The sequence below is a fragment of the Yersinia sp. 2553 StPb PI genome, assembly GCF_052217105.1.
In the GTDB taxonomy this organism is placed as follows: Bacteria; Pseudomonadota; Gammaproteobacteria; order Enterobacterales; family Enterobacteriaceae; genus Yersinia; species Yersinia enterocolitica_E.
This window is the reverse complement of the sequence record NZ_JAZGPX010000002.1, coordinates 3,280,829-3,338,499: the sequence shown is the minus strand read 5'-3', so window position 1 is coordinate 3,338,499 and position 57,671 is coordinate 3,280,829. Positions and strand designations below refer to the sequence as shown.

The window sequence follows — 57,671 nt, the reverse complement described above, 5'->3', positions numbered from 1 at the left end:
AAGCTGATGAATATGATTGCGCTTTCTTTGATAAGCGCTCTAAGTTTGTTCACTACAGCCCAAGAACGCTGGTTATGAATAACCTTGAGTTCGATCATGCGGATATTTTTGACGATCTGAAAGCTATTCAGAAGCAATTCCATCATCTGGTACGTTTAGTGCCAGGGAAAGGGAAAATCATCGTGCCGGATAATGATAATCACCTGAAGCAAGTGATGGCGATGGGCTGCTGGAGTGAGCAAGAGTTGGTCGGCGAAACTGGCAGTTGGTCGGCGCGCAAAGTATCGACCGATGCCAGTGTTTATGAAGTGTTTCTTGATAATAAATTAGTGGGCGAGGTCAGTTGGTCACTGGTGGGTGAACACAATATGCATAACGGTTTGATGGCGATTGCTGCCGCCCGTCATGTCGGGGTTTTACCCGCCGATGCTTGCAAGGCACTGGGTGATTTTATTAATGCTCGTCGCCGGCTGGAATTGCGGGGTGAAGCTCATGGTGTCACGGTTTATGATGATTTTGCTCACCATCCAACCGCTATTCTTGCCACTCTGGCGGCACTGCGCAGTAAAGTGGGTGGGACTGCACGTATTCTGGCCGTTTTGGAGCCACGCTCTAACACCATGAAATTAGGGCTATGTAAAAATGAGTTAGCACCTTCATTAGGCCGTGCGGATGAAGTGTTCCTGTTCCAGCCGCAGCATATCCCTTGGCAGGTAGTGGAAGTGGCCGAAGCTTGTATTCAGCCTGCACATTGGAGTGCTGATATTGATGCGTTAGTCGATATGATCGTGAAAACAGCACAACTGGGCGATCACATTCTAGTGATGAGTAACGGTGGTTTTGGTGGGATTCATAACAAATTGCTGAGCGCTTTGGATAAAAAAGCGGAGCAATAAGCTCTATCGCAGGATTAAGTCGGATAAAAAAAGCCCCCGCGATAGCGGGGGTAAAGGGTTCGTCGGATAGACGAGGGATTATTCGGATGTGAGCTGACTTCAGCCAATACTTTGTTGCAATCAATACTCTATTCAATAAGCTAAAAATTAGTATTTATCTTTATTTTCAGTCTATTGAATAAATCATCAAGATACGAAAGTATGCCCCTCTGAGCGGGGCATTTACTTTCACTGCTGGCGCTTAATCTTATTTGTAAATCTTAGCTGTGGCGTGCCAACCATTGTCTTGATGCATACCAATGATTTTGTATGCCGTAGCGCCTTCACTATCAGCTTTTTTCGCGATGGCCTGCTCAATATCAGAAGGAGCACCGGTAATCGCGCTCACACTGACTGCGCCTAAATCAGTCATTTTGCTTGCTTGGGCGGCATTGATTGATTCCGCAGCAGATGCGCCGAAAGCAACAACAGAAAGTAAACTCAGGGCTGCCAGAGTAGTTTTGATTTTCATGATTTTTCCTTAATCAGATTCAACAATCCAAAAGTACTTTTAATGATTCTGGTACTTTTAGTTTATTGTTTTTACTGTTTATTTAATTTTTTTCGATTTGGGTTTCACGCCATTTTTGATCTATCTATCGCGAATTACTGGTAAATCTTGGCAGTGGCATGCCAGTTATTTTCTTCTCGCACTTCGATCACTTTGTAAGCTTTAGCGCCCATAGCATCAGCTTTATCAGACAGCGCCTGACGAATATCGGATGGTGCGCCGTTAAGGCCACTGACGGTAATGGTGCCCATTGGTTGTAATTTTTCAGCCTGATTCTCATTGATAGAATCCGCTGCAAAAACACCAAATGACAGTGCAGAGAGAATGCTGGCGGTTGCGATGGTAGTTTTAATATTCATGTTATTGCCTCTATTTATTCTTTATCACTTCGCATGAAGTGTGATTTACGTCACGAAAATGAGTATACATCTAGTAACTGAGAATATTAATAGCAAGCTAATAATATTTAAGGTCACTTTATCGCTAGTGACTACTTTTTAAGAACTAAAAGGAATAAAAAGTGATTAAAAAACAGCACGTTCAAGTAAAAACTTAATGTTTTCAATTGAGTAAGCGTTTTTGACTAAAAGTGCGTTAGTCAGTGGTAGGTTTGACTGTAAGGGAGAGATAAGCAGAATTATTTTGTGGTTTAGACCGAAATCAGTAGTTATATGCCCTGGTTAAAGGCTATGAAGGTATGATTAATCGGATAACGGTGACAGGGATACAGTGCGGCGCAGAAGGCCGCATCTATATACATCAGACATAAAGATGTGGAATTAAAGCTCTTGTTCGAATAGCCCAAGAATGGCTTCATGCAGTTGTTTAACCGTAAAACCTCTGGCAGGCGTTGTGAAAATGGTATCGTCACCAGCAATACTGCCTAAGATCCCTTCAGCCTTACCTAATGAATCCAGCAGGCGGGCGATCAGCTGTGCCGCACCAGGGCTGGTATTAATCACAACGACTGAATCATTATAATCGACATCCAAGACCAGATTTTTTAGTGGGCTACTGGTTGTTGGCACCCCCAATTCTGCGGGTAAGCAGTAAACCATCTCCATTTTGGCATTACGCGTTCTAACCGCACCGAATTTGGTTAGCATACGTGAAACTTTGGATTGGTTGATATTTTCGAAGCCTTCTTCCTGCAAGGCCAAAACGATCTCACCTTGAGAACTGAATTTCTCTTCTTTCAATAACGCTTTAAACGCTTTGATAAGATCTTCTTGTTTTGCGGGATTACGCATTTTCTATGCCTTGATCAGTCAATAGTGAATAGGATTATTATGCATATAAATGAATTTTTATTCAACATGACTATGGAGTATTGGCGATAAAAGCACTGATATCAAGGTGTGGTGAAATTTTCACATCATCTTACTGTTACGATTATGCTAAATCAGTTTTTATCAACATTCGGCGCGAGTAACTAAAATGTTATTAAAATGATGTTGTTCTGATGTAACGGAAGGGTGTAATGTAACCGCCGATTAACCTGTCATGAATACTTCAGTAAATTTTAGAATAATGTGCGCTATATCATTAATGAATAAGCGATTTACTCTAAAATGCATACGTCTTATGCGCCTTTTTGATGCGTGATATCTCAATCTGACTGTTAATAGATTGTGTTTAAAATCACAATAAATTAAGGTGCCTAAATAGATGAATTCACGGCAAATTTAAATTAAATATAAAAAGGAGTATAGGATGAAAGTTGCAGTTCTCGGTGCCGCTGGTGGTATCGGCCAGGCCCTCGCTCTTCTACTCAAGACCCAGCTTCCTTCAGGTTCAGACCTCTCATTATATGATATCGCGCCAGTGACTCCCGGTGTTGCGGTTGACCTGAGCCATATCCCGACCGCTGTTAATATTAAAGGCTTCAGCGGCGAAGATGCTACCCCAGCCCTTAAAGGGGCCGATATTGTTCTGATTTCTGCGGGTGTTGCACGTAAACCGGGCATGGATCGTTCAGATCTGTTCAATGTTAATGCTGGCATCGTCCGTAATCTGGTTGAGCAAATCGCGCGTACTTGCCCGAAAGCATTAATCGGTATCATTACCAACCCAGTTAACACGACAGTAGCGATCGCCGCAGAAGTACTGAAAAAAGCCGGTGTTTACGACAAGAATAAATTATTTGGCATTACGACACTGGATACCATTCGCTCTAATACCTTTGTTGCTGAACTGAAAGGTAAGCAACCTCAAGATATCGAAGTGCCGGTTATCGGTGGCCACTCTGGTGTTACCATTTTGCCATTGTTGTCACAAATTCCAGGCATTAGCTTTACCGAGCAAGAAGTGGCTGACCTGACTAAACGTATCCAGAATGCGGGTACTGAAGTTGTTGAAGCAAAAGCCGGTGGCGGGTCAGCGACTCTATCTATGGGGCAGGCTGCGGCACGTTTTGGTCTTTCTCTGGTTCGTGCTCTACAAGGCGAAAGCAATGTTGTTGAATGTTCTTACGTTGAAGGCGACGGTAAATATGCCCGTTTCTTTGCTCAGCCAATCCTGTTAGGTAAAGAGGGTGTTGCTGAACGTAAAGACATTGGCAAATTGAGTGCGTTTGAACAGCAAGCGCTAGAAAGCATGCTTGATGTATTGCACAAAGATATTGAGTTGGGCGAGCAGTTCGTCAATAACAAGTAGTAGCAGGGGCTTGAAGCTGCCCCTGGGATAATATTATCAACCGCCGAAGCTATGCATCGGCGGTTTTTTTATGCCCGAAGAATAGCCGGCCGTATCCTCACTTTTCGGTCAAGAAGAACCCCTGTTTTCGGATCAAAATAGCGTGTTGGCCAAATTTCGGAAGGATGAATCTCTAAACATTCGGCAATCAACCATTCCCCCTTTGGCCAAGGACGAGTTAACGCATTGGCAAGAGTCGAGGAACTTAACCCTGCCTCACGAGAGAGGGCGGCTAAAGTTGTGCCTTTTTTACGTAGTGCGGCAATGATGTCTGCTGGGTGCCAATCAGATTTCCTTAAAATCATCTTTAATCCTTTTTTTTCTAAGCAGCTGACGTGTTAGTGATATAAATAACAGTACATTGTTAATCGTACTGTGAACAGAAAGTGACCATTTAGAAAGATCATACCATTTATTTTCTAAAAGATTTTAAATGTTTTCTAAATATTCCTTTTTTGTGTCACAACGCATATTAGGAAGCAACACCATGAAAAAAGAGTGGTTTGCCGCTAAGGAACTGGCAGGTCTTGAGGGATTACCCTCATCACCACAAGGCATTAACCTCATGGCGAAACGTGAGGGATGGGAACAGCGCCGTCGTCGTGGCGTTCAAGGGAAGGCGGTGGAGTATCATGTTGAAAGTTTACCTTCCACCATACTGAATTCATTACATTTAAGAGAAGAGCCGGCACAGTATACGCCAGCACGGCAAGACCCATTAGCCCTATGGATAGAGGCTTACTATCGTTTTACGGAGGCTGAACGGGAGCAGATTATTACCTTTATTTTTCGTGAAGGAGCTAAAAGCCTGATCGAGCAATTGAGAATCGATTAAGCCCGCCAGATGTGCACTTTGTGCCAGGAAATTGCTACAGCAGCTCATTGATAGAGAATGGATATGAAAAAACAATGGATTACCGCTGCTGAGCTTATTGGTATTGGCGGGTTGCCTAACACGCCAGCAGGGGTTAATGGTCGAGCCAGAAAGGAAGGTTGGGAACGCAGACGTAAACTTGGGGTGCAGGGAAAGGCGGTAGAATACGCTATCGAGGGGCTACCATCTGATGTACTGTGTGTTTTACGCTTGAAAGAACCCCCCGGAATATGTTGTGCAGCGCAATGACCCATTGGCTATATGGATTGAAGCTTACAATCAACTCACTGATGCTGAGCGCTCGCGAGCTATTGCATTTTTGCTGCGGGAAGGGGTAGGAACACTGATGAAACGTTTGGATTAATAGCAGAAAAGATAAACCCGGGCGGTAAAGCGCGGGTTTCTTAATGCTTTCTCAAAAGGCGCGTTGTACGGCAATGTGCGCTAAACCCTCAAGAGCCAGGCGGTATTCACTTTCAGGGAGAATCTGTAACGCAGCAATGGCTTTGTCGGCCTCTTCCTCTGCACGCCGACGGGTATAGTCAAGTGAGCCACACTGCTGCATTGCAGCCAATACGGGTTCGAGTAAATGGCGGCCATTGCCTTGTTCAATTGCTTGTCGAATCATGGCTGCTTGTTCCACGGTGCCATTACGCATGGCATGCAGTAGGGGCAATGTAGGTTTACCTTCATTGAGGTCGTCACCGGTATTCTTACCCAAAGTGGTGCCATCAGAGCTGTAATCGAGCAGGTCATCAATTAGCTGGAATGCAGTACCCAGATAACGGCCATAATTCTGTAACGCCAACTCCTGCGTTTCAGTGGCATCCGCCAGCACGGCCGCAGATTGTGAAGCTGCCTCAAACAAGCGAGCCGTTTTGCTGTAAATAACCTGCATATAGTTTTCTTCAGTGATGTCTGGGTTATTACAGTTCATTAACTGTAAGACTTCACCTTCAGCAATAACGTTTGTGGCTTCTGACATCAAAGTAAGAACGCGCAGTGATTCGAGGCCGGTCATCATCTGGAATGAGCGCGTATAGATATAGTCGCCCACCAATACACTGGCGGCATTACCAAATGCCGCATTAGCCGTCGCTTTACCACGGCGCATATCAGATTCATCGACCACATCATCATGCAGCAAGGTTGCTGTGTGGATAAATTCAATCAATGCCGCGACGGTGATATGCTTACTGCCCTGGTAGTGCAACGCACGGGCCACCAAAACGGCGATCATAGGGCGAATTCGTTTCCCGCCACCACTGATAATGTAATGGCCCAATTGATTGATGAGAACAACATCAGAGTTCAACTGGTCGAGAATTGTTGTGTTTACTGCCGCCATATCCGGCGCGGTTAACTCGATAATCTTTTCTAGGTTCATTGTTATATTCAGCTGTTTTTCTCTTTAACTGCGATGAGATTACCGCCCACATTATTACATGACGTTCCCTGAGACTATGATTGTACTTGAAAAATCCATCAAATAAACATGATGTAAGAAACTGTGCTTTTTTTCTTCGCTTGGGCTGATTATATACTTGTCATTCACTACATTTTTGCGTAGAATTCGCGCCCTATTGTGAATATTTATAGTGCGCTCTGGACTACAAAAGTGGAGTGCACGGAAAGCGGAGTTTTATATGTACGCGGTTTTCCAAAGTGGTGGTAAACAACACCGAGTAAGCGAAGGTCAAACCATTCGCCTGGAAAAGCTGGACATCGCAACTGGTGAAACTGTTGAGTTTGACCAAGTTCTGATGATTGCTAACGGTGAAGAAATCAATATCGGCGCTCCTTTAGTCGATGGTGGCAAGATCAAGGCTGAAGTAATTGCTCACGGTCGTGGCGAGAAGATTAAGATTGTTAAATTCCGTCGTCGTAAGCATTACCGTAAGCAGCAAGGTCATCGTCAGTGGTTCACTGATGTTAAAATCACCGGTATCAGCGCTTAAGATTTAGGAGAGCGGATAAATGGCACATAAAAAGGCTGGTGGCTCGACTCGTAACGGTCGTGACTCCGAAAGTAAACGTCTTGGCGTAAAACGTTTTGGCGGCGAAGCAGTTCTGGCAGGCAGCATCATCGTTCGTCAACGTGGAACTAAGTTCCATGCAGGCACCAACGTAGGTTGCGGTAAAGACCATACTCTGTTTGCTTTGGCTGACGGTAAAGTCAAGTTCGAAGTTAAAGGCCCGAAAAACCGTAAATTTATCAGCATCGAAGCTGTATAAGTTTTTCGCGTCCTGTAAATAGATGTAAGCCCTGCAATTTCGTTGCGGGGCTTTTTACATTTCAGGGTTAACCCCTTCGGTAAAAAATGGATACGAAGCAGCAGGCTGGTTTAGGTATTTTTTTGGCACTAACCACTGCCGTATTCTGGGGTGCCTTGCCGATCGCAATGAAGCAAGTGCTTGAGGTGATGGAGCCTTTTACCATTGTTTGGTATCGCTTCACGATGGCGGCTATCGGCTTGGGGATTATTCTGGCTTCGCGTCGTCAGCTACCCTCGCTTAAACTTTTTCGCCAACGTCGCTGGCTGGTATTACTGATAGTTGCGACGTGTGGCCTACTGGGGAATTTCATCTTCTTCAGTTCATCATTACAATATCTAAGTCCGACGGCATCCCAGGTTATCGGGCAATTATCACCAGTCGGTATGATGGTTGCCAGTGTGCTGATTTTAAAAGAGCGGATGCGCATTACCCAGGTTATTGGTGCGGGTATGCTGATTTGTGGCTTGTTGTTATTTTTTAATACCAGTCTGCATGAAATCTTTACCCGTTTGACTGATTATACGCTTGGCGTGGCATTGGGAGTCTGTGCAGCGGTTGTTTGGGTCAGCTATGGTGTCGCCCAGAAGGTGCTATTAAGGCGTATGGCATCGCAACAAATTCTATTATTGTTGTACACTTTATGTGCAATTGCATTATTCCCAATGGCGAAACCAGCCGTTATTTTTCAGCTAAATGGGTGGCAGTTTGCCTGTTTACTATTTTGTGGGGTTAATACCCTAGTGGGTTACGGTGCTTTGGCTGAGGCCATGGCGCGCTGGCAGGCAGCTCAGGTAAGCGCACTTGTCACATTGACACCGTTGTTTACCTTGTTTTTTTCAATTCTATTGGCGCTGGCCTGGCCAGAAATGTTTGCCGCACCGTCCCTCAATCTTGTGGGATACGCAGGCGCATTCGTGGTAGTGGCCGGCGCAATGTTTTCCGCAATTGGACATCGTTGGTGGCCACGTCGGACAGAAATAAACCTGGTTGCTCCGCAAAAGCAGCGGCCCGGTGAATGATTTACGGAGAAAGTAAATGAAGTTTGTTGATGAAGCTACGATTTTGGTTGTAGCCGGTGACGGTGGTAACGGTTGTGTCAGCTTCCGCCGCGAAAAATATATCCCTAATGGTGGCCCTGATGGTGGTGATGGTGGTGATGGCGGCGATATTTACCTGCTGGCCGATGAAAACCTTAACACGCTGATTGATTACCGTTTTGTGAAGTCTTTCCGTGCTGAACGTGGGCAGAATGGCCAGAGCCGTGACTGTACCGGCAAACGTGGTAAAGATATCACCATTAAAGTCCCGGTTGGTACCCGCGTACTGGATCAGGGAACGGGTGAGATTGTGGGTGATATGACCCGCCATGGTCAGGTTCTGATGGTCGCGAAAGGGGGGTTCCATGGGTTAGGGAACACTCGATTCAAATCATCGGTAAACCGTGCGCCACGCCAGAAAACCATGGGTACTGAAGGCGAAACACGTGAATTGATGCTTGAGTTGTTGCTGCTGGCTGATGTGGGGATGTTAGGTTTGCCAAACGCGGGTAAATCCACCTTTATTCGTGCGGTCTCTGCGGCTAAACCAAAAGTAGCCGATTATCCATTTACGACATTGATCCCAAGTCTGGGTGTTGTACGAATGGATCATGAGCAGAGCTTTGTGGTTGCCGATATTCCCGGTTTGATCGAAGGCGCATCAGACGGTGCTGGTCTGGGTATTCGCTTCCTGAAGCATCTGGAACGTTGTCGTGTACTGTTGCACTTGGTTGATCTGGCTCCGATCGATGAATCAGATCCGATTGAGAATGCCAAAGTCATCGTTAATGAGTTACAGCAATACAGCGAAAATCTTGCAGAGAAGTCACGCTGGCTTGTTTTCAATAAGATTGACCTGATAGGTACAGAAGAAGCTGAGGTTCGCGCTAAAGCCATTGTAGAAGCGCTGGGATGGGAAGATAAGTACTACATGATTTCCGCAGCAAATCGCGACAATGTAAACGCGCTGTGCTGGGATGTCATGAAATTCCTCAACACCCAACCTAAAGCTATGGCCATTGCAGAAAGTGCACCAGAAAAAGTTGAATTCATGTGGGATGATTATCACCGTGAACAACTGGCTGAAGTGGAAGCGGCAGCGGTAGAAGAAGATGACGACGATTGGGATGAGGAAGATGATGACGGCGTAGAGTTTATCTACGAACGTTAAATTTCCGGTTGTTGTGAGTCATAACGTTGTTATGAGTATAAATGAGGGCTGCCACTTCACCTGTGGCGGCCCTTTTATTTGAACACCTAATGGGCGACACTAGCTAAATGGAGGTAACGCCGTGCCATGGGTGACGGCAGGTATCCAGCATTGCGCCTGCAGTCCTGAACGGTCTGGGCGGTTCTCCAGCGTTAACCTGCCTTGGTGCAGTTGAACAATACGGATCACGATATTTAGCCCTAACCCACTGCCGCCATAGCGTTGATCCATACGACGAAACGCTTGAGTCAGTTCACCTGCCTGTTCTGGTTTTATTCCCGGCCCTTCATCCATCACTTGCAGAATGGCACCCAAGTTTTCAGTAACGAGTTTGACTGAAATCTGGCTACCAACCGGGCTATAACGATGGGCATTTTCAACTAGATTTCGCAACATCAGGCGCAGCAGCGTGGCGTCACCTTCTGTCTTGGCATAAGGCGGGAATTCCCACTGGATAGTTTGTTGCCGAAGATCACACATTTCCTGTAATTCATCTTGCAGTGGCTGCACCACATTTTCAGTCCAATCAAGAGATTGATATAGGCCACTAGCAAAATTTTGGCCTGCTCTGGATAGTGTCAGTAACTGTTCAATAGTATGCATCAATAAGTCGATGCGACTAATCAATGATTTACTTTCAGTGATCCCTTGTTGTTCCATCAACTCAAGGTGCAGACGAATCCCGGCCAGAGGTGTGCGTAACTCATGTGCGGCATCGGCAGTGAACAGGCGTTCTTGCGCAATAGTATTAGAGAGCCGGAATAACAACTGGTTAAGTGTCGATGTTACAGAGACGATTTCTTGCATATCGCTCTTAACAATCACTGGGGTGAGATTATCGGCTGAACGTTCAGCCAGCTTTTTTTGCAATTGATCAAGTGGACTAATAATCCAACTGATCGCCCAGAAAGAGAGCAAAAGGGTGATGGCCATCATGATGAGCGACGGCGCAAGCAGTGATGCAATGGCTTCCGCTATTTCCGTATCAACCCGCTCATTACGCGCTTGTGCGCTAAGGGTTTCATCAACCAGGAAGCTGATTTGTTCCTGACTTTCATGCCATAACCAAAAGGCACTGATCAACTGGGTAACCAATAATATTAACGCCAGCATTAAAATCAGACGGCGTCGCATACTGATCATGATTGTGCCTCCAGACGATAGCCAATACCCCTTACGGTACGAATACGATCTTTGCCTAATTTGCGGCGAAGATTATGGATATGCACTTCTAGCGTGTTGGAGCCGAGATCATCATTCCAAGTATACAGATCCTGCTGTAATAACTCACGGTTAACGGTTTGGCCGGCCCGCATAATTAAGCGCGAGAGGATCGCAAACTCTTTGGGTGTGATTTCCAGCGGCTGATCCTGCAAACAGACTTGCTGTGTTGATAAGTTAAGGCTCAGGTCATCTTGTTGCACCAAATTGTCACTTTGCCCCTGATAACGACGAATCAATGCGCGAACGCGTGCCAGTAACTCGGCTAACGCGAAAGGTTTGATAAGGTAATCGTCAGCACCGGCATCCAGCCCGTCAACCCGATCTTCCAGTGCATCACGGGCGGTGAGGATAAGTACCGGTAAGGTGACATGCTGGCGCCGCCATTGACGCAACAACACGGCACCATCTTGATCCGGCAGGCCGAGATCGAGGATTACCATGCTGTACTGACTGGTGTGTAATAAACTGTGCGCTTCGGCTGCGGTACCGGCACAGTCACAGGCATAGCCCTGATTGGTCAGGGCCATAGCTATCCCGCGTTGCAGCAGTTCATCATCTTCAACAATCAGTAGTTTCATAATTTTTAATTATTCTGATAGATGTCTTTATACAGGCGGCTTTCGAAGCGAACCAAAGGTGCCCGACGATTTTTTTGATCTTCAGGTGGTACGGCGTAACCCGACAAGAATTGGACAAATGCCATGCGTTGCCCACTGGCGGTAGTAATAAATCCGGCCAGATTGTATACGCCTTGTAGTGCCCCGGTTTTGGCCGAAACTTTGCCATCAACACCCGCTTCATGCAGGCCACCACGATAACGTAATGTACCGTCATAGCCCGATAATGGCAGCATTGAGATAAAATTAAGTTCTTGATCATGTTGAGCTATATATTGCAAAGCTTGCATCATGGTTGCCGGCGAAATGAGATTATGACGTGACAAACCCGACCCATCCACGACAATACTGTTCCCCAGATCCACACCGGCCTTCTGGCGCAGAACCTGACGTACCGCATCGGCACCAGCGCGCCATGTGCCCGGTACACCAAATCGCTGATGACCAATGGTCCTGAACACGGTATCGGCAATCATGTTGTCAGACTTTTTCAACATGATTTTCAGTAAGTCATGTAACGGTGCTGACTGTGCTTGGGCTAGCACGGTGCCAGCGGCATTGGGGGTCGTCTGCCGGCGTAGGCTGCCGTCAATCTGAATATCCGCTTTTTTTAGTTCATCTTTCAAGATGGCACCGGCATAGCTGGCACCATTTTGTACTGCAAAGGCCAGAGGCAGCGGTTCACTGCGTTGTGTCAGGCATCCGGTAAGCGTGAATCGGTTTAATTCGCCTGGAACGACATCTAACTCGCAATACTGCGCATCTGGTGAACCTTTAGCTAAAGTACGTACTTCACTGAACATCTGCACCGGATAATAGGATGCAACTCGGATAAATGCCATGTCGCCCGGATTAGGCGCGCTGTATAGTGAGACTGAAAAACAGTTACGATCGACAATGGCCGCCGCAGGTGGGGCACTAAAACATTGTGTCATATCGTTCCACGGCCAACCGGGTGCTTTGTCGTGGCTGGCAAAAACCGACGTATCAATGATCAAATCACCTGCAACTTGTTTTACACCGGCTTTTCTTAGCGTAGCCACCATATTACGCAACTGCTGGCGTGTTAAAGTGGGGTCACCGTCAAAACGTGCAATTAAATTGCCGCGCAACACACCGTCGGTGATCGGGCCGTGACTTTCTAGTGTGGTATTGAAGCGAAAATCAGGTCCAAGCTGTAGCAAAGCGGCCAATGCGGTCAGGACTTTTTGCGTACTGGCGGGTAAGGCCATCTGCTGAGCGTGATAGTCTATTGCTGGAGTCGTAGCCCCGATTTTTTGTACTACTAACGCAAGATTTGCCCCATCAGGCAGATACTGTGTGTAATTTTCGACCTGAGCCGCATTGGCGTTAGATATGCTGATATTGATCGCAATAGCACAGGCCAATCCACTGACAATTCGTGAAAAATGCATAATTTCGGTATAACTGCTGAATAACGTGTTGCCATACTACGGTGCAACGAGGGCGAAAGTAAACGATGACCCTAAAGGAACTCTACGTTAAAATGCATATCAAAATGCAGAATTGATCCTGACTTGGGGTTTTGGCTCCGGGGTGATTTTTTTTGTTTATCGCCTGGAGGCGGGTAGGCTATCAAACTAGCCGCATTTTCATTCGAAAACGTTAGGATGACGGTTTTTTGAACAGGATAGATTTAGAGGTATTTAAAAGATGAAACAGATTCCGATGACGGTAAATGGCGCAGAGAAACTGCGTGAAGAGCTGGATTTTTTAAAAGGCGTTCGTCGCCCTAAAATTATTGCTGATATCGCCACTGCCCGCGAACACGGTGACTTGAAAGAAAATGCGGAATATCATGCAGCCCGCGAGCAACAAGGGTTCTGTGAAGGCCGGATTCAAGAAATAGAAGCAAAACTCTCTAATGCGCAGGTGATTGATATCACCAGAATGCCTAATAATGGCCGCGTTATTTTTGGTGCCACGGTTCGTGTATTCAATGTGGATAGCGAAGAAGAGCAGCAATACCGGATTGTGGGTGATGATGAAGCGGATTTTAAACAAAATCTTATTTCGGTTAACTCACCTATCGCTCGTGGCCTGATTGGTAAGGAAGTTGATGACGTCGTTGTTATTCGAACTCCAGGCGGCGAAGTAGAATATGAAATTCTTAGCGTGGATTATGTGTAATACTTGTCCATCTGAGCAGCTATTACGCGTTATTTCTCAAAAATGAAGTTGTAAAGAAAAGTAAAAGGCCGCTTGCGGCCTTTTATCAGAACAAAGTGCATGGCACCTTTTCTCTAAAACAAGCGTCATTAACGCGGTAAAATAATTTTCCGCTCTTTCGCTGGGCGATAGAGCACTAAAATATTACCGATGATTTGGACGTTAACGGCACCGGTCTCACGCACGATGGCATCAGCAATTAGGGCTTTGGTTTCACGCTCTTCAGCAGTGATCTTCACCTTAATAAGTTCATGATGTTCCAGCGTTTGTTCGATTTCAGCCAGCACCCCTTCGGTTAACCCGTTATTGCCCAGCATGACTACTGGCTTTAATGGATGGGCCAGGCTTTTCAGGTGCTGTTTTTGTTTGTTATTCAGATTCATCGTCTTTTTTGCTTAAGTTGGGATTGAAAACGGTTCATTCTACCGCCATCTCATGTGTATCACCAAATCGGTCTACGTCGATGGGGAGTTTACGCGAGCTAAGCAACAGATGCGCGGGCTCTTAATTAAGATAGTTGGAAAAAGAGATGTCTAATAAAAAGCGTTCGGCTAGCTCTAGTCGCTGGTTACAAGAACACTTTAGCGATAAATATGTAATTCAGGCACAGAAAAAGGGGCTACGCTCTCGCGCCTGGTTTAAACTTGATGAAATACAACAGAACGATAAACTTTTTAAACCCGGTATGACAGTAGTCGATTTAGGCGCTGCACCCGGCGGTTGGTCCCAATATGCAGTAACCCAAATAGGCGGTAAAGGGCGGGTCATCGCATGTGATCTTCTACCAATGGATCCTATCGTTGGTGTCGATTTCCTTCAGGGCGATTTTCGTGATGAACTAGTCCTGAAAGCTTTACTTGAGCGTGTTGGGGATAAAAAAGTTCAGGTGGTCATGTGTGATATGGCCCCGAATATGAGTGGTACTCCGGCAGTCGATATACCTAAATCAATGTATCTGGTTGAATTAGCTTTAGATATGTGTCGTGATGTACTTGCGCCAGGCGGAAGTTTCCTGGTGAAGGTGTTTCAGGGAGATGGCTTTGATGAATACCTACGGGAAATTCGCTCCCTGTTTACGAAAGTTAAGATTCGTAAGCCAGACGCTTCTCGTGCGCGATCGCGTGAAGTGTACATTGTAGCGACAGGGCGGAAACTGTAGTACCCTAACGCTGTTTGTTAACACAGTTGTAATATGAGGTTAATCCCTTGAGTGACATGGCGAAAAACCTAATTCTCTGGTTAGTTATTGCAGTCGTACTGATGTCTGTATTCCAGAGCTTTGGACCCAGCGAATCGAATGGCCGTAAAGTGGATTACTCTACTTTCATGTCCGACGTAACCCAAGAACAGGTTCGTGAAGCGCGTATTAATGGGCGTGAAATTAACGTCAGTAAGAAAGATAACAGCAAATATACGACTTTCATTCCGGTCAACGATCCAAAGCTGTTAGATACCTTATTGACTAAAAATGTGAAAGTTGTTGGTGAGCCACCGGAAGAGCCGAGCTTGCTGGCCTCTATCTTTATTTCCTGGTTCCCAATGTTGTTGTTGATTGGGGTCTGGATCTTCTTTATGCGTCAAATGCAAGGTGGCGGCGGCAAAGGGGCGATGTCCTTTGGCAAGAGCAAAGCCCGCATGCTGACAGAAGATCAAATAAAAACCTCTTTTGCTGATGTGGCCGGTTGCGACGAAGCAAAAGAAGAAGTCAGTGAATTGGTTGACTATCTGCGTGAGCCAAGCCGCTTCCAGAAACTGGGCGGTAAGATTCCGAAAGGCGTATTGATGGTTGGTCCTCCAGGGACAGGTAAAACCTTGCTGGCGAAAGCCATTGCAGGTGAAGCTAAAGTGCCATTCTTCACTATTTCTGGTTCTGACTTCGTAGAAATGTTCGTTGGTGTGGGTGCATCCCGTGTCCGTGACATGTTTGAGCAGGCTAAAAAAGCCGCACCTTGTATCATCTTTATCGATGAAATCGATGCGGTAGGCCGTCAACGTGGCGCTGGTTTGGGTGGTGGTCATGACGAACGTGAACAGACACTGAACCAAATGCTGGTTGAAATGGATGGCTTTGAAGGCAATGAAGGCATCATCGTCATCGCAGCAACTAACCGTCCAGACGTTCTTGACCCGGCGTTACTGCGTCCAGGTCGTTTTGACCGTCAGGTTGTGGTTGGTTTACCTGATGTCCGTGGTCGTGAACAGATTCTTAAAGTTCATATGCGCCGCGTGCCATTAGATACCGATATCGATGCTTCAGTTATTGCACGTGGTACACCAGGCTTCTCTGGTGCTGACCTGGCTAACCTGGTCAACGAAGCCGCGTTGTTTGCTGCTCGTGGTAACAAGCGTGTTGTTTCGATGGCTGAGTTTGAGAAAGCGAAAGATAAAATTATGATGGGTGCGGAACGTCGCTCCATGGTAATGACAGAAGCACAAAAAGAATCAACGGCTTATCATGAAGCAGGCCATGCGATCATCGGTCGTCTGGTACCTGAACATGACCCAGTACATAAAGTGACCATTATTCCCCGTGGTCGTGCGTTGGGTGTAACATTCTTCCTGCCGGAAGGTGATGCTATCAGCGCTAGCCGTCAGAAACTGGAAAGCCAGATCTCTACCTTATACGGTGGTCGTCTTGCTGAAGAGATCATTTACGGGCCGGAAAAAGTCTCTACCGGTGCATCGAATGATATCAAAGTTGCCACGTCTATCGCGCGTAACATGGTGACGCAGTGGGGCTTCTCCGAAAAACTGGGGCCGTTGCTGTATGCTGAAGAAGAAGGCGAGGTATTCCTTGGCCGTTCTGTGGCAAAAGCCAAGCATATGTCTGATGAAACTGCGCGTATTATCGATCAGGAAGTTAAGTTACTTGTCGAGCGTAACTATCAGCGTGCACGTACATTGCTGATGGAAAATATGGATGTTCTGCATACCATGAAAGATGCTTTGATGAAGTATGAAACGATTGATGCACCGCAGATTGATGATTTGATGAATCGCAAAGAAGTTCGCCCGCCAGCGGGCTGGGATGATGCGACCAAGAATAAATCATCTGACAATGACAGCACACCAAAGGCACCAACGCCGGTTGATGAGCCAAATATACCAACGCCAGGCAATTCAAATACCATGTCAGAACAGTTGGGCGATAAGTAAGTCAACTGTTGGCATCTATACTCTAAATAATTCGAGTTGCAGGAAGGCGGCAAGTGAATGAATCCCGATGAGTTGACGCCAGTCAATGATTCGGGTGAGAGAGAGCAGCTAACGCACATGCAGCTTGAAGTATACCGAGTATAAAGCGTTGTGATTAATATAAACCTCGGGCTTGCCTGGGGTTTTTCTTTTTCTAAGATATAAAATTGACGTGAACTGCCACTTTTAAGGTGCGATGACATGCATTTAACTGCCAGAGATCGGGTTCTGGATCTCTCTCTCCCACACGTTATGGGTATCTTGAATGTCACCCCGGATTCGTTTTCGGATGGTGGACATCACAATAATATTGATAAAGCATTACAGCATGCCCAATTGATGTTATCAGCAGGTGCTACGCTGATTGATATTGGTGGCGAGTCCACCCGCCCTGGTGCTGCACAAGTGAGTGAGCAGGAGGAGCTTGATCGGGTAGTGCCAGTTGTCGAGGCATTAGCCAAGCGCTTTGATACTTGGTTATCTGTAGATACCTCTAAAGCGGCGGTTATCACTGAATCTGCTCAAGCTGGTGCCCATCTGATTAATGATATCCGCTCATTACAAGAGCCAGGTGCGCTCGACGCTGCGGCAAAAACCGGTCTGCCGGTGTGCCTGATGCATATGCAGGGGCAACCGCAAAGTATGCAGCAGTCACCGCATTACGATGATTTACTGGCTGATGTAAACCAGTTCTTTGAATACCATATTGCTCGCTGTGTTGCGGCCGGTATCGCAAAAAGTAAATTGTTACTCGACCCAGGCTTCGGTTTCGGCAAAAATTTGGCGCATAATTACCAGTTATTGGCGCGACTGGCTGAACTGCATCATTTTGGGTTGCCATTGTTAGTGGGAATGTCGCGAAAATCGATGGTGGGTCAGCTATTACATGTTCCGCCACAACAGCGGGTCATCGGGAGTGTCGCTTGTGCTGTCATTGCCGCTATGCAAGGCGCACAGATTGTCCGAGTGCATGATGTCAAAGAAACTGTCGAGGCGATGCGTATCGTCGAGGCAACACTTTCAGCGAAGGGATAAATAAAAATTATGAGTAACCGTAAATACTTTGGTACAGATGGCATTCGCGGCAAAGTGGGTGAGAGTCCGATTACGCCTGATTTTGTATTAAAGCTCGGCTGGGCTGCCGGTAAGGTTCTGGCTCGACATGGTTCTCGTAAAATTATCATCGGTAAAGATACGCGTATTTCCGGCTACATGCTGGAATCGGCGCTGGAAGCCGGCTTGGCCGCCGCTGGGCTATCGGCATCATTTACCGGCCCGATGCCGACCCCTGCTGTTGCTTATCTGACCCGAACTTTCCGCGCTGAAGCGGGTATTGTTATTTCAGCGTCCCATAACCCTTTCGAAGATAATGGCATTAAATTCTTCTCAATTGATGGCACCAAACTGCCTGATGATGTGGAGGAGGCTATTGAAGCAGAAATGGAAAAACCATTAACCTGCGTTGAATCTGCCGAATTGGGTAAAGCTAACCGTATCGTGGATGCGGCCGGGCGCTACATTGAGTTCTGTAAAGGCACATTCCCGAGCGAACTTAGCCTGAAAGAGTTAAAAATTGTGGTCGATTGCGCCAATGGTGCCACCTATCACATCGCCCCAAGTGTATTACGTGAACTCGGGGCAAATGTTATCACCATCGGCTGTGAACCTGATGGCATGAATATCAATGAAGAATGTGGTGCCACGGATGTTCGCTTGCTGCAAGCGCGTGTGCTGGCTGAAGATGCACATGTTGGCCTGGCATTTGACGGTGATGGTGACCGCTTGATGATGGTTGACCATCTGGGCAACAAGGTTGATGGCGACCAGATTTTGTATATCATCGCGCGCGAAGGCTTGCGTCAGGGTCAACTGAAAGGCGGTGCGGTTGGTACGCTAATGAGTAACATGGGTTTACAGCTGGCTCTAAAAGAACTGGGTATTCCGTTTGTTCGTGCCAAAGTGGGTGACCGCTACGTACTGGAAGCCATGCAAGAGAAAGGCTGGCGCATTGGTGCTGAAAACTCAGGTCATGTAATTTTACTGGATAAAACTACCACCGGTGACGGCATTGTTGCTGGTTTGCAAGTGCTTACTGCTATGGTACGTAATCACATGAGCCTGCATGATTTATGCAGTGGCATGAAGCTATTGCCACAAATCCTGGTGAACGTACGTTTCTCTGGTGAACACAATCCTCTTAAATCTGAGGCAGTTGAAGAAGTGACTCGCCAGGTTGAAAAAGAATTGGGTGATCGTGGCCGCGTTCTGTTGCGTAAATCAGGTACCGAACCATTAATCCGCGTGATGGTTGAAGGTGATGCTGAAGAATCATTGATTGCTGAAATGGCAAACCGGATCGCAGATGCGGTGAAAGCGGCAGGTTAATGGTGTTTTTATGGGGGAGGGTGTGACTCTTTCCCCCATAAATTGCGCTGAAGTTGAATAACTTGACGCTTTTTTCTGCAAATGAACTCGTGTTGTGAAATTGCCCTTGCGTGTACTATGCGCTTTGGTTAGTATTCACACCCGCTTAAGTGGGTGAATAAGTCCCCGCTGATGGGTGAAAAGCATTTGGCATGCGGTGAATCCGCAAGGATACAGGTACAACTATGTACGAAGCTCTTCTGGTATTTTTCTTGCTGATTTCGATTGGGCTAGTTGCTCTGATCATGTTGCAGCAAGGTAAAGGCGCGGATATGGGAGCCTCATTCGGAGCAGGTGCGTCTGCAACTCTGTTCGGTTCGAATGGTTCCGGTAACTTTATGACTCGCATGACGGCTTTATTGGCGACGCTGTTCTTCGTCATTAGCTTGATTCTGGGCAATATGAGCACCAACCAGGGCCATACAGGCAGCGAGTGGGAAAACTTGGGTACGCCTGCAAAAACTGAGCAGACTACAGCTCCAGTAGCACCAACTAAGCCAAGTAGCGATATCCCGCAGTAATGTTTTGCCAGCAATAAGTAGTAACGATAGAAAAAAGTTTTAAAATGGTTGTGACGACTTAAATAGTAAAAACAACCAGTTGAATCAGTGCCGGGGTGGTGGAATTGGTAGACACGCTACCTTGAGGTGGTAGTGCCCGATTGGGCTTACGGGTTCAAGTCCCGTCCTCGGTACCAAATCAGTCAGATAACTTGCTTTTTTGTCGTTATCAACGTAATATTTGCCACGTTTTCGGACGCGGGGTGGAGCAGCCTGGTAGCTCGTCGGGCTCATAACCCGAAGGTCGTCGGTTCAAATCCGGCCCCCGCAACCACTTTCCTAAAGTGTTTTTTTTCAAATGTTGTATTCGGTAGACCTCAGATACTTTCGATTTCAATTTGAAAAAAATACTTGTCAGAAAGTTGTACCGAAGCCGCTTTGCGGCAAACAGGGTCCAGTTGCATAAAGCCCCGAATTTCGGGGTTTTTTGTTATTTGACAGCAGAATCACTGGGCTATTAGGCCCTTTTTTTATGTCTTGGGGGTGGGCTTGTCCACATTAGAACAAAAGTTAACAGAGATAATTTCAGCACCGGTTGAGGCCTTAGGCTATGAATTAGTCGGCATCGAGTTCATCCGGGGGCGCCAATCGACGCTACGAATCTATATTGATAGTGACGACGGAATCACTGTTGATGCTTGTGCTGATGTCAGCCACCAGGTCAGCGCTGTATTGGACGTAGAAGATCCAATTACGGTCGCTTACAACTTAGAAGTTTCCTCTCCGGGCCTTGATCGCCCTATGTTCACCGCTGAACACTATACTCGTTACCTCGGTGAAGAAGTCACTTTGGTTTTGCGTATGGCAATGCAGAACCGCCGTAAATGGCAGGGCATTATTAAAGCCGTTGATGGTGAAATGATCACGGTTACTGTGGATGGAAAAGATGAAGTGTTCGCGCTGAGCAACATCCAGAAAGCGAACCTGGTACCCCACTTTTAAAGTTTGGATGAGGCAACTAGGATGAACAAAGAGATTCTGGCTGTTGTAGAAGCAGTTTCCAATGAGAAATCCCTTCCGCGCGAGAAGATTTTTGAGGCGTTGGAAACCGCTCTAGCGACAGCGACCAAGAAAAAATACGAACAAGAAATTGAAGTTCGCGTCAGCATCGACCGTAAAACCGGTGATTTCGACACTTTCCGCCGTTGGGTCGCAGTTGACGAAGTTACCATGCCAACGCGTGAAATCACGTTGGATGCGGCTCAATATGAAGATCCAACCCTCCAGTTGGGTGATTATGTCGAAGACCAGATTGAATCTGTTACTTTTGACCGTATCACAACCCAAACAGCTAAACAGGTCATCGTACAGAAAGTACGTGAAGCCGAACGTGCTATGGTGGTTGATCAGTTCCGTCAGTATCTGGGCGAAATTGTTACCGGTGTGGTGAAAAAAGTTAACCGTGACAGTATTGCACTGGATCTGGGTAACAATGCTGAAGCCGTTATTGGCCGTGAAGACATGCTACCGCGTGAAAACTTCCGTCCAGGCGACCGTATCCGTGGTGTTCTGTATGACGTGCGTCCAGAAGCTCGCGGTGCTCAGTTGTTTGTCAGCCGTTCACGTCCTGAAATGCTGATCGAACTGTTCCGTATTGAAGTGCCAGAAATTGGCGAAGAATTGATCGAAATTAAAGCTGCCGCCCGTGATCCTGGCTCGCGTGCTAAAATTGCGGTCAAAACCAACGACAAACGTATCGATCCAGTCGGTGCTTGTGTCGGTATGCGTGGTGCCCGAGTTCAGGCTGTTTCCAGCGAGCTTGGCGGCGAGCGCATTGATATTGTATTGTGGGATGATAATCCAGCCCAGTTTGTTATTAATGCCATGGCGCCAGCTGATGTTGCGTCTATTGTGGTTGATGAAGACAGACACACGATGGATGTTGCCGTTGAAGCCAGCAACTTGGCACAGGCAATTGGCCGTAACGGCCAGAACGTACGTTTAGCAGCACAACTGAGTGGCTGGGAACTGAACGTAATGACGGCGGACGATCTTCAGGCGAAGCATCAGGCCGAAGCTCATGCCGCTATTGATACCTTCACCAAATATCTTGATATCGATGAGGACTTTGCCACCATATTGGTAGAGGAAGGTTTCTCTTCTCTGGAAGAATTGGCTTACGTGCCAATGAAAGAACTTCTGGAAATCGACGGTCTTGACGAAGATACGGTTGAAGCGCTGCGTGATCGCGCCAAAGCTGCATTGACCACGCTGGCCCTGGCACAAGAAGAAAGTCTTGGCGACCAAAAACCCGCTGATGATCTGCTGAACCTGGCGGGTCTGGAACGTAGCATGGCATTCAAATTGGCTGCGCGCGGTGTGTGTACGCTGGAAGATCTTGCCGAGCAGGGTATCGACGATCTGGCAGATATTGAAGGGCTTAGCGATGAGCAAGCCGGCGAGCTGATTATGGCTGCACGTAATATCTGTTGGTTTGGCGATAACGCGTAATAAACTGTAGCAGGAAGGAACAGCATGACAGATGTAACCGTAAAATCGCTGGCAGCTGAGATTCAGACCCCAGTTGATCGCCTGGTACAGCAATTTGCTGATGCAGGGATCAAGAAGTCTGAAGTAGACTCAGTTACCCAGCAAGAAAAAGAAACATTGCTGGCGCACTTAAACCGTGAACACGGTAGTGCGCCTAATAAACTCACGTTGCAACGCAAAACGCGTAGCACCTTGAATATTCCGAGCACCGGCGGAAAAAGTAAATCGGTGCAAATCGAGGTCCGCAAGAAACGCACTTATGTAAATACGCCGGAAGCTGAACAAGCTAAAGCGGAAGAGCAGGCACAGCGTGAAGCGGAAGAGCAGGCACAACGTGAAGCGGAAGCAGCAGCGCAGAAAATCGCTGAAGAAAAAGCTAAACGTGCGGCCGAAGAACAAGCCAAACGTGAGGCCGCTGAAAAAGCTAAACGCCAAGCAGCGGAAAAAGAAAAAGTGACGAATCAACAAACCGACGAAAAAATCAAGCCAGCTCAGACCGATAAAGCACGCCGTGAAGCTGAAGCTGCCGAGCTGAAACGCTCAGTAGAAGAAGAAACACGCCGTAAGGTCGAGGAAGATGCTAAACGCGTTGCTGAGGAAGCCCGTAAAATGGCAGCCGAAAACGAAGGTAAATGGCCAGCACCTGTGGCTGAGCAGACTGAGTCTGCTGACTACCATGTAACCACCTCACAACATGCGCGCGCCGCGGAAGACGAAAACGACGCCAAAGTTGAAGGTGATCGCCGTAGCCGCACTCGTGGTGGTAAAGCAACTAAGCAGAAAAAAGGCAATAAACTCTCCGAGTCTAAAGCTGATCGTGAAGAAGCACGTGCTGTTGGCCGTAAAGGCAAACGTAAACCAAGCACACTGCAACAGAGCTTCAACAAGCCTGTTGTTGCGGTTAACCGCGATGTTGTGATTGGTGAGACTGTAACAGTTGCTGAACTGGCAAACAAAATGGCTGTTAAAGGCTCTCAGGTCATCAAAGCAATGATGAAACTGGGTGCTATGGCAACCATTAACCAGGTTATCGATCAAGAAACAGCACAGATGGTTGCTGAAGAGATGGGCCACAAAGTGATTCTGCGTCGTGAAAACGAACTGGAAGAAGCTTTGATGAGCGACCGTGATACTGGTGCTGAAGCCGCAGCCGAGCACCGCGCTCCGGTTGTGACCATCATGGGCCACGTTGACCACGGTAAAACCTCTCTGCTGGATTACATCCGCTCCACGAAAGTGGCGTCAGGTGAGGCCGGTGGTATTACACAGCACATCGGTGCTTATCACGTTGAAACTGAAAACGGCATGATCACCTTCCTGGATACCCCAGGACACGCCGCGTTTACTTCAATGCGTGCCCGTGGTGCTCAGGCGACTGATATCGTGGTGTTGGTTGTTGCAGCCGACGATGGCGTGATGCCACAGACTATCGAAGCTATTCAGCATGCCAAAGCGGCGAAAGTGCCGGTTGTGGTTGCAGTGAACAAAATCGATAAGCCAGAAGCTGATCCAGACCGCGTTAAAACCGAGCTGTCTCAGTACGGTGTCCAGCCAGAAGAGTGGGGCGGTGACTCTCAGTTCATCAACGTATCTGCGAAAGCTGGTATCGGTATTGATGAATTGTTGAACGCAATCCTGCTGCAAGCTGAAGTTCTGGAACTGAAAGCAGTTCGTACTGGCATGGCAAACGGTGTGGTTATCGAATCCTTCTTGGATAAAGGCCGGGGCCCTGTTGCTACCGTGCTGGTTCAGAAAGGTACCTTGAACAAAGGTGATATCGTACTGTGTGGCTTTGAGTATGGCCGTGTACGTGCGATGCGTGACGAGTTGGGCCGTGATATCACGTCTGCTGGTCCGTCTATTCCGGTTGAAATCCTGGGTCTGTCCAGTGTTCCTGCTGCCGGTGATGAAGTGACCGTGGTTCGTGATGAGAAGAAAGCTCGTGAAGTTGCACTGTACCGTCAGGGCAAATTCCGCGAAGTCAAACTGGCTCGTCAGCAGAAATCTAAGCTGGAAAACATGTTTGCTAACATGACCGAAGGCGAAGTTTCTGAACTGAACATCGTAATCAAGTCTGACGTACAGGGTTCTTGTGAAGCTATCTGTGATTCACTGGAAAATCTGTCTACCGATGAAGTGAAAGTGCGTATTGTTGGCTCAGGCGTTGGTGGTATCACCGAAACTGACGCAACACTGGCCGCAGCTTCTGGCGCAATCATCCTTGGCTTTAACGTTCGTGCTGATGCTTCAGCCCGTCGTGTCGTTGAAACTGAAGGTCTGGATCTACGTTACTACTCAGTAATTTATAGCCTGATCGACGAAGTCAAACAGGCGATGAGTGGTATGTTGGCACCTGAGTACAAACAACAAATCATTGGTCTGGCTGAAGTTCGTGATGTGTTTAAATCACCGAAATTTGGCGCCATTGCAGGTTGTATGGTTACTGAGGGTGTGATTAAGCGTAACAATCCAATCCGTGTTCTGCGTGACAACGTGGTTATCTATGAAGGCGAGCTGGAATCTCTGCGCCGCTTCAAAGATGACGTTAACGAAGTTCGTAATGGTATGGAGTGTGGTATCGGCGTTAAGAACTATAACGACGTCCGTACTGGTGATGTGATCGAAGTCTTCGAAATTATCGAAATCAAACGTACTATCGATTAATCGCCTCAGATCTGCTTATATCCATTTGGGGGGCCTTGGCCCCCCAATTTGTCTGGAGAATCCAAATGGCAAAAGAATTCAGCCGTTCTCAACGTGTTTCGCAGGAAATGCAAAAAGAGATCGCACTCATCTTACAACGCGAAATCAAAGACCCACGTGTTGGCATGGCTACCGTATCCGGTATCGAGCTGTCCCGTGATTTGGCTTACGCTAAAGTCTTTGTGACCTTCCTGAATGTGTTAACCGATAACGCAGACCCGGATACAGTTAAAAATGGCATTAAAGCACTGCAAGATGCCTCTGGTTATATCCGCACTCTGCTGGGTAAAGCGATGCGCTTGCGTATCGTACCGGAACTGACCTTCGCTTATGATAACTCATTGATTGAAGGCATGCGGATGTCTAACCTGGTGACTAACGTCATCAAAAATGATGTAGAACGTCAGGTTAATCCAGGTAACGACGAGGAGAAGTAATGGGGCGTCCACGTCGTCGCGGCCGTGACATTAACGGCGTTCTGTTATTGGATAAGCCGCTGGGCCTCTCCTCTAATGACGTTTTGCAGAAAGTAAAACGTCTCTTTAGCGCTAACCGCGCAGGCCATACCGGTGCACTCGATCCACTGGCGACCGGTATGTTGCCTATCTGTCTTGGTGAAGCGACCAAATTCTCTCAATTCTTGCTGGATTCTGATAAGCGCTACCTGGTGGTTGCCCGTTTGGGCCAGCGCACAGATACTTCGGATGCCGAAGGTGCGTTAATCAGTGAGCGTGAAGTTAACGTCACTCAGGCGCAGATGGATGCTGCTCTGGATAGTTTCCGCGGCGATAGCCAGCAGATACCTTCCATGTATTCGGCACTGAAGCATCAAGGTAAACCGTTGTATGAATATGCCCGGCAGGGGATTGAAGTAGAGCGCGACGCCCGTAGCATTACCGTGTATGAATTGCTGTTTATCCGCTGGGAAGGCAATGATCTTGAGCTGGAAATTCATTGCTCAAAAGGTACCTACATTCGCACTATTGTTGATGATTTGGGTGAATTATTAGGCTGTGGGGCACATGTTAGCTATCTGCGTCGTTTGCAAGTGGCCGCTTACCCAAGTGATCGCATGGTGACTTTAGAGCAGTTGACTGCCATAGTTGAAGTGGCACAGGCAGAAGAGCGCTCACCAAATCCAGAGCTGGATTTACTGTTGCTACCGATGGACAGTGCAGTATTAAACTTCCCTGAAGTCAATCTGTTACCTGCTGTTGCAGCCTATGTAAAGCAAGGGCAACCGGTGCATGTTGCTGGCGCGCCAAGCGAAGGTATGGTCCGTATCACTGAAGGCGAAGAGCGTAACTTCATTGGTATCGGCACTATCGCAGAGGATGGCCGTGTTGCACCCAAACGCCTGGTAGTAGAGGCGCAGGAAGATGCACTGTAGGCCATACTCTATATAATTCGAGTTGCAGGAAGGCGGCTACCTTGCGATTCCGCAGTGCAAAGAGTAGAATAGTGCGGCTTACATATTGGGTTGCTGAATTAGAGATCGGCGCCTGTTTTAATTTATCTATATATTTGGAGTTGTATCATGTCTCTAAGTGTTGAAGCGAAAGCTAAAATTGTTGCTGACTTCGGTCGCGGTACCAATGACACCGGTTCAAGCGAAGTTCAGGTTGCTCTGTTGACTGCTCAAATTAACCATTTGCAAGGTCACTTCTCCGAGCACAAAAAAGATCACCACAGCCGTCGTGGTCTGCTGCGTATGGTATCCACGCGTCGTAAGCTGCTGGACTACCTGAAGCGTGAAGATGTAGCACGTTATGCTTCCCTGATCGAGCGTCTGGGTCTGCGTCGCTAAGTCTGCGAGTTTCGGGAGAAAGGGGCCAAATTGGCCCCTTTTTTCTAAGAAGCAATGATAAAATACGTTAGTATATTGTTGTTGTTCTATAGGATTTGTCTACCCAATAGATTTCGAGATGTAGGAAGGCGGCAAGCGAAAGAGTCCCGATGAGCTTACATAAGTAAGTGATTCGGCTGATTGAACGCAGCCAACACAGCTACATATCGAAAGATGACGGGTATAAATAGGATCTTCCGGTGCAGAGGTTCGCGCGGCTAATGAGAGACTTTAACTCAATTAGAGTTAAGGATTGTCATTAGTCGCGAGGATGCAGTGTGAAGATATTAGTAACAGGTGGATGAGGTCGTCAATACGATCCGGCACCGCATAGTATAAGGATACTATTTTGCTGACTCCGATTATTCGTAAATTCCAGTACGGTCAACATACCGTTACCATTGAAACCGGTATGATGGCTCGCCAGGCAACGGCTGCTGTAATGGTAAGCATGGACGACACCGCAGTATTTGTGACTGTTGTTGGCCAAAAGAAAGCCAAGCCAGGTCAGAGCTTCTTCCCTCTGACCGTTAATTATCAGGAGCGTACTTACGCTGCTGGCCGTATCCCAGGTAGCTTCTTCCGTCGTGAAGGCCGCCCAAGTGAAGGCGAAACACTGACTTCACGTCTGATTGACCGTCCGATCCGCCCACTGTTCCCAGACAGCTTCTTGAACGAAGTGCAGGTGATTGCGACCGTTGTTTCTGTTAACCCACAAGTTAACCCAGACATCGTGGCACTGATTGGTGCCTCAGCGGTGCTGAGCCTGTCAGGTATTCCATTTAACGGCCCAATTGGTGCTGCTCGTGTTGGTTACATCAACGACCAGTATGTGCTGAACCCAACGACCGATGAGCTGAAAGAGAGCCGCTTGGATCTGGTTGTTGCCGGTACTGCTGACGCAGTATTGATGGTTGAATCAGAAGCACAGATTCTGTCTGAAGATCAAATGTTAGGCGCGGTCATCTTCGGCCACGAACAACAACAAGTTGTGATTGAGAATATCAACGCTCTGGTTGCTGAAGTTGGCAAACCTAAGTGGGATTGGCATGCAGAGCCAGTTAACGAAGCGCTGCACGCGCGTGTTGCTGAGCTGGCAGAAGCTCGTCTGGGTGATGCTTATCGTATCACTGAGAAACAAGAGCGCTATACTCAGGTTGATGCTATTAAAGCTGACGTCACTGAAGCGCTGTTGGCACAAGATGAATCTTTAGATGCTAGCGAGATTCATGACATTCTGGGCGATGTTGAGAAAAACGTCGTTCGTAGCCGCGTATTGCGTGGCGAGCCACGTATCGATGGCCGCGAAAAAGACATGATCCGTGGTCTGGATGTGCGTACTGGTGTATTGCCACGTACCCATGGTTCTGCGTTGTTCACCCGTGGTGAAACTCAGGCGCTGGTTACTGCAACACTGGGTACTGCCCGTGATGCGCAAAATATTGATGAGCTGATGGGTGAGCGTACTGACTCATTCCTGCTACACTATAATTTCCCTCCATATTGTGTTGGTGAAACAGGTATGGTTGGTTCACCTAAGCGTCGTGAGATTGGCCATGGCCGTCTGGCGAAACGTGGTGTACTGGCAGTAATGCCAAGCCCGAGCGAGTTCCCTTACACTGTTCGTGTGGTTTCTGAAATCACCGAGTCTAACGGTTCTTCCTCAATGGCTTCTGTTTGTGGTGCTTCTTTGGCCCTGATGGATGCAGGTGTGCCAATTAAAGCCGCTGTTGCGGGTATCGCGATGGGTCTGGTTAAAGAAGGCGAAAACTTTGTTGTTCTGTCTGATATTCTGGGTGACGAAGATCACTTGGGCGACATGGACTTTAAAGTGGCCGGTAGCCGTGACGGTATTACTGCACTGCAAATGGACATTAAAATTGAAGGTATTACCCGCGAAATCATGCAGGTGGCTCTGAACCAGGCCAAGGGTGCGCGTCTGCACATTCTGGGTGTTATGGAACAGGCTATCAGCACACCTCGTGGTGATATCTCTGAGTTTGCTCCACGTATCTACACCATGAAAATCAATCCTGAGAAAATCAAGGATGTGATCGGTAAAGGTGGTTCTGTGATTCGTGCGCTGACTGATGAAACTGGCACTACCATTGAAATCGAAGATGATGGCACCATTAAGATTGCAGCAACCGACGGCGATAAAGCGAAACACGCTATCCGTCGTATCGAAGAAATCACTGCTGAAATCGAAGTGGGCCGTATCTATGCGGGTAAAGTAACTCGTATCGTTGATTTCGGTGCATTTGTGGCAATCGGCGGCGGTAAAGAAGGTTTAGTTCATATTTCTCAAATCGCTGACAAGCGTGTAGAGAAAGTGACTGACTATCTGCAAATGGGCCAAGAAGTGCCAGTTAAAGTAATGGAAGTTGATCGCCAGGGCCGTATCCGCCTGAGCATCAAAGAAGCCACTACTCCTGACGCAGAAGCTCCGGCACCAGAAGCAGCAGAGTAATAAAGTATTCCATAGCTCCTTACCTCTGGTGAGGGGCTGTGTTATCTCGAGGGCAGGATGCTCTTGTGTTAAACAAATGGATGAAAGGATATTTATCCAATGTTTGTCTTCGGGAGTAGGAAATGAAGCCTTTCTTGCGCTGGTGTTACGTTGCGACAGCACTCATGCTGGCAGGATGCAGCAACCATGATTGGCGTAAAGACGAGGTGTTGGCTATCCCGTTGCAACCTACGTTGCAGCAGGAAGTGATTCTGGCTCGCATGGAACAAATCCTTGCAAGTCGGGCACTTACGGATGATGAGCGCGCGCAGCTTTTATATGAGCGCGGAGTGCTGTATGATAGCCTCGGGCTACGGGCACTAGCGCGAAATGATTTTTCGCAAGCGTTAGCTATTCGTCCTGATATGCCAGAAGTTTTTAACTATCTGGGCATTTATTTAACGCAGGCAGGCAATTTTGATGCTGCCTATGAAGCGTTTGATTCTGTACTAGAGCTTGATCCAACTTACAATTACGCGCGTTTAAACCGGGGTATCGCTCTGTATTATGGCGGTCGACTCCCGTTGGCGCAGGATGATCTGCAGGCGTTTTATCAAGACGATCCAAATGATCCCTTCCGTTCGTTATGGCTGTATCTGGTGGAAAGAGAAATCGATCCCAAGGCGGCTGCAGTAGCGTTACAACAGCGCTATGAAAAATCGGACAGAGGGCAATGGGGATGGAATATTGTCGAATTCTACTTGGGCACGATCAGCGAAAAAACGCTGATGGAAAGGCTCAAGTCAGATGCAATGGATAACACTTCGCTCGCTGAGCATCTCAGTGAAACTGACTTCTATTTAGGTAAACATTACCTAAGTCTGGGGGACAAGGACACCGCTTCGGCGCTGTTCAAACTGACGGTAGCTAACAACGTTCATAATTTTGTTGAGCACCGCTATGCATTGTTGGAATTGGCGCTTTTGGGCCAAGAACAAGACGACCTATCGGAATCGGACCAGCAATAGCTGACGAACAACTATTAGCCTGACTACCTTGGTTTTTACCAATGTTAATCACCCTAACAGGTGATGGCCTTTTTGTTCGTTTTATAATCTAATTTGAGCCGGTTCACACTTTTCAATGAAAATGACTGAAAATTTTCTCGACGAGTTATGTAGACTGGCTGCCATTATTAATGAGGCACGTGTACATGACTACTGAGCTTGAAACCTCTTTTGCTGATCTGGGGCTATCTGCTCCTATTCTTTCTGCTCTGACTGATCTTGGTTATGAAAAACCATCTCCTATCCAGTTGGAATGTATCCCACACCTGTTAAACGGCCGTGATGTTCTCGGCATGGCGCAAACAGGCAGTGGTAAAACAGCCGCGTTTGGTTTGCCGCTGTTACACAATATTAAAGCTGAGCTGAAAGCTCCACAGGTTCTGGTGCTGGCACCAACCCGTGAGTTGGCTATTCAGGTCGCACAGGCATTGTCTGATTTCTCTAAACACATTAATGGCGTCAACGTTGTAGCCCTTTACGGCGGCCAGCGTTATGACGTTCAATTACGCGCTTTGCGCCAGGGGCCACAAATTGTTGTTGGTACCCCAGGTCGTCTGTTAGACCACCTGAAACGCGGTACTCTTAACCTGTCCAACCTGAGCGGTTTAGTGTTGGATGAAGCAGATGAAATGCTGCGTATGGGCTTTATCGAAGACGTCGAAAACATTCTGGCGCAGATGCCGGCTGAACATCAGACCGCACTGTTCTCTGCGACTATGCCAGATGCGATCCGTCGTATTACCCGTAAATTTATGAAAGATCCACAGGAAGTCCGCATTCAGTCTAGCGTGACTACCCGCCCTGACATCAGCCAGAGCTTCTGGAGAGTGGGTGGCGGCTATCGCAAAAACGAAGCACTGGTACGTTTCCTGGAATCTGAAGACTTCGATGCAGCTATTATCTTCGTGCGTACCAAAAATGGCACACTGGAAGTGGCTGAAGCCTTGGAAAGTAGCGGTTATAACTGCGCTGCCTTGAACGGTGACATGAACCAGTCTTTACGTGAGCAGACACTGAACCGCCTGAAAGATGGCCGTCTGGATATTCTGATTGCAACTGACGTTGCGGCACGTGGTTTGGATGTTGACCGTATCAGCTTGGTCGTAAACTATGATATCCCTATGGATTCAGAGTCTTACGTTCACCGTATCGGCCGTACTGGTCGCGCCGGTCGTGCTGGTCGTGCGTTGCTGTTCGTTGAGAACCGTGAACGCCGTCTGTTGCAAAACATTGAACGCACCATGAAACTGACTATTCCAGAAGTTCAGTTGCCAAACCCCGAATTGTTGGGTGAACGTCGTTTAGCTCAGTTTGCTGCTAAAGTTGGCCAACAGCTGGAAAGCAGTGATTTGGACCTGTACCGTGCATTGCTGGCTAAGCTGCAACCAGAAGAAGAGTTTGATCTCGAAACCCTGGCTGCTGCACTGCTGAAAATGGCACAGGGCGAACGTCCTCTGATTCTGCCACCAGAAGCTCCGCGTCGTCCGCAGCGTGAATTCAATTCCCGTGATGACCGTGGTAGCGATCGTGGCCGTGATCGTGGTGACAGTCGTCGTGAGCCTCGCCCTGACAGCCGCGCTGACAGCCGTGATGGTGGTGAGCGTCCAGCACGTCGCGAACGTCGTGATGTTGGTGAGATGGAACTGTACCGCATTGAAGTGGGCCGTGATGATGGTGTTGAAGTTCGTCATATCGTTGGCGCGATTGCTAACGAAGGCGACATCAGCAGCCGTTACATTGGTAATATCAAGCTGTTTGCTTCGCATTCAACTATCGAGTTGCCAAAAGGCATGCCGGGCGAAATGTTATCTCACTTCACCCGTACCCGTATCCTGAACAAACCGCTGAACATGCAGTTGTTGGGTGATGCGCAGCCACATGAACGCCGTGAGCGTCCTGCTGGTGGTGCTGGTGCCGGTGGTGAGCGTCGTGGTGGTGGTGGCCGTTCATTCGGTGGCGAACGTCGTGATGGCGCAGCAGGTGCTCCTCCTCGTCGTTCATTCGGTAGTGACCGTGCTCCAGCCGGTGGTGGCGAACAACGTCGTGGCAACCGTGATGGTCAGCGCTCAGCAGCTCCGCGTCGTGAAGATGCGCCAGCGCCAGCAGCAGCACCTACTCGCCGTCGTTTTGGTGACGCATAAGTCTTAATCATTTCTGATGATTAAAAATAAAAACCAGCCCTTGGGCTGGTTTTTTTATGTCTATAATTTTGCTTCAGTTGGCGGGTTATAGGTGCTCAACAGCTTGTAACTCTGGCTGTAATCCGGCAACTATTTCAAATGAATATAGTCGTGCCTGATGGTCGAAAATCTGGCCATTCACCATCAATTCGTCAGCCTGGGTCTCCCGCAGTAATGACTGAAGCCCATGCCGCACTTTACTTTTATCACCAATAATAGATAGGCGTAGCGCCTGATCGACACCAAATTGTTCGGCGGGTGAGCAGATATTATCCATGTTTTCTACTGGTGGCGGTAGTTGACCTGGCGTGCCGCGGCGTAAATTGACAAATTGCTGCTGCATGGAGGTAAACAGGAAATGGGCATCGCGCTCGCTATCTGCGGCCACCACGTTCACACAAACGATAGCATAGGGTTTTGGCCATTGAATGGACGGCTTGAAGTTTTCCCGATAGAGCTTGAGCGCCTGGAATAACATATCTGGTGCGAAATGTGAGGCGAAGGCGAACGGCAGGCCCATGGCCGCAGCCAATTGAGCGCTATACAGGCTGGACCCCAGTAGCCACAATGGAACATGCAAACCCTGCCCAGGCACGGCTTGTACCGCTTGCCCCGGTTGTACTTCAGCAAAGTAGTTTTGCAGTTCGCCAACATCGGCGGGGAAGTTATCCACTTCACCGGACAGATGGCGGCGTAGTGCCATCATGGTGCGTTGGTCACTGCCGGGAGCACGGCCAAGGCCGAGATCGATACGGTCTGGGTAGAGAGAGGCGAGGGTACCAAACTGTTCTGCAATCACCAGTGGTGAGTGGTTAGGTAGCATGACGCCGCCGGAGCCGACACGGATGCTCTTGGTACCTCCGGCAATATAGCCAATCAGTACTGAGGTCGCCGCGCTGGCAATACCTGTCATGTTATGATGCTCAGCGAGCCAATAGCGGTGATATCCCCACTTTTCAGCATGTTGAGCCAGACTCAGCGAAGCATGAAAAGCCTCTCGTGGTGTCTTGCCTTGCGCTATCGGCGATAAATCAAGCACTGAAAGCGGAACTGTCTTTTTGTCAGTCATAGAATCGTCCATCTTAACCTTATGTCGAGTCGCTTGAAGGGCGAACGCACTAATTTATTAATCCAAACAGGGGGCTAGCCGCATTAATACGCACATAAGAAGCCACATACAGTGCGCGACTATCACCTATAAAAGCATAATCTAAATCGTGGTTTGGCAAGGGGGAATAAATGCGGCGGCAAAAGGATGATTGAAGCGATGAAAAAGAGAACGCCATGGACCCTACGATTCGTGGTAGTAGCTATATCGAGTGACTGGGTAAGAATGCCTGCGCATAGAGTGATACGGGCGTAGTGCTACGCCCGATGGGTTCTTATGACACCAATTCCAGCCCCGCGAGACGCCGCCAGTAGCCGTTACAGTCGGCTTTATCGGTCAAGATGAGTGGGCTCAATCCCTGCTCATTAGCCCGGAACTGCTCGATAACTGTCAGCGTATCTAGACCTTGCGGAGAGAGTCGCACGATATCCACTAATCCTTGCATGGAAATCAGTTCATTACCGAGGTTATAGCAGTAGCCACTTTGGGTTTGAATACCGTTTAGGATGAATACCTGTTGGTCTTCTTGTGATAATACCGGCCGCCCTTGTGGGTAGTTGATGCAGCAGGTTTCACACTCATCTTTGGCTCGGTCTTCTGAGCGCGCGGTGAAGCAACGGGCAGAATAAGCCAGCGGCAGGTGGCCGTAGCTCAATACTTCTACCTCAAACTGATTGCGGAACCCCAGCTCTTCGCACTGTTGCAGCACATTAACCAGCCAGTCACGTGATAGCTCAACCGGCATACACCAACGCATCATGCCCTGACGGTGTAAAATTCGCAGAGTATAAGCGTTGTAGCAATTCAGGGCATGGCCGGCAACAAAGGGTAAGCCACGTTCAGCGGCCATATTCACCGCCCCCAGGTCATTGGCTTCCAGCAAAAACTCACCGTTTTCCACATAACGCTTTAATTCATTCAACTCTGACGGTGCTTGCAGCAGCGCCAGTGTGGAAATTACCACCTGTTTGCCACTGGCAGCCACTTCTTTAGCTAGTGCCAACCAGTCACCCACCTTCATTTCACGGCGTTTGGTACAGACATTCTCACCGAGATAAATAATGTCGGCGCTGCTGTTGGCCGCAGCCTGGTAAAAGGTTTCGATATCAGTTTTTGGCCAGTAATAGAGTACTGCGCCTAAGGCGTACTTCATGTTTCCTCCGGCTACTGCCACTTACGATGATAAGCACCCAATGTAGTTTGAGTACCTTCGGACATTGCGCCCAGTTGTTCCATCCATTCCGCTTTGGCGACAAACTGCGAGGGGTTGGCCTGATAGCGGTCAATCGCCTGTCGCCAGACCTTGGCAACCTGGCTGACATAAGCTGGACTGCGTTGGCGGCCTTCAATTTTCACTGACGCAATGTTGGCAGCAAACAGCTCCGGTAATAACTCAAGCGTATTCAAACTGGTTGGCTCTTCCAACGCATGATAGCGCTGACCGTCCACCCGATAACGGCCTTTGCACAGGGTGGGATAACCGGCATTCTCATTATCTTCATAACGGTCGATCAGCACTTCATTAAGGCGAGACTCCATCCCCTGTGGGGTTTGCTGCCAGCGAACAAAGCGCGCTGGAGAGCAGGCTCCGACCGTATTGGGTGATTCACCGGTCAAATAGGAAGAAAGGTAGCAACGCCCTTCAGCCATAATGCATAAGCTGCCAAAGGCAAATACCTCCAGTGGCACCGGGCTGGTACGCGACAGTTGTTTCACCTGATGCATTGACAGTACGCGTGGTAAAACCACTCGCGCCACATCGAAATGACGTTGATAAAAGCGGATAGCTTCATCATTGGTAGCCGACGCCTGTACCGATACATGGCGCTCAACCTCCGGGTAACGTTCGGCGGCATATTCCAGCATGGCCAAATCAGCCAGGATCAGGGCATCCGCCCCAAGCTGTGCCGCCATATCCACCGCCCGCTGCCAGCGGGAATAACCGTCAGGGTGGGCGAAGGTGTTAATGGCGATATGCAGTTTACGTTTGCGGCTATGAACGTAATTGACCGCTTCCTGCAACTTTTTATCGGTGAAATTGAGGCCAGCGAAATGGCGGGCGTTGGTATCATCTTTCAAGCCAATATAAACCGCGTCGGCACCATTATCGATGGCGGCCTTTAATGCGGGTAAGTTGCCGGCAGGACAAAGCAGCTCCATAGAGTTTTCCTGAATGAGTCAACGGCTCGCCTTGCTGAGGTTACCGCTGGCAATTATTGTTCCCCATCCGAAGATGATATTCGTGGCGATGAAAATTTTATCGAGTGGCGATTCTAGTTAACCTGCTCCACCCGGACCTTGATTTAAGGCAGTTTCTTTGGCATTGGTGTCATTCTTCTGATATTTAGCAATACTTTCAGCGATAACTTGGTGCAAAATTTATCGATATAACGCGCTTTCCGGTTTTGCTAATGTGGCAAAATAGAACTTTATTTTATGCAGATTGATACCCAAAGTAATTGGAATTGCAGGTAGCCAACACCCCTGCGGCTTCAAGTACAAAGGGGATATCACCAAAAAGGAGTCTGCCTGTGTTGGGAGAACTACGAGCACGTCTGGTGCGTCAAGGGCCGGCGCTACTGCGGGGTCCGTTAAAATTGACCCCCTTTGCCTTAAAACGTCAGGTAATAGAGCAAGTGCTGGGGTGGCAACTTCGTCAGGCTCTGCTGGACGGAGAACTGGAATTTTTGGACTCCCGCTGGTTAAAGATTGAAGTGCGAGACCTCGCATTGCAATGGTTTATGACAGTAGAACACGGTAGGCTGGTCGTAAGCCAACAGGCTGAAGCTGATGTGAGCTTTAGCGGTGATGCCAACGATCTAATTTTGATCGCTGCCCGTAAAGAAGATCCGGATACGCTGTTTTTCCAGCGCCGGTTACGAATTGAAGGGGATACCGAATTGGGTCTGTATGTCAAAAATCTAATGGATGCCATTGAGTTGGAGTCCATGCCAACACTACTGCGTGTTGGCCTGCAACAACTGGCTGAATTTATCGAGGCAGGTCAGCAAGAGGGTGCGGCGAGTGCTTCCCGTACATTAGCATCGTGCTGATCCGGGTTGAAATTCCGGTGGATGCGCCGGGGATCGACGCCCTGTTGCGTCAAGCCTTCAAGCAAGATGCAGAAGCCGAGCTGGTACAGCAACTGCGTGAAGATGGCTTATTGACGTTGGGTATCGTGGCAACTGACGATGAAGGCGGTGTGGTTGGTTATGCTGCATTCAGCCCGGTTGAGGTGGGGGGTGAAGACCGTCAATGGGTCGCACTGGCACCACTGGCCGTGGAGGAGGGGTTGCGCCGCCAGGGTTTGGCTGAAAAACTGGTCTACGAAGGGCTAGACTCTCTGAATGAGTTTGGCTATGCCGCTGTCGTGGTGCTAGGCTCTCCAGCCTATTATCAGCGTTTCGGTTTTGTACCAGCGGCTCGTCATCAATTGACCTGCCGTTGGCCCAGTACTGAAGAGGCTTTTCAGGTTTATGCGTTGGCGGAAGATGCACTGGCGGGTGCTGATGGTGAAGTGGTGTTCTCTGCCCCGTTTAATCGCTTTTAACGCCAGGTAACGATAGCAACGAAGAAGGCTGGCTAATTACCAGCTTTTCTTTTTGCTGCTTATTGAGTTGCTTCACCCGATATTCTAACTTCAATGCTGTCGATCTATCCCCTGCCTCACACTGAAATACCAAGGTTAACTCACCTTTCCCTCGCAGCGCTTTCGCGCCTTTCCCTACCTGATGTTGGGCCAATCGCCGTGTTACATCTGTGGTGATACCGGTATAGAGCATGCCAGTGGGGGTGCGCAGTAGATAGAGATACCATAGGCTGTCCGACATAATTTTATTCCAGTCCGGGGGTAGCGGTGCGGAACATTATTACCGGAATCAGCTGCGGTATCCTGATTTTTTTATCGACTGGCACCTGATTGGTTAAATATGCGGGGGAAGTGACCTTCCACCCGCAGGGTTATGGCTAGTTATTTGGTTTTTGCTGCAAACTCAAAGCGTGGTGAAACCAAACCGTACAGTGTCCAACCAAGGAAGGTAACAATCGCACCCCATGTCATGGCTTCTTGCCCTGAGCTGTAAAGCGCATAGAAGCTATACATCGCACCAATGAAGGCAATGATATTGGCTTTACGCGCTTTGGCTGGTGGCACATTGGCGGTTTTCTGGATAATGACCAGCGCTGCCATCGACAGAATATAAGGGATAATATTGGTGACTACCGCCAGATTGACCAGCACGTTGAACTGTTTGTTCAGTGACGGGCTAATGGTCATCAGGGACAGCACACTCTGGATGACAACAATGGTCAGCATCCCTTTGATGGGTGCATCGGCTTTACTGACTTTTGAGAAAATTTTCGGGAAGAAGCCTTCATCAGCAGAGGATTTGAATACCTGAGCGATGGTGAACTGCCAACCCAGTAATGAACCCACGCAGGACATGATCATCAATGCCATGATGATTTTACCGACCGCAGGGGTGAACATATAAGCGAACGCCAGGCCAAACGGCGCTGTAGAGTTAGCCAAATCCATATTTGGTACGATACCGGCAATCACGTTGGTTGAGATGATATAGATAACCGCTGCACCTAAAGTCCCACCGAGTACGGCGATCGGAACGTTACGTTCAGGGTTTTCGACAGCATCAGTATTGGCACAAGCAGATTCCAGACCAAGGAAGGCCCACAGCGTCATTGAGATAGAAGAGCCGATGGCTTCAAAAGTGGGAACTGCATGTGGGTTCCAGGCCGCCATATAGGCTGAACCACTAAACCAGAACCAACCAACGATTGAGATACCGACCACTGGGATAATAACCCCCCAGATAGTAACACTACTGATCTGCCCGGTAATGCGCGCGCCACCAAAGTTAGCAACCGTTGCCAGCCACAGTACGCCAATAGTTGCAATACAAATACCCAGTGGTGTTAGTGTCGCTCCCAACAATTCAGTGCCGTAACCTACTGCTGAGATTGCAATGGCGATATTGGCAATCAACAGTGAAGCACCATAGGTGTAGTTCGCCATAAAGTTGCCAGATTTGCCGAACGCATATTCAGCATAGCCGCCCATACCACCGGATTTACGGCTGAACATCCCACATTGGGCGAAGGCATAGGCCAGTGCCATTGAACCTATTGCGGTGACTAACCATGAGACGATAGAGATTGTCCCGACTTCGGCGAGTTTGGTTGGCAGCATAATTATTCCTGACCCCATCATATTGACGGCGGTTAGAATTGTTAGCTGTACTACTCCCATCTTATTATTTGTTTTACTCATTTTTATTATCTCTTTTTTAATTTCAGAGACTGCAGGAATAATTTATTCCCGCAGGTTTGAGTTATTGGTGTCGTCAAATCCCTTTTTATTTGAAATTATAGCCTTGTTGGCGATTATCATTACTCGGTCCATCCTACTTGGACCACGCAAATAGAGTTGTCACCCGAATCACTTAATGTTAACCAGTGATTCGGGATTATTTCGTTTGCCGCCAGGCTGTAACGCCAACTAAATTGGGTATAAATTTATTATTGTTAACTTATTGCTTCATCATATAACCGTATGCACGGTTCCAACCATCTTCGTCGACTTGTAAATAAACGCCTTGTAACTCAGGCGCAAACCCTGGAAGTAAATTAATACTTTCTTCTAATGCCAGGAAATAACGCTGTGCAGCCCCCCCCCAAACTTCACCAGGGACTACACACAATACTCCCGGTGGGTAAGGAAGCGCACCTTCAGCAGCAATTCGACCTTCGGCTTTACACAATGGTACTAATTCGGCATGACCACGGACGAATTCAATATTGGCATCCTGTGGATTCATCATAACTTTAGGGAAATACTGTTTGCGGAACATCTCTTTCTGTAGCTGTTTAACATCATAGCTGACATAAAGGTCATGCATTTCCTGACATAATTTGCCAATAGTATAACCTTTGTAACGTGCTTCATTATTACGATACACAGTAGGTAATACATCGCTTAACATTGCATCTTCTTCGATGAAACGTTCAAAACGGGCAATTTGTGCGACCAGGTGCTGCATTTTCGCCAAGTCTTCTGCTGGCGTTAATAAGAATAGGATCGAGTTGAGGTCACATTTTTCTGGCACGATACCATTTTCGCGCAGGAAGTTAGCCAGAATGGTTGCTGGGATCCCTGATGCTGTATATTCACCAGTATTAGTATCAATACCCGGAGTGGTTAATAATAGTTTGCATGGGTCAACAAAATATTGTGACTCTTCATAACCTTCAAATGCATGCCATTTTTCGCCAGGAATAAAGTTAAAGAAGCGTAAGTCTTGTGCCATGGCATCGGTGTCATATTGCTGCCACAGTTTGCCATCAACTTCTACCGGTACAAAAGGCTTAATCATATTACAGGTATTCAAGATCATTTTACGTGCTTCAATACCGGTCTTAACACAATCAAGCCACATGCGTTGACCACTTTTGCCTTCATGCATTTTTGCGTTAACATCTAAAGCAGCAAACAATGGATAGAATGGGCTGGTGGAGGCGTGTAGCATAAAGGCGTTATTAAAGCGTTTATGATTGCAGTAACGATCCTGACCTTTAATATGTTTATCTTTTTTATGAATCTGCGACGTTTGTGAGAAACCGGCTTGTTGTTTATGTACTGATTGAGTAACGATAATGCCCGGATCATTTTCATTCAGTTCAAGTAATAATGGTGAACAATCTTTCATCATTGGAATGAATTGTTCGTAACCTACCCAAGCAGAGTCGAACAGAATATAGTCACAAAGGTGGCCAATTTTATCCACAACCTGACGAGCGTTATAGATGGTGCCGTCATAAGTACCCAGTTGGATGATAGCCAGACGGAATGGGCGCGCTTCGTTAGCACGATCAGGTGCTACGCTACGGATTTGTTCACGCAGGTATTTTTCTTCAAAACAGTGGGCATCAATACCACCAATAAAGCCAAATGGGTTACGGGCAGTTTCCAGATATACCGGTGTTGCACCGGCCTGAATCAGCGCACCATGATGGTTGGATTTATGGTTATTACGGTCAAACAGCACCAGGTCACCACGCGCTAACAGCGCATTGGTAGCGACTTTATTAGAAGCAGAAGTGCCGTTCAGTACGAAATAAGTTTTATCGGCGTTAAATACTTTTGCTGCATGTTTTTGAGCATCACAAGGTGCGCCTTCATGAATAAGCAAATCACCTAATTTTACGTCGGCATTACACATATCAGAGCGGAAAATAGTTTCGCCGTAGAAGTCAAAAAATTGGCGGCCCGCTGGGTGTTTACGGAAGAATTGACCACCCTGATGACCAGGGCAAGCAAAGGTAGAATTACCCATCTCCACGTATTTCTTTAATGTACTAAAGAACGGTGGCAGCAGCTCTTTTTCATATTTTTCTGCGGCTGATTCCAGTTGTTTACCATAAAAATCAGTATTGTCACCACACAGTTCAAATACCCCATTTAAAGAGGGTAATACATCGGTATTCAACTCTTCTTCACAGCAGACAGCGGCAAAAATTGGAATCTCTAAACCCAACTCATGAATGCTATCAATTACACCATTATTAATGTCCTGAACTGAAAGCACCACGGCTGCAATATCAGTAAAATCGGTATGTAAAACATCTACGACTTCGCGCTGTGATTCAAAGCAAGGTATTGCCGATAAACTTGCCGCGATATTTAATTTTTTCATCATAAATTCTCTTTTATTTTAAGAGGCTATTTTACTTGTCACTTTGAGGTTGAGCAGTGCTCGAAATCCTCACGTAGCCATGATTTATAAGGTCATGGTGTACGCTCCGGTTTCCATGCGCTGGTCGCACTAAAATTGCCTGTGACAATTACGCCTACATTATTTGTTGGTTTATTTAAGTTAATTTCCATTAAATTTTTGGTATAGCAGTCCATATCAATGAAATAATATTCATTAATAGTCTTGGCTGCTTTCTGCGTAACACCGTGACTGAATTTCAGACGCAGTGATCCTCTGGTCATTTAGCATTAATGACAAAGGTGACAGTAAATTTTACAGGATAGCTATGTTTCTGCTGAAAGATGAATAACACAGGCTGAGTATCGATTGGTTAATAAAAACCCACAATCAGATAAACGTATAAATATAACCGAGTGTTAGTCTCTTCGGAGAAAGCAGACAATAGTTAACTCAACGTAAAGGTCGTAAACACTTTTCGCATTTGTTAAATATTGTGCATAGACAATGACTATCCAATAAAAGTGGATGTCATCGCAGGGAGGATGTTATCTATAGTGATAATAAGAAAAGTTAAAATAACTACGATGTGCCGGCATCATTAAATGCGTTGTTCGCCTTATATGCGCCATTTTTTTGTTGTTATTTTCCATTTACGTAAGGTCTCTATTTTTTAATCAAGGTTTACGAGCAATGAACTGATGGTGGCTATTTTAGTCATAACACTTATTCATTCTGTGACTCAAATCATGTTTTCTACCGATTTTAAAAGGTGATATGACTAAAAAATGAATAAATTATCGATTTTATTCATTTTAAACGTTATTTATTCAAAACTGTACTGTATGTTATGCAAAACAGTAAGGTTATATTTAACACGACGGATACATTGGCAGGCTTATTATTATCCAATATTAGCAATGAGAGCGGGTTCTTAATAGTTTTTGTATTTTATTTGTTAATCCATAATTATTTGTTACATCCAAATTTATACGTAAAATCTGCATATAAATTCATATGTACCTTATGCGGTAAATGTTAGCTAAATCACGTTATTAGGCTGTTTCTCGGCTAAGACTCTATTATTAGGAAGGATATGCTGGCAATGATCCCCTGCTCAGAGATAAGTATGGGGAAGGAGGGGCAATGGCTGCCCCGACACGAATAAGTTTAACTGAATAGCGGTAGGTCGGTGCGGGTAGCGGGGATTTTTATCTGTATAACCTGCTGTTGACGGGTCAATTTGAGCGACAATATCTGCCCATCATTCTCTACCTGGAGGTGCAGTAACGGATCATGGGTGTTCATATCAAAAACACATGTCACCTGAGCCTCCGGTTGACGATTACGCAAAATCAGGTAGCTGATATCACGTACTGACGGATTTGCCGGTGCCAGTCCTTGGAATAGTGTGGCATCGGCCGCCAGCCAAAGTGATAGCGGGTGTGCTGCTGTTTGATAGCAACACTGGATAACACCATTGAGTGGCTGGGCAGTAACCTGATGCAAATAGTGCATGGGGCCACTGTCATTGAAGACTGAATTCTCACCCATCAATTCTGTTGCTACTCCGTCGATATGCAGTGTCCAATCCCATTGTTGTTGATGTGGATTAGCGATATTACTGATATCAATGATGGCATCTTCCAGCCACAAAATACGGCGACGGAATTTTACGTCGCGATAGGATTCGCTGTCCCACTGAATCCGGGTATGGCTATCCAACTCGGGTGCTGTTTCTCCCCAATCAACCTCTGTATCCAGCCAACTAAAGTTAGCCGATTGATGCCAGTGATGGATAACCGGCACTGCTGGCGGTTGATTTGTTTGGTTAATACTGAGCGTATTGTGAGTTGCACTATTTTTGTAGTAGCCATAATGCAGTTGCGCACCGTAACCCGTGGTGCCTAAATCCGGCAGGATCTCGTGCCCTTGCTCAAACAGAATTAAATTTAGCCGATCATAATGATCATGTTCACCACCATATGGGCTGTGTTTTACCAGCAAAGCGCGCCCTGCTTGTGGCTGACGTAAAATTGTTAGCCCGCAATCCGGTGCATGCAGTGTGTCTGTCGGTATGACATCAATCATTTGTGGTGGCAATTCTTCAACACCGTACAGCAGGGCATCCAGATTTAAGCGCGGCTGTTGGCGATAAATATGTTGCAAGGCAGCGGCATATTCATCATTGCCATAAGTTTTAAAAGCAAATTCATATAAATGAGCGTGGTTGAGCTGCTCTTGCCCAGCGGTGCAATCGTTAATTCGTGGAAATGTCCCGTCTGGCATTAACAGTTGAAGCGGGAAACTGAGCATATTGCGGTAATAGGGCAGGGCAAGTAGGCTATAGCGGCTACCTGCAGCCAGCTTTTCAAATGACCAGAAGCCTTGCAGTGCATAAAAGTGATAATGCACTGAGCCTTCAAACCACAATCCTTCACTGAACAGCCCATGCTCCAACTGATAACGCAGGCCATAATCTGCGTTGACGGCAAACTCAATATAGTGCTCTTCTGCCAGAATCAGGCCGATCACGGCGATCGCACTGCTGATTTTAACTTCATGGTTATGTAATTGGCGGGTACGGTGTTGCATCAGGAAATCTGCGCCTTCGCGCAATAAACGCCCGGCGATGCAGTCGCGCTGCTCCTGACTGAGGGCATCGGAGATAAAATCATAACCCAAAGCAAAATCGAGCAGGCAATTGGCCTCACACAGGGTTTGTGCATTGGCCTTACCCGGCCCGTTGTACGGAATACCGCCGTGAACTTCATAATCAGGGTAGTGACGGGCATAATTAATCAGAATGTCCCGCACTTTATTGAAGTAACACACCTCCCCAGTTAACTGCCAAAGCAGACCTAGCTGATTACAGGCTTTGGCATTCAGGCCATTAAGCGCCCGCCACCAGGCACCGTCATAGGGTTCGCCACTGAATAACTGAGAGTCAACCGGGCAACGATGCTGAGTGGGTGAGTCGCGATCCCACTCCAGCCGCACACCGTGATCCGGGCAATAATAGTAATGATTCCAGGTGGCGATACCGGTGGCAGGAACCCGTGTTGCCGAGTCCAAAACCACCCGATTATCCGCAATCAGCGTGGCAATAATCTCCGGCTGTTGCACTCTATTTCCCTGTTGTCGTACAACCCGCTGGCGGATTTTAGCCATCTGCCGATCCGTAAACTGCTTCATATCTGGTGTGTCCTCGACGAGAGTTATTTTTGCGCGATCAGGGGTTGTGTGATCGGATAAAGCAGGATTTCGACGGCATCTGGGTATTTTGCTATCAGATATTGTGCTTTCTGCTGGAACTCACCGTCAGCAGGGTAAGCTCGGGCGGCGGTTATCATATTGATCAAGGCTTTCTTATCTTGTAGGCCATCCAAGTCTTTATACGGCCAGGCTTGGTCGCTATTGATAAAACCTGCCACATATTGATAGCCTTTTTTCAGGCTGTGCTCGTCCAGAGAAAAGTTCCAGATATCTTTGTCTGCAACCTCACCCAACCGGCCTAGCTTGTTGTAGGCTTCTAAATGAAAATTACTGTAATGCCAAGGACGAGTACGTTCCAACTCGGCATTTTGTCGGCCCTGCATATCAAAATGCGAGGGGATTCGACGGAGTTGAGTTATCTCCAGGCGCTTTTGAGCGGCGGCTTTTTGGTCGCTAAATAGAGCAAAGGAGGCGGCCTGCATATCAAAATAGGTGCCGTGATTATTATGCCAATTGTCTTCTTCGAAACCGTTCTGGCTGGTAGTCATCCATTGGTAAAAGTCTTTATACCAAAGTTTGATTGCTTGATAGTCGGTATCATTAAGTACATTGGCTGGTCTTATCAATTCGACAGCATCAATCACATCGACCAGTGCCCGGCTATCGATCAAACCAATCCCGCGCCCTTCATTGATACCCGGAATGGCTTGGGCATATTGTAGATTCGGGTTCATTCGGGTGTTTGGATTGACAAACCAGTTAGCCAATTGATCCCGTGCTTTCTCGGCGTACTCGGGCTTACCGGTAAAGCTATAAGCCAATGCCAAATAATAGACATCTTCGCTTAGGCTGTTCATGCGTTTTTTATCGGTGGCGTCACTATTGGCGTCTGGATTTGTTTCGCCGTCTTTACGCAAATAAGGCATGCCGTCTTTCTTGCTTGGGTCTGGCCACCAATAAGGCGGGAAGCTGTAATAGTCGTGTTTATCGCCACTGGCGGCCGACAGACTTTTATCCATAACGGAGTACAGTGGTTTTTTTAGTGCTTTATCTGCCTTATCTATCAGATTCTTATACGATTTTTCATATAACGGATTGTTTTGTTTAACCTGAGCGATGCTGTAGTTTATATCATCCATTTTTAATAGTAATGGGTAGCTTTCCGCAGCATAAATAAAAGGGGAAGACCCCAAAAGCATAGCCAGTAATAGGTTTTTATTACCTGAAATTTTCATCACTACTCTCCTTTTTCTTTATGATTTACATTATTAAAAATAAAGAATTCTGATTGCTTTAATTGCTTTACTTATTGTTTTAAAATAGAAATTTAACCTTATTAAAATAAAGTAATTAAATGTATTGGCACTCTTTAAATAAAAAATAACACTGTTTAATTTCAGATGGATTTGAATTCTATGGGAAAGTTTTTGGGCTTTTGTGATCCAAGTCTATATTATAAATTATCTGTAAATAAATAATTTAAATTGTGATGAATATCAAATTAAATCTTAGTTTTAGACGTTTTTTAGCCAATTTTAATAATTGCTTGGTTTTTTTAATTTTTAAAATGAAGATTTTAATTTATTGTTTTATATGATTTACTTTGTTTTTATTCATTTTTTGTTGATTTTTTTAATGTGATCTCAAGCAGAAATATTTAAATGGAATTAAGTTTTGTTTTTTATGGTGTAGTTTTTTGTTTTTCTCTGGGTTCTAATGTTATCGAGTGTTTCGTGATTTTATTCTGTTATTTAATCTTCTGGGTAAATTCATAAAAATTAGATTTCAACGAGGCGATGAGATGAAGACAAAAATGATAATGTCACAAGTAAAAATAAAATCCTTGCTGTTATTAACTTATTTAGCCATGGGGATCCCTTCTCTTCACGCTGCAGAAACATTGCAAGTGTGGATCCGCGCCAGTAATGATTCCAAGAATATTTATAAAAAAGAAGCCGACACTTTTGAGAAGAAAACCGGTATCAAGATTGAATATTTCAATGCGACGACTGATTTTGAACAGCGTCTGGCACGGGCCGCAGCGGGTAATGCGCTGCCGGACCTGATTTTCAACGATGCTGTGGCTATTGGGCAGTTTGTCCAGCTTGGTATTGTCGAACCGATTGAACCGAAAAATATCATTGGCGGAGAAGATATCTTCGATACCGCCTGGAAAAGTGCCCAATATATTGATGGTAAATATTATGGGGTGCCTACTTCAGCTCAGACCTTCGCCCTGTTTGTACGTAAAGACTGGCGAGAGAAACTGGGATTAGAACAGCCTAAAAACTGGCAGGATATCAGTACATTAGCGAAGGCGTTTACTTTTAATGACCCGGACGGCAACGGTAAGAACGATACCTATGGCTTTATTCTACCGGCTTCAACCACCCGTGGTTACGCCAGTTGGTTTATCAGTTCTTATCTTTGGCAGGCCGGCGGTGATTTTATTCGCCCAACCAGTGAAGGTAAATTTAAAGCATCGTTAGAAGAGCCAGCAGCGACTGAAACGCTGAGTTTCATGCGTGGCATGGTATGTGACAAAACGGTACAGCCGGGGGCTATCAATGCCACTACCGCAGATGCCATTCCATCATTCCGTTCCGGTCAAAGCGGCATGTTCTTCTCCGGCCCATATCACATTGCTTTGTTTGATAAAGATCCCGGTAAAGAGGCTTTTGAAGTGATCCCACCGCCGGCCGGAGCAAAAGGGCAGGCAACACTGGCTGAAGGCACCACCGTATTTTTGATGAAAAGCAGTCAGAAAAAAGAAGCCGCTCAGAAATTCATAGAATTCATGATCTCACCTGAAGGGCAACAAATCGGCATGGGAATGGGCAGCAACAATATGCCGGTCGTGCGCTTGTCGATTAATAAGCAAGTTGATACTAAAGCGGTTTATAACGATCCGCGCTGGGCAATGTTTGCTGACTTATATGCCGAACATGGCCGCTATATCCCACAAGTGCCTAACTGGACGCCTATTCGTCAGGTCACTGCTGAAGGTTTCAACCGCATCTTAGCCAACTGTGACAGTGATATCCCTGCTGAATTAAAAGCCGTGAATCAGAAAGTGAACGATGAATTGGCTAAACAGAATGTCTTAGGGCTGTGAGTGAAACATGATAACGCTAACCCCCCGACTAAAACGTAATCTGGTTCCGTGGCTGTTCCTGGCTCCGGCACTGGTCATCTTCACCTGGTTTAAATTCATTCCAATGCTGCAAGGGCTAGTGATGAGTTTTTACAAGGTTAACTTTAACCAGCCAAATGAGTGGGTCGGGTTTGACAACTTCTCCCGCGCGATGGGTGATGAAGCGCTGCACTCTGCGGTGTTCAACACCCTGTTATATGTGGTGGTCACCATGGTGGTGGCCGCTTTTATCGCCTTCTTTTTAGCCATGTTATTGGAAGGCCCGGCACGGCATCTGCGCTTTATCCGCACCGCTATTTTCCTGCCGGCGGTAACCAGTGCGGCTATCGTCGCCGAAATGTGGCGAATTCTGTTTAACCCGACCAGTAATGGTGTGGTGAACCATGTTCTGTCATGGTTCAGCATTGAAGCGCAGGGGTTTTTGGCAGATACCGATCAGGCGCTGTGGACTGTAATGATGCTGCATATCTGGAAAGCAGTGCCTTACAACATGGTTATCTTTATTGCCGGGCTGGTAGGCATTAGCCGTGATTTGTACGACGCCTCGAATGTGGATGGTGCCAACTGGTGGAATCGCCTACGTTACGTCACCTTACCGGGCATGATCCCAGCACTTTCAGTGGTACTGATGCTGTCGTTTATCCGTGGTTTTCGGGTGTTTGCCGAAGTGTATGCCACCACTGGCGGTGGTCCATCGAATGCAACGGAAATGATAATGACCCATATCTACAAGCTGGGCTTTGAGCAGTTTGATTATGGTTATGCCTCTGCGGTGTCCTTCCTGCTATTCGCGTTCACTGTGATATTGACGATTTGTCACCTCACATTGAAAAAGCGCATCGCCCGTTACTAACCCGAGCCGGAGACTGGTCATGAAAACTAAAAGTTGGAACAGTATCGGCCGCTGGATAATTTATGGTCTGTTACTGATTGTATTTGTTGGCCCGTACTGGGGCATTATTGCTACCGCATTCAGCGGTGCGCCAGTTAAACCCGGTGAGCTGTTGGCATGGCCAAATCAGTTCTCGTGGGACAACTTTATTTTTGCCTGGATGGATATCGGCGTCTGGCAATATCTGCTGAACTCGATCATCGTGGTGTTCTTTGGCACGGTTCTACAGGTGTCAGTCAGTGCACTGGCGGCTTATGCGTTGGCGCGTAAAAAGTTTGTCGGAGTCTCTCTGACCAGCTTGATCATCCTGTCGACCATGATGCTGCCGGAAGAGGTGATCGCTATTCCGCTCTATATGATCATTAACTGGCAACTGCCAATTATCGATTCCTCGTTGTACAACAGCTATTTGGGCATGATCCTACCGGTGGTTGGCTGGGCCTTCTCAATCTTTGTTTTGACTGAGTTTATGGCTGCTATCCCAAAAGAGTTGGAAGAGGCGGCACGCATTGATGGTGCCAGCGAATGGCAAATTTTCTTCCATGTGATCCTGCCACTGGTTAAACCGGCTTTGGGTACGGTAGTTACCTTCGGATTTATCATGATTTGGGATCAATATCTGTTGCCGCTGATTGTCGTTAATCAGGACAGTTTGAATACCATTCCGGTGATCCTCGGCACGTTACGTACCGACGAGAGCATCACACCAAATATCTTTATTGCCATCACCCTATTGGCGATGCTGCCGAGCATCATCGTGTATCTGGGTCTGCAAAAACATTTCAATCGCGGGATCATGTCTGGCGCGGTTAAAGGTTAGGGAGAAACAAAATGGGATCGGTTGTACTTAAAAATGTCTGTAAATCTTACGGTGACACCCATGTGATCCGCGATGTATCGCTGGAAATCCCTGACGGTGAGTTCTGCGTATTAGTTGGCCCGAGTGGCTGCGGAAAATCCACCTTACTGCGTATGATTGCCGGGCTGGAAGAGATTTCCGGCGGCACGGTAGGCATTAATGATAAAGATGTCACCGACGTTGAACCTAAGATGCGCGATATCGCTATGGTGTTCCAAAGCTATGCTCTCTATCCACAGATGACGGTGCGCGAGAACATGGGTTTTGCACTGAAAATGGCCAAAATGTCCAAGGCGGAGATCAATAACAAAGTCGAAACCACGGCAGAGTTATTGGGTTTACAGGCCCTTTTGGAGCGGTTGCCGAAAGATTTGTCCGGTGGTCAGCGTCAGCGCGTCGCCATGGGGCGGGCTATCGTGCGTAACCCACAGGTATTCTTGTTTGATGAGCCATTATCGAATCTGGACGCCAAATTGCGTACTCAGGTGCGTGGTGAGATCCGCGAATTGCATCAGCGGCTGAAAACCACCTCTGTTTATGTCACCCATGATCAAATAGAAGCGATGACGATGGGGCAAATGATCGTGGTACTGCGCGAAGGGCGCATCGAGCAGGTCGGATCGCCATTGGACTTGTATGATCGTCCGGCTAACTTGTTCGTCGCGGGGTTTATTGGATCACCTGAAATCAATCAATTGAAAGGCTCCGTGGTGCAACAGGGTGATAAATTCCTGCTACAACTGGAAGATGGCTCATTGCTGACATTGCCTGTTGGCTTGCAGTTGAGCGACGGGCAGCGCGTGGTGTACGCCATTCGGCCAGAGCAGGTCAACGTGGTAGATGCGACACACAGTGCCAGTGCACTGAAAGCGACCATTACTGCGATTGAGAATACCGGCTCGGATATGCAGCTATTTTGTAGCACTGGCGGTGGCCGCTTTACCTCGGTTTTCAAACAGCGTTTGGCGGTGAATGCAGGGGAGACGGTCTATCTGCAACCTAAGCTTGCCGGTATCCACATTTTTGATGCTGCCACCGGTTTACGGGTTGCTTGTCAGGCTACATAAGGAAGCAAATACCCATGACGCCAATGAAAACGTCTATGACGCCAATAAAATTGTATACGCTGGATCTAGATTGCCTGATCAAGGCGAAAGCGGTATTACAGCAACCTTTTTCACCATTACAACCGGCATTACGCCGGTTATTAAGTGAAGCCGATATATTGCGTGATCAGCCACCGGAAAGTGTGACTGATAAAAAGTTATTGCCGGTCAGTGGTGATATTCACGACTATTACAGCTTTGGTACTTATTGGTGGCCAAATCCGCGCAAGCCTAATGGTTTACCCTATGTGCGCCGCGATGGGCATACCAACCCGCAGAGTCAGAATGACGATACTGATACTCAACGTATCGTACGAATGTGTGATCGCTGCCTGACACTGGGGCTGGCCTACTATTTTACCGGGAATAGCCGTTATGCACAGGTGGCCGCCGAGCAGATACGTTGCTGGTTTTTAGATGCTAAAACTCGTATGAATCCGCATCTTAATTACGGGCAGGCCATTCCTGGTATCGTTTCTGGCCGTGGTACCGGCCTGATTGATACCCGCCTGATGTGGATGGTGATTGATACTCTCGGCTTGATATCACCAGCCAAGCTGCTCGATACCGAGGATACTGCGGTGTTACAGCAATGGTTCCGTGATTTTAACCATTGGATGTTCCACAGCGAAGTGGGCCATTCAGAGTATGTCTGGCACAACAACCACGGCACCTGGTATGACGTACAGCGCGCGGCCAATGCGATGTTTTATGGCGATCGCGGGCTGGTTTCCACCATTATCCAGCAAGGTATCACCCAACGGTTGGCGGCGCAGATTGCCCAAGATGGTAAACAGTGGATGGAGCTGGAACGCACCGTGCCGTTCCATTACTCGTTGTTCAATTTGGAAGCCCATCTACTGCTATGTCGCTACGGTGAACATGTTGAAATTGATCGCTGGGAGTGGATACAGGATGGCCGCAATGTTCAGCAGGGGATTGACTATCTGCTACCGTTTATTGCTGAACCGGAGCTGTGGCCCTACCGCGATTTGCGTGGCATCGACTATGACAGTGCATTGCGGTTGTTATTACAGGCCGCCCGGGGTTACCCGATGGACGCCAAACGCTATCATGCGGTGCTTGCCACCTTCCCGGTGGAAACCCTGACATCCCGTGATCGTCTGTTGTGGCAGAATTAATTGGGTCAAAGTTAATAGAGGCATAGTTGATGTACACTCAGGGCTATTTCTAAGCCAGAGGGCGTTGTGAATAATGAGTGACGTGAATAACCCTGAGGATCTGCTTGGTATTAACCGCTTTCTGCGCCAGCAACATGTACTGACGCTGTGTGCGGGCAGTGGTATCGATATGTGGTGTGCCAACTGTTTTTACGTATTTGATGAAACGCAGATGGCGCTATTTATCATGACAGAAAAGCACACCCGACATGGTGAACTGATGCAGATAAACCCACAGGTTGTCGGCACCATCGCCACCCAGCCGCGCACAGTAGCCTTGATTAAAGGTATTCAATACCGCGCAGAGATAAGCGAATTAACGGGGGATGCGGAACACCGCGCCCGCCAGCGCTACTGCCGCCGCTTTCCGGTGGCTAAAGTGGTATCCGCTCCACTCTGGCAGCTCAATCTGCTGGAAATCAAGATGACTAATAATACCCTTGGTTTTGGCAAAAAACTGTATTGGCAGCAAGACTCTTCACTATAAATTTCCTGTTTTAATGATAACTGCTATTTTTCGATTCTATGTAATAGTGTCTCTGGTATGTATTATTCATAACAATTGATTTCAATAATTGTCTCCGCACTTTTTCGCGGCATTAGCATCAATACCAGAAGGCAGGAGGTCAGATGGCGAAGGTATTATTACTGGGCGCAAGTGGCCTGGTGGGGGGCGAATTACTGCGCCTGTTACGTTTGGATGCCAGAGTGACATCCATCATTGCACCTAGCCGTAAACCCTTGCCAGCCATGAATAAACTGATTAATCCGCAGGGTGAAAATATCGGCGAGTTGCTGAAAACCTTGGATCAACCGGTGGAGTTGGTTTTTTGCTGTTTGGGGACCACCCGTAAGCAAGCTGGCAGCCAGGCGGCATTTCGTTTGGTGGATTATCGGTTGGTATTGGCCGCTGGTGAAACCGGCTTGCGGCTGGGCGCACGGCATTTTCTATTGGTAAGCGCGATGGGTGCTAATGCCAACTCATGGGTGTTTTATAACCGCACCAAAGGTGAGGCCGAGCGTGACTTACAGGCTCAGGGCTGGCCACAACTTACTTTTGCCCGGCCCTCAATGCTGGCAGGTCAGCGCGACAAGCCCCGCTTGATGGAGAGCCTGAGCGCGCCTCTGTTTGCCTTATTGCCAGATAAGTGGCGCTTGATTAAAGGCAAAGATGTCGCACAGGCGATGCTGGATCAGGCTTTTGCGCCGCCGAAAGAGGGCGTGACAATCTTAACCTCCGCTCAGATGCAGCAGCGTTGATCATAATAGGGTAATCGTCTGATTATCATGGGCGATTGCCACCTCTGCCGGTAATGGGTGGTCAAGCAACCATCGATCAAGTTGGTGGCTGGCATGGGTCAGCAACGTCTGTTGTGGCATTAGCAAATCCTTAATGGCTAACGCGATGGTTACATCATTGTGATTGCGTGGCGGCGGCGTCTGCGGCGGGTGGCTGCAATCCAGCACCAGCAGATCGATATTTTTGCTGGTCAGAAATAGCGCACTATCAGCGGGTAGCCCGACGGTATCGGTTAAATAGGCGATGGTCCGGCTGGGGCTTTGCAATAAATAGCCGAAGGTTATTTTGGAATGGGTTAGCGGCACCGGTGTGACCCGTAAGTCACCAAAATGGAGGGTCTGGAATGCGGCCATCGGCGGCTGAAAATGCAGAATTCCAGGATGTTTGAACAGATCGTCACAGCCGTCTGGATCCGGCGGTCCGTAGATCGGGATCGAATTTCCGCATCCCCAACGTAACGGAAATAACCCCTGAACATGATCCATGTGGTAATGTGTAAGCAAAAAACGCTGAATTTCCCCCGCAGTAAACTGCTGATCCAGTGTCGGCAATCCGGCATCAATCAAGGTGGTTTCCCCCTGATATCGCAGCATGGCACTGCAAGGTTTACGGCCCAATGCGGGCTGCACTCTGGCTTTAGCACAAATCACGCAGTCACAACCAAATACCGGCACCTGCTGGGCGCAACCGGTGCCTAACAGTGTCAGTTCCATTTTTTATCCCCCATTTCTTTACTGGTTAGGGGAGCTAGCAGTAATTGTTGTAACTGCCCCAGTGTGTGGTGCAGCTCACCATCATTAGACAGTTGCAAACAGTTAACCGGTAGCTGTTGCTGATAGTGTTGCGCCCGTTGTAATCGTGCATTGATCTGTTCACTGTTCTCTCGGCCACGTTGTTGCAATCGTTGCGCTAAAATAGCCGGAGAAACCGTCAGACAGAGCGGCAAAAGTTGGTCGGAATAGCGCTGTTGTGCCTCTGGCAGATAAGCTCTGGAGCCATTAACCACCACATCTAACCCGTGTTGTAGCCAGATATCAATCTCAATACCTATCCCATAGCGATACTGATGCGCTTGCCAGTACAGCGCGAATAATCCTTGGGCCGCCCGCAGTAAAAACTCCTGTTCACTTAGCGCAACATGGTTTTCCGCCCCGGCATTGGCCTGGCGGGTGATATAACGATGTGCCACGATAATATTTGCCGGATTGGCTGCCCGCAGCGCCGACAGCAGACAATCTTTTCCGGCCCCTGATGCCCCCATCAGATAGATTAAGCGCCCCATCAGAACACCTGTATTCCCTGACGCCAGACGTTTTGCACGTAAACATGTTTACTTTGCGCACTGTCATGAGCGCGTGCCAGTATCAAATCAGCCCGTTTACCTTCGGCAATAACACCACGATCCTGTAGTCCCAAGGCGTTGGCAGGATTACGTGTTACCAAATTAACCGCTTGCGGTAAGGTGAAGCTATTGGTTGCATCGTGTGCGATACGAAAGGCCGCATCCAGCAAGCTGGCTGGGTAATAGTCAGACGATAAAATATCCAGTACTCCAATAGCGGCCAGTTGGTGTGCTGCAACATTGCCTGAATGGGAGCCGCCACGGACGATATTTGGCGCGCCCATCAATACTTGTAAACCATGCTGATTTGACGCTCTGGCCGCCACCTCCGTGGTGGGAAATTCAGCAATCACACTGCCCAGTGCTTGTGATTGTGCCACATGTTCCGCCGTGGCATCATCGTGACTGGCGAGGGCAATGCCCCGCTGAGAGCAGTGATCGGCGATCGCTGTTCGATTCGGCGCTGACCAGCGCGCTGACAGGGTGATTTGCTCTTCCTCAAACTCTGCCATTTGTTGATCATTAAGATGGTATTTGCCCTGATAATACTCACGATATTTTGCCCGGGAGGCGAATTGACGCTGGCCTGGTGAGTGATCCATCAGCGATACCAATGACAGTTCAGGCTGCATCATCAGTTCTTCAAACAGCGGTAGAGTACTTTCATGAGGTAATTCACAACGTAAATGAATCCGGTGTTCTGCCCGGTTCAGTCCCGCCCGCTGACTATCCACCACCGCATTAATCATTTTTTGCAGATTATCCAGACGATGCCCGCCATCGCGCACATCGCCAATCGCCACTGCGTCCAACACGGTGGTGATCCCACTGGCAACCATCAGCGCATCATGGCTGCTCATCGCCGAATGAGCTGGCCAATCAACGTTGGGGCGTGGGGTAAAAAACTTGTCCAGATTATCGGTATGCAGCTCGATCAATCCCGGCAACAGCCAGCCATGGTGTCCATCTATGGCGGCAGAGAGTTGGGTTGGGCGATCACTGTAATTGTGGATAACCCCGTTTTTGATTTCGAGCGATCCGTTGACCACCTGATCTTCAAGAATAAGGTTGATGTTATTGAGGATCATGCGGGTATCTCCGGATTGGCATCGGCGGGAAAGGGCGTCATGACCAGTAAGCGATCACTGACATGGTTACGTACGGCCTCATCGTGGAAAATTCCAATGATGGCGGCCCCTCGCTGTTTAGCTTCATCAATCAGGCTAACGACTGCCGCGCTATTGGTGCTGTCGAGCGATGCCGTTGGCTCATCAAGCAGCAATATGGGGTAATCTTTGATAAAACCACGGGCGATATTGACCCGCTGCTGCTCGCCGCCGGAAAAGGTCGAGGGGGCCAGATCCCATAAGCGTGGTGGAACATTGAGGCGAGTCAGGAGATCCTGCGCGCGCTGTTGGCATATATGGCGTTCAACGCCAAGCTCCAGTAGCGGTTGCATCACCACATTTAATGCACTGATCCGTGGGATCACCCGCAAAAATTGGCTGACCCAACCCACGGTATGACGGCGTACCTCCATAATTTGTCGCGCTGGTGCTGCCACAATGTCGAGCCATTCCCCCTGATGCTTGACCCAGATATGCCCGCTGTCTGGCAGATAGTTGGCATATAAAGAGCGTAGCAGAGTAGATTTACCGCTGCCGGAATGGCCGTGTAATACCACACATTCACCGCTACTCACTTCCAGTGAGGTTTGATGCAATACCGGTAAGCGAATACCATGCTGGTGGTGTAGTACGAAGGTTTTACTGAGATTTTCAACTCTCAGTTGTGGGTGATTGATAGGCCGTTGCTGGTGATTCATAGTGAGCTCTCGTTAATCTATTCACGGGTTAACAGACAAAACAGTCAGTTTTGCAGCACCGATGAAACCAATAGTTGGGTGTAGGGATGATGGGGATCGTCTAGTACTCGATCGGTCAGGCCGCTTTCGATAACCTGACCCTCCTTCATCACCAGCAACCGGTGTGCCAATAGCCGGGCCACACCGAGATCATGAGTGACAATCACCACTGCCAGTTGCATTTCCACCACCAGATTGCGCAGTAAATCCAGTAGTCGCGCTTGTACTGATACATCCAGGCCACCCGTCGGTTCGTCCATAAATACCAGCTTGGGGTGGGTCACCAGATTGCGGGCAATTTGCAGACGTTGTTGCATGCCGCCGGAGAAGGTAGTGGGTAAGTCATCCAGGTGTGATAGTGGGATCTCGACATCCTCCAGCCAGCGCCCTGCTTGTTGGCGGATGTCGCCGTAATGGCGCTGGCCAATAGCCATTAGACGCTCGCCGATATTGCCACCGGCGGAAACCTGTGGGCGCAAACCATCCAGTGGATGCTGATGGACCACCCCCCATTCGGTGCGCAGTAAACAGCGGCGCTGACTTTCAGCCATCTGATATAAATCAACTGGTTGCTGGGCACCAGAGTGGTAAATAACCTGCCCATGCTGTGGCGGCAACCGGGCAGAAATCGATTTTAATAAGGTGGTTTTGCCAGAGCCGGATTCACCGACAATTCCCAATACTTCACCGGGATAGAGCTGGAAAGAGACGTTGCTAAACCCCTTACCTGGCGCATACAAGTGTGTGAGATTCTCCACTGATAGCAGTGGGTGAGCGGCTGCGGATGATGAAATAACCTGTTCGGAAATCATTGAATATTTACCTCTTGTGCCGCCAGTTGCTGCTGGCAAAAATCAGTATCAGAACAGACAAACATTCGGCTGCCCTGATCGTCCATCACCACTTCATCAAGATAGCTGTGGCGCGAGCCGCACAAGGCACAGGGTTCATCCCATTGCTGCACGGTAAATGGGTGATCGTCGAAATCCAGACTTTCCACCTTGGTAAAGGGAGGCAGGGCATATAACCGCTTCTCGCGACCGGCCCCGAACAGTTGCAGCGCGGGCATCATGTGCATTTTGGGGTTATCAAATTTTGGGATCGGTGAAGGGTCCATCACGTAGCGATCGTTCACTTTGACCGGATAGGCGTAGGTGGTGGCGATATGGCCGTAGCGGGCGATATCTTCATACAGTTTTACCTGCATCACGCCGTATTCTTCCAGCGCATGCATTTTGCGCGTTTCGGTTTCGCGTGGTTCGATAAAGCGCAGTGGCTCTGGGATCGGTACCTGATAGATAAGGATCTGATCTTCGCTCAGTGGTGTTTCAGGAATGCGATGCCGGGTTTGGATCAAGCTGGCATCGACAGTGCTTTCGGTGGTCGTCACCCCGCTGACGCGCTGAAAAAAACGGCGGATAGAGACAGCATTGGTGGTG

At 47.8% G+C, this 57,671-nt stretch carries 56 protein-coding genes, 2 tRNA genes and 1 pseudogene (2 of these 59 running past the window's edge); 35 read left to right on the top strand and 24 right to left on the bottom strand.

Translation table 11 applies throughout. From position 1 onward, the window contains the following. Window positions 1-896, top strand: the 3' portion of a protein-coding gene (mpl, locus tag V2A84_RS16800; protein ID WP_083160933.1) for a UDP-N-acetylmuramate:L-alanyl-gamma-D-glutamyl-meso-diaminopimelate ligase. Its footprint begins 472 nt before the window's first position; the window shows 896 of its 1,368 coding nt (coding positions 473-1,368); its start codon lies off the left edge, out of view; the stop codon is at window positions 894-896. A gap of 247 nt (window positions 897-1,143) precedes the next feature. Here mpl and V2A84_RS16795 read toward each other — a convergent pair whose 3' ends face one another. From V2A84_RS16795 to argR, 3 genes are all read right to left on the bottom strand, one after another. Beyond that, on the bottom strand, window positions 1,144-1,407 hold the full coding sequence (locus tag V2A84_RS16795) for a YdgH/BhsA/McbA-like domain containing protein (RefSeq protein WP_083160931.1): 264 nt from the start codon (window positions 1,405-1,407) through the stop codon (window positions 1,144-1,146). A gap of 134 nt (window positions 1,408-1,541) precedes the next feature. Next, on the bottom strand, window positions 1,542-1,805 hold the full coding sequence (yhcN, locus tag V2A84_RS16790) for a peroxide/acid stress response protein YhcN (protein ID WP_420072903.1): 264 nt from the start codon (window positions 1,803-1,805) through the stop codon (window positions 1,542-1,544). Window positions 1,806-2,225: 420 nt separating this feature from the next. Further along, on the bottom strand, window positions 2,226-2,696 hold the full coding sequence (gene argR / locus V2A84_RS16785; protein ID WP_004707043.1) for a transcriptional regulator ArgR: 471 nt from the start codon (window positions 2,694-2,696) through the stop codon (window positions 2,226-2,228). Between the two features lie 463 nt (window positions 2,697-3,159). On the opposite strand from argR, the gene mdh reads away from it, so the two are divergent. Beyond that, window positions 3,160-4,101, top strand: a complete 942-nt coding sequence (mdh, locus tag V2A84_RS16780) for a malate dehydrogenase (protein ID WP_083160927.1) — start codon at window positions 3,160-3,162, stop codon at window positions 4,099-4,101. Window positions 4,102-4,169: 68 nt separating this feature from the next. Here the strand turns inward: mdh and V2A84_RS16775 are convergent, their stop codons facing one another. Beyond that, window positions 4,170-4,445, bottom strand: coding sequence for a helix-turn-helix domain-containing protein (locus tag V2A84_RS16775; protein WP_083160925.1), 276 nt, complete (start codon window positions 4,443-4,445; stop codon window positions 4,170-4,172). Window positions 4,446-4,627: 182 nt separating this feature from the next. On the opposite strand from V2A84_RS16775, the gene V2A84_RS16770 reads away from it, so the two are divergent. Both V2A84_RS16770 and V2A84_RS16765 read left to right on the top strand, forming a co-directional pair. Further along, window positions 4,628-4,975 carry a DNA-binding protein gene (locus V2A84_RS16770; protein ID WP_372568581.1) on the top strand — a complete coding sequence of 116 codons (348 nt, stop codon included), beginning with the start codon at window positions 4,628-4,630 and terminating at the stop codon, window positions 4,973-4,975. A gap of 63 nt (window positions 4,976-5,038) precedes the next feature. Further along, window positions 5,039-5,378: pseudogene (locus tag V2A84_RS16765) on the top strand (DNA-binding protein). A 51-nt stretch (window positions 5,379-5,429) separates the two neighbouring features. Here the strand turns inward: V2A84_RS16765 and ispB are convergent. Continuing rightward, window positions 5,430-6,401, bottom strand: a complete 972-nt coding sequence (gene ispB / locus V2A84_RS16760; protein WP_083160919.1) for an octaprenyl diphosphate synthase — start codon at window positions 6,399-6,401, stop codon at window positions 5,430-5,432. A gap of 259 nt (window positions 6,402-6,660) precedes the next feature. On the opposite strand from ispB, the gene rplU reads away from it, so the two are divergent. From rplU to cgtA, 4 genes are all read left to right on the top strand, one after another. Further along, the gene (gene rplU, locus V2A84_RS16755; RefSeq protein ID WP_005186422.1) at window positions 6,661-6,972 is read left to right on the top strand and encodes a 50S ribosomal protein L21; all 312 of its coding nucleotides are present in this window, start codon (window positions 6,661-6,663) and stop codon (window positions 6,970-6,972) included. A 19-nt stretch (window positions 6,973-6,991) separates the two neighbouring features. Further along, window positions 6,992-7,249 (top strand): 50S ribosomal protein L27, encoded by a 258-nt coding sequence (rpmA, locus tag V2A84_RS16750; protein WP_083160917.1) that lies wholly within the window; start codon window positions 6,992-6,994, stop codon window positions 7,247-7,249. A gap of 86 nt (window positions 7,250-7,335) precedes the next feature. Then, window positions 7,336-8,310 carry a DMT family transporter gene (locus V2A84_RS16745; RefSeq protein ID WP_083160915.1) on the top strand — a complete coding sequence of 325 codons (975 nt, stop codon included), beginning with the start codon at window positions 7,336-7,338 and terminating at the stop codon, window positions 8,308-8,310. 16 nt (window positions 8,311-8,326) lie between these two features. After that, on the top strand, window positions 8,327-9,499 hold the full coding sequence (gene cgtA, locus V2A84_RS16740) for an Obg family GTPase CgtA (RefSeq protein ID WP_442848982.1): 1,173 nt from the start codon (window positions 8,327-8,329) through the stop codon (window positions 9,497-9,499). Window positions 9,500-9,598: 99 nt separating this feature from the next. Here the strand turns inward: cgtA and pmrB are convergent, their stop codons facing one another. Genes pmrB through dacB form a run of 3 tightly spaced genes read right to left on the bottom strand, consistent with a single transcriptional unit; the run spans window position 9,599 to window position 12,794 of the window. Beyond that, window positions 9,599-10,681: a two-component system sensor histidine kinase PmrB gene (gene pmrB / locus V2A84_RS16735; protein WP_442848981.1), complete on the bottom strand. Its 1,083-nt coding sequence runs from the start codon at window positions 10,679-10,681 to the stop codon at window positions 9,599-9,601. Then, window positions 10,678-11,340, bottom strand: coding sequence for a two-component system response regulator PmrA (pmrA, locus tag V2A84_RS16730; RefSeq protein WP_083160909.1), 663 nt, complete (start codon window positions 11,338-11,340; stop codon window positions 10,678-10,680). Before pmrA ends, pmrB begins: the two co-directional genes overlap by 4 nt. A 5-nt stretch (window positions 11,341-11,345) precedes the next feature. Beyond that, window positions 11,346-12,794, bottom strand: coding sequence for a serine-type D-Ala-D-Ala carboxypeptidase (dacB, locus tag V2A84_RS16725; RefSeq protein WP_083160907.1), 1,449 nt, complete (start codon window positions 12,792-12,794; stop codon window positions 11,346-11,348). A gap of 259 nt (window positions 12,795-13,053) precedes the next feature. Between dacB and greA the strand changes: the two genes are divergently transcribed. Then, a complete protein-coding gene (gene greA / locus V2A84_RS16720; RefSeq protein ID WP_372568583.1) occupies window positions 13,054-13,530 on the top strand; it encodes a transcription elongation factor GreA in 477 nt (158 codons plus the stop codon). Window positions 13,531-13,658: 128 nt separating this feature from the next. Here the strand turns inward: greA and yhbY are convergent, their stop codons facing one another. Next, window positions 13,659-13,952: a ribosome assembly RNA-binding protein YhbY gene (gene yhbY / locus V2A84_RS16715; protein WP_004389225.1), complete on the bottom strand. Its 294-nt coding sequence runs from the start codon at window positions 13,950-13,952 to the stop codon at window positions 13,659-13,661. Window positions 13,953-14,098: 146 nt separating this feature from the next. Between yhbY and rlmE the strand changes: the two genes are divergently transcribed. The 17 genes from rlmE to V2A84_RS16630 all read left to right on the top strand — a co-directional run bounded on the left by rlmE (window position 14,099) and on the right by V2A84_RS16630 (window position 32,444). After that, window positions 14,099-14,728 carry a 23S rRNA (uridine(2552)-2'-O)-methyltransferase RlmE gene (gene rlmE / locus V2A84_RS16710; protein ID WP_083160905.1) on the top strand — a complete coding sequence of 210 codons (630 nt, stop codon included), beginning with the start codon at window positions 14,099-14,101 and terminating at the stop codon, window positions 14,726-14,728. Window positions 14,729-14,784: 56 nt separating this feature from the next. Continuing rightward, a complete protein-coding gene (ftsH, locus tag V2A84_RS16705) occupies window positions 14,785-16,725 on the top strand; it encodes an ATP-dependent zinc metalloprotease FtsH (protein ID WP_442848980.1) in 1,941 nt (646 codons plus the stop codon). 240 nt (window positions 16,726-16,965) lie between these two features. Further along, a complete protein-coding gene (gene folP / locus V2A84_RS16700) occupies window positions 16,966-17,799 on the top strand; it encodes a dihydropteroate synthase (protein WP_083160901.1) in 834 nt (277 codons plus the stop codon). Between the two features lie 9 nt (window positions 17,800-17,808). Continuing rightward, window positions 17,809-19,149: a phosphoglucosamine mutase gene (gene glmM / locus V2A84_RS16695; RefSeq protein WP_083160899.1), complete on the top strand. Its 1,341-nt coding sequence runs from the start codon at window positions 17,809-17,811 to the stop codon at window positions 19,147-19,149. Window positions 19,150-19,373: 224 nt separating this feature from the next. Beyond that, window positions 19,374-19,709, top strand: a complete 336-nt coding sequence (gene secG / locus V2A84_RS16690; protein WP_083160897.1) for a preprotein translocase subunit SecG — start codon at window positions 19,374-19,376, stop codon at window positions 19,707-19,709. Window positions 19,710-19,798: 89 nt separating this feature from the next. Further along, window positions 19,799-19,885 (top strand) — tRNA-Leu (locus V2A84_RS16685). 60 nt (window positions 19,886-19,945) lie between these two features. Next, window positions 19,946-20,022 (top strand) — tRNA-Met (locus tag V2A84_RS16680). A gap of 215 nt (window positions 20,023-20,237) precedes the next feature. Further along, window positions 20,238-20,690, top strand: a complete 453-nt coding sequence (gene rimP / locus V2A84_RS16675; protein ID WP_002222054.1) for a ribosome maturation factor RimP — start codon at window positions 20,238-20,240, stop codon at window positions 20,688-20,690. Window positions 20,691-20,711: 21 nt separating this feature from the next. Continuing rightward, window positions 20,712-22,199, top strand: coding sequence for a transcription termination factor NusA (gene nusA, locus V2A84_RS16670; RefSeq protein ID WP_083160895.1), 1,488 nt, complete (start codon window positions 20,712-20,714; stop codon window positions 22,197-22,199). 24 nt (window positions 22,200-22,223) lie between these two features. Next, window positions 22,224-24,902, top strand: coding sequence for a translation initiation factor IF-2 (gene infB / locus V2A84_RS16665; protein ID WP_083160894.1), 2,679 nt, complete (start codon window positions 22,224-22,226; stop codon window positions 24,900-24,902). Between the two features lie 65 nt (window positions 24,903-24,967). Next, window positions 24,968-25,378, top strand: coding sequence for a 30S ribosome-binding factor RbfA (gene rbfA / locus V2A84_RS16660; RefSeq protein WP_032816249.1), 411 nt, complete (start codon window positions 24,968-24,970; stop codon window positions 25,376-25,378). Beyond that, entirely contained in the window at window positions 25,378-26,331 is a 954-nt protein-coding gene (gene truB / locus V2A84_RS16655; protein ID WP_083160893.1) for a tRNA pseudouridine(55) synthase TruB, read from the top strand. Before rbfA ends, truB begins: the two co-directional genes overlap by 1 nt. 147 nt (window positions 26,332-26,478) lie before the next feature. Beyond that, window positions 26,479-26,748: a 30S ribosomal protein S15 gene (gene rpsO / locus V2A84_RS16650; RefSeq protein ID WP_050085613.1), complete on the top strand. Its 270-nt coding sequence runs from the start codon at window positions 26,479-26,481 to the stop codon at window positions 26,746-26,748. Between the two features lie 388 nt (window positions 26,749-27,136). Continuing rightward, window positions 27,137-29,257, top strand: a complete 2,121-nt coding sequence (gene pnp, locus V2A84_RS16645; protein WP_083160892.1) for a polyribonucleotide nucleotidyltransferase — start codon at window positions 27,137-27,139, stop codon at window positions 29,255-29,257. A 122-nt stretch (window positions 29,258-29,379) separates the two neighbouring features. Further along, a complete protein-coding gene (nlpI, locus tag V2A84_RS16640) occupies window positions 29,380-30,264 on the top strand; it encodes a lipoprotein NlpI (protein WP_083160891.1) in 885 nt (294 codons plus the stop codon). Between the two features lie 115 nt (window positions 30,265-30,379). Beyond that, complete coding sequence (yrbN, locus tag V2A84_RS16635) at window positions 30,380-30,460, top strand: protein YrbN (RefSeq protein ID WP_096335046.1); 81 nt, start codon at window positions 30,380-30,382, stop codon at window positions 30,458-30,460. After that, window positions 30,450-32,444 (top strand): DEAD/DEAH family ATP-dependent RNA helicase, encoded by a 1,995-nt coding sequence (locus V2A84_RS16630; protein ID WP_083160890.1) that lies wholly within the window; start codon window positions 30,450-30,452, stop codon window positions 32,442-32,444. Before yrbN ends, V2A84_RS16630 begins: the two co-directional genes overlap by 11 nt. Window positions 32,445-32,529: 85 nt before the next feature. Here V2A84_RS16630 and V2A84_RS16625 read toward each other — a convergent pair whose 3' ends face one another. The 3 genes from V2A84_RS16625 to ubiU all read right to left on the bottom strand — a co-directional run bounded on the left by V2A84_RS16625 (window position 32,530) and on the right by ubiU (window position 35,751). Continuing rightward, a complete protein-coding gene (locus V2A84_RS16625; RefSeq protein ID WP_083160889.1) occupies window positions 32,530-33,552 on the bottom strand; it encodes a luciferase-like monooxygenase in 1,023 nt (340 codons plus the stop codon). 313 nt (window positions 33,553-33,865) lie between these two features. Further along, window positions 33,866-34,744: a U32 family peptidase gene (locus V2A84_RS16620; protein ID WP_083160888.1), complete on the bottom strand. Its 879-nt coding sequence runs from the start codon at window positions 34,742-34,744 to the stop codon at window positions 33,866-33,868. Between the two features lie 11 nt (window positions 34,745-34,755). After that, window positions 34,756-35,751 (bottom strand): ubiquinone anaerobic biosynthesis protein UbiU, encoded by a 996-nt coding sequence (gene ubiU / locus V2A84_RS16615; protein WP_083160887.1) that lies wholly within the window; start codon window positions 35,749-35,751, stop codon window positions 34,756-34,758. A gap of 371 nt (window positions 35,752-36,122) precedes the next feature. Between ubiU and ubiT the strand changes: the two genes are divergently transcribed. Both ubiT and V2A84_RS16605 read left to right on the top strand, forming a co-directional pair. Continuing rightward, entirely contained in the window at window positions 36,123-36,644 is a 522-nt protein-coding gene (gene ubiT / locus V2A84_RS16610; RefSeq protein ID WP_083160886.1) for a ubiquinone anaerobic biosynthesis accessory factor UbiT, read from the top strand. Beyond that, window positions 36,638-37,141 carry a GNAT family N-acetyltransferase gene (locus V2A84_RS16605; RefSeq protein WP_083160884.1) on the top strand — a complete coding sequence of 168 codons (504 nt, stop codon included), beginning with the start codon at window positions 36,638-36,640 and terminating at the stop codon, window positions 37,139-37,141. Before ubiT ends, V2A84_RS16605 begins: the two co-directional genes overlap by 7 nt. On the opposite strand, the gene V2A84_RS16600 is transcribed toward V2A84_RS16605, so the two are convergent. The 6 genes from V2A84_RS16600 to V2A84_RS16575 all read right to left on the bottom strand — a co-directional run bounded on the left by V2A84_RS16600 (window position 37,128) and on the right by V2A84_RS16575 (window position 45,772). Then, a complete protein-coding gene (locus V2A84_RS16600; protein ID WP_083160882.1) occupies window positions 37,128-37,421 on the bottom strand; it encodes a GIY-YIG nuclease family protein in 294 nt (97 codons plus the stop codon). The genes V2A84_RS16605 and V2A84_RS16600 overlap by 14 nt on opposite strands. A 140-nt stretch (window positions 37,422-37,561) precedes the next feature. Further along, window positions 37,562-38,878: a putrescine-ornithine antiporter gene (gene potE, locus V2A84_RS16595; protein WP_102970482.1), complete on the bottom strand. Its 1,317-nt coding sequence runs from the start codon at window positions 38,876-38,878 to the stop codon at window positions 37,562-37,564. Between the two features lie 259 nt (window positions 38,879-39,137). Beyond that, entirely contained in the window at window positions 39,138-41,300 is a 2,163-nt protein-coding gene (gene speF / locus V2A84_RS16590) for an ornithine decarboxylase SpeF (protein WP_102970570.1), read from the bottom strand. 566 nt (window positions 41,301-41,866) lie between these two features. Then, entirely contained in the window at window positions 41,867-41,950 is an 84-nt protein-coding gene (gene speFL, locus V2A84_RS16585) for a leader peptide SpeFL (protein WP_223300551.1), read from the bottom strand. Window positions 41,951-42,488: 538 nt separating this feature from the next. Then, window positions 42,489-44,513, bottom strand: coding sequence for a heparinase II/III domain-containing protein (locus tag V2A84_RS16580; RefSeq protein ID WP_083160878.1), 2,025 nt, complete (start codon window positions 44,511-44,513; stop codon window positions 42,489-42,491). Window positions 44,514-44,536: 23 nt separating this feature from the next. Beyond that, on the bottom strand, window positions 44,537-45,772 hold the full coding sequence (locus V2A84_RS16575) for an alginate lyase family protein (RefSeq protein ID WP_193784742.1): 1,236 nt from the start codon (window positions 45,770-45,772) through the stop codon (window positions 44,537-44,539). 563 nt (window positions 45,773-46,335) lie between these two features. On the opposite strand from V2A84_RS16575, the gene V2A84_RS16570 reads away from it, so the two are divergent. The 7 genes from V2A84_RS16570 (at window position 46,336) to V2A84_RS16540 (ending at window position 52,986) form a co-directional block, all read left to right on the top strand. Next, a complete protein-coding gene (locus tag V2A84_RS16570; protein WP_083160874.1) occupies window positions 46,336-47,649 on the top strand; it encodes an ABC transporter substrate-binding protein in 1,314 nt (437 codons plus the stop codon). A gap of 7 nt (window positions 47,650-47,656) precedes the next feature. After that, on the top strand, window positions 47,657-48,541 hold the full coding sequence (locus V2A84_RS16565) for a carbohydrate ABC transporter permease (protein WP_083160872.1): 885 nt from the start codon (window positions 47,657-47,659) through the stop codon (window positions 48,539-48,541). A gap of 19 nt (window positions 48,542-48,560) precedes the next feature. Then, window positions 48,561-49,400 carry a carbohydrate ABC transporter permease gene (locus V2A84_RS16560; RefSeq protein WP_083160870.1) on the top strand — a complete coding sequence of 280 codons (840 nt, stop codon included), beginning with the start codon at window positions 48,561-48,563 and terminating at the stop codon, window positions 49,398-49,400. A gap of 11 nt (window positions 49,401-49,411) precedes the next feature. Next, complete coding sequence (locus tag V2A84_RS16555) at window positions 49,412-50,506, top strand: ABC transporter ATP-binding protein (protein ID WP_050312219.1); 1,095 nt, start codon at window positions 49,412-49,414, stop codon at window positions 50,504-50,506. A gap of 14 nt (window positions 50,507-50,520) precedes the next feature. Then, window positions 50,521-51,687 carry an alginate lyase family protein gene (locus tag V2A84_RS16550; RefSeq protein WP_083160868.1) on the top strand — a complete coding sequence of 389 codons (1,167 nt, stop codon included), beginning with the start codon at window positions 50,521-50,523 and terminating at the stop codon, window positions 51,685-51,687. Between the two features lie 73 nt (window positions 51,688-51,760). Continuing rightward, window positions 51,761-52,213 carry a YhbP family protein gene (locus V2A84_RS16545; RefSeq protein ID WP_193784741.1) on the top strand — a complete coding sequence of 151 codons (453 nt, stop codon included), beginning with the start codon at window positions 51,761-51,763 and terminating at the stop codon, window positions 52,211-52,213. Window positions 52,214-52,356: 143 nt separating this feature from the next. Beyond that, on the top strand, window positions 52,357-52,986 hold the full coding sequence (locus V2A84_RS16540; protein WP_083160866.1) for a hypothetical protein: 630 nt from the start codon (window positions 52,357-52,359) through the stop codon (window positions 52,984-52,986). Here V2A84_RS16540 and phnP read toward each other — a convergent pair whose 3' ends face one another. The 6 genes from phnP to V2A84_RS16510 form a co-directional block, all read right to left on the bottom strand. Then, a complete protein-coding gene (gene phnP, locus V2A84_RS16535; protein ID WP_083160864.1) occupies window positions 52,987-53,739 on the bottom strand; it encodes a phosphonate metabolism protein PhnP in 753 nt (250 codons plus the stop codon). Next, entirely contained in the window at window positions 53,730-54,308 is a 579-nt protein-coding gene (phnN, locus tag V2A84_RS16530; protein WP_083160862.1) for a ribose 1,5-bisphosphokinase, read from the bottom strand. Before phnN ends, phnP begins: the two co-directional genes overlap by 10 nt. Continuing rightward, window positions 54,308-55,456 carry an alpha-D-ribose 1-methylphosphonate 5-triphosphate diphosphatase gene (phnM, locus tag V2A84_RS16525; RefSeq protein ID WP_083160860.1) on the bottom strand — a complete coding sequence of 383 codons (1,149 nt, stop codon included), beginning with the start codon at window positions 55,454-55,456 and terminating at the stop codon, window positions 54,308-54,310. The genes phnN and phnM overlap by 1 nt, the downstream gene beginning before the upstream one ends. Next, window positions 55,453-56,172 (bottom strand): phosphonate C-P lyase system protein PhnL, encoded by a 720-nt coding sequence (gene phnL, locus V2A84_RS16520; RefSeq protein WP_102970569.1) that lies wholly within the window; start codon window positions 56,170-56,172, stop codon window positions 55,453-55,455. The genes phnM and phnL overlap by 4 nt, the downstream gene beginning before the upstream one ends. Before the next feature lie 65 nt (window positions 56,173-56,237). Further along, on the bottom strand, window positions 56,238-57,044 hold the full coding sequence (gene phnK, locus V2A84_RS16515) for a phosphonate C-P lyase system protein PhnK (RefSeq protein ID WP_102970481.1): 807 nt from the start codon (window positions 57,042-57,044) through the stop codon (window positions 56,238-56,240). Further along, window positions 57,041-57,671 carry the 3' portion of an alpha-D-ribose 1-methylphosphonate 5-phosphate C-P-lyase PhnJ gene (locus V2A84_RS16510; RefSeq protein ID WP_083160858.1) on the bottom strand. Its footprint extends 227 nt past the window's final position, so 631 of the gene's 858 nt are visible here — the last part of the coding sequence; its start codon lies beyond the right edge, outside the window; its stop codon occupies window positions 57,041-57,043. The genes phnK and V2A84_RS16510 overlap by 4 nt, the downstream gene beginning before the upstream one ends.

Excerpts from the sequence above, each read along its gene's own strand:
- V2A84_RS16795 (WP_083160931.1), bottom strand. The coding sequence starts at position 1,407 with ATGAAAATCAAAACTACTCTGGCAGCCCTGAGTTTACTTTCTGTTGTT.
- yhcN (WP_420072903.1), bottom strand. The coding sequence starts at position 1,805 with ATGAATATTAAAACTACCATCGCAACCGCCAGCATTCTCTCTGCACTG.
- argR (WP_004707043.1), bottom strand. The coding sequence starts at position 2,696 with ATGCGTAATCCCGCAAAACAAGAAGATCTTATCAAAGCGTTTAAAGCG.
- mdh (WP_083160927.1), top strand. The coding sequence starts at position 3,160 with ATGAAAGTTGCAGTTCTCGGTGCCGCTGGTGGTATCGGCCAGGCCCTC.
- V2A84_RS16775 (WP_083160925.1), bottom strand. The coding sequence starts at position 4,445 with ATGATTTTAAGGAAATCTGATTGGCACCCAGCAGACATCATTGCCGCA.
- V2A84_RS16770 (WP_372568581.1), top strand. The coding sequence starts at position 4,628 with ATGAAAAAAGAGTGGTTTGCCGCTAAGGAACTGGCAGGTCTTGAGGGA.
- ispB (WP_083160919.1), bottom strand. The coding sequence starts at position 6,401 with ATGAACCTAGAAAAGATTATCGAGTTAACCGCGCCGGATATGGCGGCA.
- rplU (WP_005186422.1), top strand. The coding sequence starts at position 6,661 with ATGTACGCGGTTTTCCAAAGTGGTGGTAAACAACACCGAGTAAGCGAA.
- rpmA (WP_083160917.1), top strand. The coding sequence starts at position 6,992 with ATGGCACATAAAAAGGCTGGTGGCTCGACTCGTAACGGTCGTGACTCC.
- V2A84_RS16745 (WP_083160915.1), top strand. The coding sequence starts at position 7,336 with ATGGATACGAAGCAGCAGGCTGGTTTAGGTATTTTTTTGGCACTAACC.
- cgtA (WP_442848982.1), top strand. The coding sequence starts at position 8,327 with ATGAAGTTTGTTGATGAAGCTACGATTTTGGTTGTAGCCGGTGACGGT.
- pmrB (WP_442848981.1), bottom strand. The coding sequence starts at position 10,681 with ATGATCAGTATGCGACGCCGTCTGATTTTAATGCTGGCGTTAATATTA.
- pmrA (WP_083160909.1), bottom strand. The coding sequence starts at position 11,340 with ATGAAACTACTGATTGTTGAAGATGATGAACTGCTGCAACGCGGGATA.
- dacB (WP_083160907.1), bottom strand. The coding sequence starts at position 12,794 with ATGCATTTTTCACGAATTGTCAGTGGATTGGCCTGTGCTATTGCGATC.
- greA (WP_372568583.1), top strand. The coding sequence starts at position 13,054 with ATGAAACAGATTCCGATGACGGTAAATGGCGCAGAGAAACTGCGTGAA.
- yhbY (WP_004389225.1), bottom strand. The coding sequence starts at position 13,952 with ATGAATCTGAATAACAAACAAAAACAGCACCTGAAAAGCCTGGCCCAT.
- rlmE (WP_083160905.1), top strand. The coding sequence starts at position 14,099 with ATGTCTAATAAAAAGCGTTCGGCTAGCTCTAGTCGCTGGTTACAAGAA.
- ftsH (WP_442848980.1), top strand. The coding sequence starts at position 14,785 with ATGGCGAAAAACCTAATTCTCTGGTTAGTTATTGCAGTCGTACTGATG.
- folP (WP_083160901.1), top strand. The coding sequence starts at position 16,966 with ATGCATTTAACTGCCAGAGATCGGGTTCTGGATCTCTCTCTCCCACAC.
- glmM (WP_083160899.1), top strand. The coding sequence starts at position 17,809 with ATGAGTAACCGTAAATACTTTGGTACAGATGGCATTCGCGGCAAAGTG.
- secG (WP_083160897.1), top strand. The coding sequence starts at position 19,374 with ATGTACGAAGCTCTTCTGGTATTTTTCTTGCTGATTTCGATTGGGCTA.
- nusA (WP_083160895.1), top strand. The coding sequence starts at position 20,712 with ATGAACAAAGAGATTCTGGCTGTTGTAGAAGCAGTTTCCAATGAGAAA.
- infB (WP_083160894.1), top strand. The coding sequence starts at position 22,224 with ATGACAGATGTAACCGTAAAATCGCTGGCAGCTGAGATTCAGACCCCA.
- rbfA (WP_032816249.1), top strand. The coding sequence starts at position 24,968 with ATGGCAAAAGAATTCAGCCGTTCTCAACGTGTTTCGCAGGAAATGCAA.
- truB (WP_083160893.1), top strand. The coding sequence starts at position 25,378 with ATGGGGCGTCCACGTCGTCGCGGCCGTGACATTAACGGCGTTCTGTTA.
- rpsO (WP_050085613.1), top strand. The coding sequence starts at position 26,479 with ATGTCTCTAAGTGTTGAAGCGAAAGCTAAAATTGTTGCTGACTTCGGT.
- nlpI (WP_083160891.1), top strand. The coding sequence starts at position 29,380 with ATGAAGCCTTTCTTGCGCTGGTGTTACGTTGCGACAGCACTCATGCTG.
- yrbN (WP_096335046.1), top strand. The coding sequence starts at position 30,380 with ATGAAAATGACTGAAAATTTTCTCGACGAGTTATGTAGACTGGCTGCC.
- V2A84_RS16630 (WP_083160890.1), top strand. The coding sequence starts at position 30,450 with ATGACTACTGAGCTTGAAACCTCTTTTGCTGATCTGGGGCTATCTGCT.
- V2A84_RS16625 (WP_083160889.1), bottom strand. The coding sequence starts at position 33,552 with ATGACTGACAAAAAGACAGTTCCGCTTTCAGTGCTTGATTTATCGCCG.
- V2A84_RS16620 (WP_083160888.1), bottom strand. The coding sequence starts at position 34,744 with ATGAAGTACGCCTTAGGCGCAGTACTCTATTACTGGCCAAAAACTGAT.
- ubiU (WP_083160887.1), bottom strand. The coding sequence starts at position 35,751 with ATGGAGCTGCTTTGTCCTGCCGGCAACTTACCCGCATTAAAGGCCGCC.
- V2A84_RS16600 (WP_083160882.1), bottom strand. The coding sequence starts at position 37,421 with ATGTCGGACAGCCTATGGTATCTCTATCTACTGCGCACCCCCACTGGC.
- potE (WP_102970482.1), bottom strand. The coding sequence starts at position 38,878 with ATGAGTAAAACAAATAATAAGATGGGAGTAGTACAGCTAACAATTCTA.
- speF (WP_102970570.1), bottom strand. The coding sequence starts at position 41,300 with ATGAAAAAATTAAATATCGCGGCAAGTTTATCGGCAATACCTTGCTTT.
- speFL (WP_223300551.1), bottom strand. The coding sequence starts at position 41,950 with ATGGCGCATATAAGGCGAACAACGCATTTAATGATGCCGGCACATCGT.
- V2A84_RS16580 (WP_083160878.1), bottom strand. The coding sequence starts at position 44,513 with ATGAAGCAGTTTACGGATCGGCAGATGGCTAAAATCCGCCAGCGGGTT.
- V2A84_RS16570 (WP_083160874.1), top strand. The coding sequence starts at position 46,336 with ATGAAGACAAAAATGATAATGTCACAAGTAAAAATAAAATCCTTGCTG.
- V2A84_RS16565 (WP_083160872.1), top strand. The coding sequence starts at position 47,657 with ATGATAACGCTAACCCCCCGACTAAAACGTAATCTGGTTCCGTGGCTG.
- V2A84_RS16560 (WP_083160870.1), top strand. The coding sequence starts at position 48,561 with ATGAAAACTAAAAGTTGGAACAGTATCGGCCGCTGGATAATTTATGGT.
- V2A84_RS16555 (WP_050312219.1), top strand. The coding sequence starts at position 49,412 with ATGGGATCGGTTGTACTTAAAAATGTCTGTAAATCTTACGGTGACACC.
- V2A84_RS16550 (WP_083160868.1), top strand. The coding sequence starts at position 50,521 with ATGACGCCAATGAAAACGTCTATGACGCCAATAAAATTGTATACGCTG.
- V2A84_RS16545 (WP_193784741.1), top strand. The coding sequence starts at position 51,761 with ATGAGTGACGTGAATAACCCTGAGGATCTGCTTGGTATTAACCGCTTT.
- V2A84_RS16540 (WP_083160866.1), top strand. The coding sequence starts at position 52,357 with ATGGCGAAGGTATTATTACTGGGCGCAAGTGGCCTGGTGGGGGGCGAA.
- phnP (WP_083160864.1), bottom strand. The coding sequence starts at position 53,739 with ATGGAACTGACACTGTTAGGCACCGGTTGCGCCCAGCAGGTGCCGGTA.
- phnN (WP_083160862.1), bottom strand. The coding sequence starts at position 54,308 with ATGGGGCGCTTAATCTATCTGATGGGGGCATCAGGGGCCGGAAAAGAT.
- phnM (WP_083160860.1), bottom strand. The coding sequence starts at position 55,456 with ATGATCCTCAATAACATCAACCTTATTCTTGAAGATCAGGTGGTCAAC.
- phnK (WP_102970481.1), bottom strand. The coding sequence starts at position 57,044 with ATGATTTCCGAACAGGTTATTTCATCATCCGCAGCCGCTCACCCACTG.